47 protein-coding genes (1 of these 47 running past the window's edge) are annotated in these 57,671 nt (G+C 42.8%); 31 read left to right on the forward strand and 16 right to left on the reverse strand.

Features of this window, described 5'->3' with window-relative positions; all coding sequences use genetic code 11:
* Nucleotides 1–364 precede the first annotated feature (364 nt).
* Together GFB48_RS03160 and GFB48_RS03165 are read left to right on the forward strand one after the other, a co-directional pair.
* Nucleotides 365–715, forward strand: a complete 351-nt coding sequence (locus GFB48_RS03160) for a hypothetical protein (protein ID WP_163931051.1) — start codon at nucleotides 365–367, stop codon at nucleotides 713–715.
* 162 nt (nucleotides 716–877) lie between these two features.
* On the forward strand, nucleotides 878–1,126 hold the full coding sequence (locus tag GFB48_RS03165) for a hypothetical protein (protein WP_163931053.1): 249 nt from the start codon (nucleotides 878–880) through the stop codon (nucleotides 1,124–1,126).
* A gap of 161 nt (nucleotides 1,127–1,287) precedes the next feature.
* On the opposite strand, the gene cysK is transcribed toward GFB48_RS03165, so the two are convergent.
* Both cysK and cysZ read right to left on the reverse strand, forming a co-directional pair.
* Complete coding sequence (gene cysK / locus GFB48_RS03170) at nucleotides 1,288–2,256, reverse strand: cysteine synthase A (protein ID WP_163931055.1); 969 nt, start codon at nucleotides 2,254–2,256, stop codon at nucleotides 1,288–1,290.
* Between the two features lie 129 nt (nucleotides 2,257–2,385).
* A complete protein-coding gene (cysZ, locus tag GFB48_RS03175) occupies nucleotides 2,386–3,135 on the reverse strand; it encodes a sulfate transporter CysZ (protein ID WP_163931057.1) in 750 nt (249 codons plus the stop codon).
* A 205-nt stretch (nucleotides 3,136–3,340) separates the two neighbouring features.
* Between cysZ and GFB48_RS03180 the strand changes: the two genes are divergently transcribed.
* The 3 genes from GFB48_RS03180 (at nucleotide 3,341) to ligA (ending at nucleotide 9,949) form a co-directional block, all read left to right on the forward strand.
* Entirely contained in the window at nucleotides 3,341–6,712 is a 3,372-nt protein-coding gene (locus tag GFB48_RS03180; protein WP_163931059.1) for an AAA family ATPase, read from the forward strand.
* 11 nt (nucleotides 6,713–6,723) lie between these two features.
* A complete protein-coding gene (zipA, locus tag GFB48_RS03185) occupies nucleotides 6,724–7,869 on the forward strand; it encodes a cell division protein ZipA (protein ID WP_163931061.1) in 1,146 nt (381 codons plus the stop codon).
* A 61-nt stretch (nucleotides 7,870–7,930) separates the two neighbouring features.
* Complete coding sequence (gene ligA, locus GFB48_RS03190; RefSeq protein WP_163931063.1) at nucleotides 7,931–9,949, forward strand: NAD-dependent DNA ligase LigA; 2,019 nt, start codon at nucleotides 7,931–7,933, stop codon at nucleotides 9,947–9,949.
* 38 nt (nucleotides 9,950–9,987) lie between these two features.
* On the opposite strand, the gene GFB48_RS03195 is transcribed toward ligA, so the two are convergent.
* On the reverse strand, nucleotides 9,988–10,527 hold the full coding sequence (locus GFB48_RS03195; RefSeq protein WP_163931065.1) for a DUF1415 family protein: 540 nt from the start codon (nucleotides 10,525–10,527) through the stop codon (nucleotides 9,988–9,990).
* On the reverse strand, nucleotides 10,528–12,228 hold the full coding sequence (locus GFB48_RS03200) for a bifunctional UDP-sugar hydrolase/5'-nucleotidase (RefSeq protein ID WP_205597671.1): 1,701 nt from the start codon (nucleotides 12,226–12,228) through the stop codon (nucleotides 10,528–10,530).
* A gap of 72 nt (nucleotides 12,229–12,300) precedes the next feature.
* Between GFB48_RS03200 and GFB48_RS03205 the strand changes: the two genes are divergently transcribed.
* Nucleotides 12,301–12,864 (forward strand): GNAT family N-acetyltransferase, encoded by a 564-nt coding sequence (locus GFB48_RS03205; RefSeq protein WP_163931068.1) that lies wholly within the window; start codon nucleotides 12,301–12,303, stop codon nucleotides 12,862–12,864.
* Nucleotides 12,865–13,200: 336 nt separating this feature from the next.
* Here the strand turns inward: GFB48_RS03205 and GFB48_RS03210 are convergent, their stop codons facing one another.
* Nucleotides 13,201–14,481, reverse strand: coding sequence for a dicarboxylate/amino acid:cation symporter (locus GFB48_RS03210; RefSeq protein ID WP_163931070.1), 1,281 nt, complete (start codon nucleotides 14,479–14,481; stop codon nucleotides 13,201–13,203).
* Nucleotides 14,482–14,698: 217 nt separating this feature from the next.
* Between GFB48_RS03210 and GFB48_RS03215 the strand changes: the two genes are divergently transcribed.
* On the forward strand, nucleotides 14,699–18,061 hold the full coding sequence (locus GFB48_RS03215; RefSeq protein ID WP_163931072.1) for a hypothetical protein: 3,363 nt from the start codon (nucleotides 14,699–14,701) through the stop codon (nucleotides 18,059–18,061).
* A 25-nt stretch (nucleotides 18,062–18,086) separates the two neighbouring features.
* Here GFB48_RS03215 and astB read toward each other — a convergent pair whose 3' ends face one another.
* A complete protein-coding gene (astB, locus tag GFB48_RS03220) occupies nucleotides 18,087–19,427 on the reverse strand; it encodes an N-succinylarginine dihydrolase (RefSeq protein ID WP_163931073.1) in 1,341 nt (446 codons plus the stop codon).
* 326 nt (nucleotides 19,428–19,753) lie between these two features.
* On the opposite strand from astB, the gene topA reads away from it, so the two are divergent.
* Entirely contained in the window at nucleotides 19,754–22,384 is a 2,631-nt protein-coding gene (gene topA / locus GFB48_RS03225; protein WP_163931075.1) for a type I DNA topoisomerase, read from the forward strand.
* Between the two features lie 39 nt (nucleotides 22,385–22,423).
* Here topA and GFB48_RS03230 read toward each other — a convergent pair whose 3' ends face one another.
* Nucleotides 22,424–23,176: a hypothetical protein gene (locus GFB48_RS03230; RefSeq protein ID WP_163931077.1), complete on the reverse strand. Its 753-nt coding sequence runs from the start codon at nucleotides 23,174–23,176 to the stop codon at nucleotides 22,424–22,426.
* Between the two features lie 190 nt (nucleotides 23,177–23,366).
* Between GFB48_RS03230 and cysB the strand changes: the two genes are divergently transcribed.
* On the forward strand, nucleotides 23,367–24,341 hold the full coding sequence (cysB, locus tag GFB48_RS03235) for an HTH-type transcriptional regulator CysB (RefSeq protein WP_163931079.1): 975 nt from the start codon (nucleotides 23,367–23,369) through the stop codon (nucleotides 24,339–24,341).
* 6 nt (nucleotides 24,342–24,347) lie between these two features.
* Here cysB and GFB48_RS03240 read toward each other — a convergent pair whose 3' ends face one another.
* Complete coding sequence (locus tag GFB48_RS03240; RefSeq protein WP_163931081.1) at nucleotides 24,348–25,724, reverse strand: L-serine ammonia-lyase; 1,377 nt, start codon at nucleotides 25,722–25,724, stop codon at nucleotides 24,348–24,350.
* Nucleotides 25,725–25,815: 91 nt separating this feature from the next.
* On the opposite strand from GFB48_RS03240, the gene nagZ reads away from it, so the two are divergent.
* Nucleotides 25,816–26,811, forward strand: a complete 996-nt coding sequence (gene nagZ, locus GFB48_RS03245) for a beta-N-acetylhexosaminidase (RefSeq protein ID WP_163931083.1) — start codon at nucleotides 25,816–25,818, stop codon at nucleotides 26,809–26,811.
* Here the strand turns inward: nagZ and GFB48_RS03250 are convergent.
* From GFB48_RS03250 to GFB48_RS03260, 3 genes are read right to left on the reverse strand one after another with little or no spacing between them, the layout of a single operon-like run.
* Entirely contained in the window at nucleotides 26,808–27,479 is a 672-nt protein-coding gene (locus tag GFB48_RS03250) for a DUF2461 domain-containing protein (RefSeq protein WP_163931085.1), read from the reverse strand. The two genes, nagZ and GFB48_RS03250, sit on opposite strands and share 4 nt — an antisense overlap.
* Nucleotides 27,480–27,495: 16 nt before the next feature.
* Nucleotides 27,496–28,908 (reverse strand): deoxyribodipyrimidine photo-lyase, encoded by a 1,413-nt coding sequence (locus tag GFB48_RS03255; protein WP_163931087.1) that lies wholly within the window; start codon nucleotides 28,906–28,908, stop codon nucleotides 27,496–27,498.
* On the reverse strand, nucleotides 28,905–29,600 hold the full coding sequence (locus tag GFB48_RS03260; protein WP_163931089.1) for an SDR family NAD(P)-dependent oxidoreductase: 696 nt from the start codon (nucleotides 29,598–29,600) through the stop codon (nucleotides 28,905–28,907). Before GFB48_RS03260 ends, GFB48_RS03255 begins: the two co-directional genes overlap by 4 nt.
* Nucleotides 29,601–29,767: 167 nt before the next feature.
* Here GFB48_RS03260 and GFB48_RS03265 point away from each other — a divergent pair, with 167 nt between their 5' ends.
* Nucleotides 29,768–30,046, forward strand: a complete 279-nt coding sequence (locus GFB48_RS03265) for a peptidylprolyl isomerase (protein WP_163931091.1) — start codon at nucleotides 29,768–29,770, stop codon at nucleotides 30,044–30,046.
* A gap of 114 nt (nucleotides 30,047–30,160) precedes the next feature.
* Here the strand turns inward: GFB48_RS03265 and GFB48_RS03270 are convergent, their stop codons facing one another.
* Nucleotides 30,161–32,284, reverse strand: coding sequence for a family 16 glycosylhydrolase (locus GFB48_RS03270; RefSeq protein ID WP_163931094.1), 2,124 nt, complete (start codon nucleotides 32,282–32,284; stop codon nucleotides 30,161–30,163).
* A gap of 405 nt (nucleotides 32,285–32,689) precedes the next feature.
* Here GFB48_RS03270 and GFB48_RS03275 point away from each other — a divergent pair, with 405 nt between their 5' ends.
* A complete protein-coding gene (locus GFB48_RS03275) occupies nucleotides 32,690–34,261 on the forward strand; it encodes a heparin lyase I family protein (protein ID WP_163931097.1) in 1,572 nt (523 codons plus the stop codon).
* Between the two features lie 25 nt (nucleotides 34,262–34,286).
* Here GFB48_RS03275 and GFB48_RS03280 read toward each other — a convergent pair whose 3' ends face one another.
* The gene (locus GFB48_RS03280) at nucleotides 34,287–34,721 is read right to left on the reverse strand and encodes an MEKHLA domain-containing protein (protein WP_163931099.1); all 435 of its coding nucleotides are present in this window, start codon (nucleotides 34,719–34,721) and stop codon (nucleotides 34,287–34,289) included.
* 145 nt (nucleotides 34,722–34,866) lie between these two features.
* Here GFB48_RS03280 and GFB48_RS03285 point away from each other — a divergent pair, with 145 nt between their 5' ends.
* On the forward strand, nucleotides 34,867–36,555 hold the full coding sequence (locus GFB48_RS03285) for a DUF4153 domain-containing protein (RefSeq protein WP_163931101.1): 1,689 nt from the start codon (nucleotides 34,867–34,869) through the stop codon (nucleotides 36,553–36,555).
* A gap of 88 nt (nucleotides 36,556–36,643) precedes the next feature.
* Here GFB48_RS03285 and ald read toward each other — a convergent pair whose 3' ends face one another.
* Nucleotides 36,644–37,756, reverse strand: coding sequence for an alanine dehydrogenase (gene ald, locus GFB48_RS03290; RefSeq protein WP_163931103.1), 1,113 nt, complete (start codon nucleotides 37,754–37,756; stop codon nucleotides 36,644–36,646).
* 200 nt (nucleotides 37,757–37,956) lie between these two features.
* On the opposite strand from ald, the gene lrp reads away from it, so the two are divergent.
* The 7 genes from lrp (at nucleotide 37,957) to GFB48_RS03325 (ending at nucleotide 45,072) form a co-directional block, all read left to right on the forward strand.
* On the forward strand, nucleotides 37,957–38,457 hold the full coding sequence (gene lrp / locus GFB48_RS03295; protein ID WP_163931104.1) for a leucine-responsive transcriptional regulator Lrp: 501 nt from the start codon (nucleotides 37,957–37,959) through the stop codon (nucleotides 38,455–38,457).
* Between the two features lie 230 nt (nucleotides 38,458–38,687).
* Nucleotides 38,688–41,111, forward strand: a complete 2,424-nt coding sequence (locus GFB48_RS03300; protein WP_163931465.1) for a DNA translocase FtsK — start codon at nucleotides 38,688–38,690, stop codon at nucleotides 41,109–41,111.
* Nucleotides 41,112–41,723: an outer membrane lipoprotein chaperone LolA gene (gene lolA / locus GFB48_RS03305; protein WP_163931107.1), complete on the forward strand. Its 612-nt coding sequence runs from the start codon at nucleotides 41,112–41,114 to the stop codon at nucleotides 41,721–41,723. It abuts the gene before it with no gap.
* Nucleotides 41,698–43,035 carry a replication-associated recombination protein A gene (locus tag GFB48_RS03310; RefSeq protein ID WP_163931109.1) on the forward strand — a complete coding sequence of 446 codons (1,338 nt, stop codon included), beginning with the start codon at nucleotides 41,698–41,700 and terminating at the stop codon, nucleotides 43,033–43,035. The genes lolA and GFB48_RS03310 overlap by 26 nt, the downstream gene beginning before the upstream one ends.
* 4 nt (nucleotides 43,036–43,039) lie before the next feature.
* Nucleotides 43,040–43,414 (forward strand): fluoride efflux transporter CrcB, encoded by a 375-nt coding sequence (gene crcB, locus GFB48_RS03315; RefSeq protein ID WP_163931468.1) that lies wholly within the window; start codon nucleotides 43,040–43,042, stop codon nucleotides 43,412–43,414.
* An 8-nt stretch (nucleotides 43,415–43,422) separates the two neighbouring features.
* Nucleotides 43,423–44,709, forward strand: coding sequence for a serine--tRNA ligase (gene serS / locus GFB48_RS03320; RefSeq protein WP_163931111.1), 1,287 nt, complete (start codon nucleotides 43,423–43,425; stop codon nucleotides 44,707–44,709).
* 75 nt (nucleotides 44,710–44,784) lie between these two features.
* Nucleotides 44,785–45,072 (forward strand): hypothetical protein, encoded by a 288-nt coding sequence (locus GFB48_RS03325; RefSeq protein WP_163931114.1) that lies wholly within the window; start codon nucleotides 44,785–44,787, stop codon nucleotides 45,070–45,072.
* Nucleotides 45,073–45,130: 58 nt separating this feature from the next.
* On the opposite strand, the gene GFB48_RS03330 is transcribed toward GFB48_RS03325, so the two are convergent.
* Nucleotides 45,131–45,559, reverse strand: coding sequence for a hypothetical protein (locus tag GFB48_RS03330; RefSeq protein ID WP_163931117.1), 429 nt, complete (start codon nucleotides 45,557–45,559; stop codon nucleotides 45,131–45,133).
* Nucleotides 45,560–45,860: 301 nt separating this feature from the next.
* On the opposite strand from GFB48_RS03330, the gene GFB48_RS03335 reads away from it, so the two are divergent.
* The 4 genes from GFB48_RS03335 (at nucleotide 45,861) to GFB48_RS03350 (ending at nucleotide 50,475) form a co-directional block, all read left to right on the forward strand.
* Nucleotides 45,861–46,322 carry a DUF4402 domain-containing protein gene (locus tag GFB48_RS03335; protein WP_163931120.1) on the forward strand — a complete coding sequence of 154 codons (462 nt, stop codon included), beginning with the start codon at nucleotides 45,861–45,863 and terminating at the stop codon, nucleotides 46,320–46,322.
* A 39-nt stretch (nucleotides 46,323–46,361) separates the two neighbouring features.
* Nucleotides 46,362–47,138, forward strand: coding sequence for a hypothetical protein (locus tag GFB48_RS03340; RefSeq protein ID WP_163931124.1), 777 nt, complete (start codon nucleotides 46,362–46,364; stop codon nucleotides 47,136–47,138).
* A gap of 20 nt (nucleotides 47,139–47,158) precedes the next feature.
* On the forward strand, nucleotides 47,159–50,041 hold the full coding sequence (locus tag GFB48_RS03345; RefSeq protein WP_163931128.1) for a carboxypeptidase-like regulatory domain-containing protein: 2,883 nt from the start codon (nucleotides 47,159–47,161) through the stop codon (nucleotides 50,039–50,041).
* Nucleotides 50,042–50,157: 116 nt separating this feature from the next.
* Nucleotides 50,158–50,475: a hypothetical protein gene (locus GFB48_RS03350; RefSeq protein WP_163931131.1), complete on the forward strand. Its 318-nt coding sequence runs from the start codon at nucleotides 50,158–50,160 to the stop codon at nucleotides 50,473–50,475.
* Nucleotides 50,476–50,599: 124 nt separating this feature from the next.
* Here the strand turns inward: GFB48_RS03350 and metG are convergent, their stop codons facing one another.
* The gene (metG, locus tag GFB48_RS03355) at nucleotides 50,600–52,639 is read right to left on the reverse strand and encodes a methionine--tRNA ligase (protein ID WP_163931134.1); all 2,040 of its coding nucleotides are present in this window, start codon (nucleotides 52,637–52,639) and stop codon (nucleotides 50,600–50,602) included.
* 317 nt (nucleotides 52,640–52,956) lie between these two features.
* On the opposite strand from metG, the gene udk reads away from it, so the two are divergent.
* The 7 genes in view from udk to GFB48_RS03390 are tightly spaced (at most 60 nt apart) and all read left to right on the forward strand, a layout consistent with a single transcriptional unit that may run on beyond the window.
* Nucleotides 52,957–53,595 (forward strand): uridine kinase, encoded by a 639-nt coding sequence (gene udk / locus GFB48_RS03360; RefSeq protein ID WP_205597672.1) that lies wholly within the window; start codon nucleotides 52,957–52,959, stop codon nucleotides 53,593–53,595.
* Nucleotides 53,596–53,613: 18 nt separating this feature from the next.
* Entirely contained in the window at nucleotides 53,614–54,435 is an 822-nt protein-coding gene (gene pabC / locus GFB48_RS03365; RefSeq protein WP_163931139.1) for an aminodeoxychorismate lyase, read from the forward strand.
* Entirely contained in the window at nucleotides 54,429–55,418 is a 990-nt protein-coding gene (gene mltG / locus GFB48_RS03370; protein WP_240464820.1) for an endolytic transglycosylase MltG, read from the forward strand. The genes pabC and mltG overlap by 7 nt, the downstream gene beginning before the upstream one ends.
* Entirely contained in the window at nucleotides 55,418–56,044 is a 627-nt protein-coding gene (tmk, locus tag GFB48_RS03375; protein WP_163931142.1) for a dTMP kinase, read from the forward strand. Before mltG ends, tmk begins: the two co-directional genes overlap by 1 nt.
* The gene (locus tag GFB48_RS03380) at nucleotides 56,035–56,940 is read left to right on the forward strand and encodes a hypothetical protein (RefSeq protein ID WP_163931145.1); all 906 of its coding nucleotides are present in this window, start codon (nucleotides 56,035–56,037) and stop codon (nucleotides 56,938–56,940) included. The genes tmk and GFB48_RS03380 overlap by 10 nt, the downstream gene beginning before the upstream one ends.
* Nucleotide 56,941: 1 nt before the next feature.
* The gene (locus GFB48_RS03385; protein ID WP_163931148.1) at nucleotides 56,942–57,265 is read left to right on the forward strand and encodes a PilZ domain-containing protein; all 324 of its coding nucleotides are present in this window, start codon (nucleotides 56,942–56,944) and stop codon (nucleotides 57,263–57,265) included.
* A gap of 60 nt (nucleotides 57,266–57,325) precedes the next feature.
* Nucleotides 57,326–57,671, forward strand: the beginning of a protein-coding gene (locus GFB48_RS03390) for a TatD family hydrolase (RefSeq protein WP_163931151.1). It continues 434 nt past the right edge of the window; 346 of the gene's 780 nt are visible here — the first part of the coding sequence; it begins with the start codon at nucleotides 57,326–57,328; the stop codon falls past the right edge of the window.

Below are 57,671 nucleotides of genomic sequence, written 5' to 3' on the forward strand. Positions count from 1 at the left end.
TGGGTACCTTGCAAGAATATGATAAATACTGTGAGCACTTAGAAAGGCGGCGAAAGCATTTCAAACAAAGTTGCCAATTCTTCGAGTAAACCTATTGTTTCCTCATTATATCTTTGCACCGCATTCGCGGTGGGTTGATGCTGCGTCAATTTGTGCATATAACCACTTAAAGCAAACAAACCAAGCTAATCGAACACAAGTTTCCCCCTCAATAGCCACTGACTAACCTCAACATGAGTAATGCCTGATTGAAGAGCAATCCTTAGTGTTGTAACTTATTGATTAATAATGGGTGGCTATAGTTAATTTTTTAGCCAACTATAAATTTCCTCTTATTGAGGCGTTAAATTGCAAAGGAGTTTGGATGACATTATCCCCAAAAGGATTTAATGAGGTAGCTGTGAAATATGCTTACCTGAAAAAATCATTCATTATTTCAACTGTTGTTCTTATTGTTCTCTTCTTTATATTGAGCAACATTAATCATCAAAATCCATACCTATCATTTATCGCTATGTTAGCTGCAATATTAGGGGCTGAGGCATTCTTCATTGCTGGCTTTTTGCAGTACTTCGGAAAGCTCGATTCAAGTATCTCAACAAATCCGTTTTGGTATTCTGTAACTGTGGCTAAAGAGTGGCTGGAGGTTGTAATGTTTGTTGTTTTGCTTTTAATGCCTCTTGCAATGGCTGTTATGTTAGCTTATGGAATATAAATGCAACTTAATAAATAAGGATAGGCAGCGCCTTCGGTGCCGGATGCACTATCACGTGCCGGTTATTGAAGCGTTAGGGTTCCTAGTCAGATAATGAGAATAGTAGAAGCTCTGGGCATAGCATTGCTACTGAGTTTAGCGACAGCATGTCATAGAACTCCAATGTACAGCCCATGCGGTGGTTCGGTAACTGAGGGCAATATATTTGTGTATCTTGAGTCCAGTGGTTTAGTTCGAATAGGTGAGGAGATTTATTCCAAAGATCTGTTTCTACGGATTCACGAACACTTAAGTGAAACATGTGAATCGGTAGCTGTAATGCTTGTTGCTGATACTGATGTGGCACATAAACAAGTCTATGAGCTTAAAACGGAACTAGAGAGCCTAAAGGCAGGGTTGGAAGTTGAGTAACCCTAATCCGGTAGCTAAATTAACTCTGCCACTACAGTGTAACCTATGTCTTCGGACAAAGTGTTTACTATGTCCCAGGTCTATATACTCAGCCCGCTCTCCCTGCTAAACAAAAAAGCCCTCGAATTCGAGGGCTTAGTTAATTCAGTAAGATAGGGGAGTTACTGAACTAATTCTTGGTCTGTGAACACATTGGCAAATAATGCCGATGATAAGTAACGTTCTGCTGATGACGGCAGGATCACCACAATTTGCTTATCTGCAAATTCAGGCTTGGCAGCAATACGGTTGGCGGCAACGACGGCAGCGCCAGAAGAGATACCGGCTAGAATGCCTTCTTCTTCCATTAGGCGTTGGGCCATCTCGATGGCTTCCTCATTGGTGACTTGTTCAGTAGCATCAATCATTTCTAAATCTAGGTTGGCTGGGATAAAGCCTGCGCCAATACCTTGGATTTTGTGTGGACCTGGTTTTAGCTCTTCACCAGCCATTTTTTGGCTGATCACCGGTGAGTCTGTTGGCTCTACTGCCACTGAGGTAATGGCTTTACCTTGTTTGAGTTTAATGTAACGGCTAACACCAGTGATGGTACCGCCGGTACCTACACCTGCAACAAACACATCAATGTTGCCTTCGGTGGCTTCCCAAATCTCAGGGCCTGTGGTTTGCTCGTGAATGGCTGGGTTGGCAGGGTTTTCAAATTGCTGCAGCAATACGTACTTTTCAGGATCAGAGGCTTGAATTTCAGCGGCTTTATCAATCGCGCCTTTCATGCCTTTGGCACCATCGGTCAGCACTAGGTTGGCACCTAGGGCCTTAAGCAGTTTACGGCGCTCAAGGCTCATTGTGTTCGGCATAGTTAGGGTCAGTTTGTAACCACGGGCGGCAGCAACAAACGCAAGGGCAATACCTGTGTTACCAGAGGTTGGCTCAATTAACTCTTTATCTTTAGTTAAGATGCCGTCTTTCTCAGCTTGCCAAATCATATTGGCGCCAATACGACATTTCACACTAAAGCTTGGGTTACGTGATTCAACTTTTGCAACGACGTTACCGTTACTGACTTTGTTTAAACGAACCAGTGGGGTTTGACCAATCGTCAATGAATTGTCTTCGTATATCTTGCTCATTTGTGGCAGCTCCTTGTCTAAATAGGGTTCACTTTGTGCTGTAGTGAATAACTCTATAATATTCAACTTAGTGCAATTAGGAAAAGCCGCTTAGTTATCGTATATTCAATTTAGTTATATGCATATGTGCTACCTTTGCATGTACTTGTCTAAAGTATTACGCTTACGATAATGGTCAACCCACATTGCAGTGGCGCCACAGACGGCAACAGGCATTACGATGGCATTCAGGATAGGTACCATTGTGAGTAGGTTTACTGCTAGGCCAAAGCTCAAACTTTTGCTTTTATTTTCCCCAAGCTGTGATTTCATATCGGTAAAAGAGACTTTGTGATTATCAAAAGGAAAATCACAATACTGTATGGCGTACATCCAACAGCAAAAAACTAACCAAATGACTGGCGCTGCGGTTTGCCCTATAACCGGTACCCAAAAAAGAACTAAACAAAGGATAGCCCTTGGAACCCAGTACTTTAATTTTTGCCATTCGCGGCCAAGTACTCTAGGTAGATCTTTGATTACTTCTAGCAAAGACCCATTATTTTTAACACCTAATAAATGCTCTTCTACTTTTTCGCTCAATAAGCCATTAAAGGGGGCGGCAATTAAATTGGCAACAATAGAGAAACTCGCTCCCATGGTTAACAGCATTAAAATGATAGCCAGTGGCCATAGGATGTAGGTAAGCCAAGTTAAAAATTCAGGTACGCTTTGTTCAAACCAAGTCATGGTCTGTTCAAGGTAACCAAATAGGTGATAAAAACCGGCAATAAAGATAATGACATTGATAGTGAAAGGGATGGCTACAAATGGCAATAATTTAGGCTGTTTAATTAAGTTGAACCCTTGAAAAAAGTAGCGAGCGCCTGATTGATGCATAATGGTCGATTTCTTCAGTATTTAAAAAGGCATTGTTGCTTGCAATAGTCGACTTGGCAAGGGAAAAACTGTTACATAAATACCGGTAAATGTAACGATTGATTGAAATGCTCTCAGTTAAACTTTTTATACTGGTTTTTTGGCTCATTATATTGTTAATATGGTGTACTAACTAAGAACCATTTTAGAGTTTATTTTTCGCAAGATGCGACTGAAGCAAATAAAGTTAGCTGGGTTTAAATCTTTTGTTGACCCAACTAAAATACCCTTTCCCAATGCCTTAACTGCTATTTTAGGCCCTAACGGATGTGGCAAATCGAATGTGATTGATGCCGTACGTTGGGTATTGGGTGAAAGCTCTGCTAAGAACCTGCGTGGCGATGCCATGACAGATGTCATTTTTAATGGTTCAAATGCTCGTAAACCCGTTTCCCAAGCCTCGGTTGAGTTGGTGTTTGAAAATACCGATGAGCGGGTGAGCAGTCAGTATGCTAATTACAATGAGATTTCGGTTAAACGTATGGTTAACCGTGAGGCTCAATCTTTCTATTTCTTAAATGGTAATAAATGTCGTCGTAAAGATATTACCGACCTGTTCATGGGTACCGGCTTAGGGCCTCGCAGTTACGCCATTATTGAGCAGGGCATGATTTCACGGCTGATTGAATCTAAGCCCCAAGACTTAAGGGTGTTTATTGAAGAGGCCGCGGGGGTTTCGCGTTATAAAGAGCGTCGTCGTGACAGCGAAAACCGTATTCGCCATACCCGTGAAAACCTAGAGCGTTTAAGCGATATTAGATTAGAGCTTGGTACTCAGCTTGATAAATTAAAACGTCAGGCCAATGCCGCTATTCGTTTTAGAGAATTAAAAGCTCAAGAACGCAGTGAAACCCATCAGCTCCATGCCCTGCGATGGTCTGAACAATCTTTGATGCAGTCTGAGATTGAAGCCCAACTGCAACAGCAACTGATTCAAGTTGAAAGTTACAACCAAAAATTGACCGCCATGCTTGCAGGTAATGTTGATGCTGAACAACAAGGGCATCAACTTAGAGACAGCGAGCAACAGCTACAACAACAAATTTTTACCCTAGCTTCAAAAATTAATGAACTAGAACAGCATGGTAAGCATCAAAAACAACTGCAAGAAAGGTTGAAAAACGAGCTCAGTCGAATTGAACAACAGCAGTTATCCCATGAGCAAAACAATCTTAACCAGCAACAGCAGTATGAGCTGTTAGCCGAAGAAATTGATATGCTTGAGCCTGAATTAGAGATGCTAGAAGCACAACTTGAAATGCAGGCTGAAACCTATGAAGTTGAAAAAGAGCAGTTTTCACTAGAACAAGAGTCTTTTGTTGGCCAGAAACAGCAGTTAGAAAGTCTGCGTAAGCAAGTTCTTCAGTGGCAAACACAAAAGGCTCAAGGGGAGGCTCAGTTAAATCGCTGGCAAGATACAGTGTCTCGTTTGGCTGCCGACAACCCGAATAATCAGCAACAGCAATATGCTGACGCCGCCGATGTGGCCGCTTTAGAAGCTCACATTGAAGCTCTATATGGTGAGCGCAATCAATTGCAGCAAAGCAAACAGCAATCGGGTGAACGTCAACAACAATTGCAGATCCAGCTCCGAGAAGCACTAAAGCAACTTTCCTCTCAAGAGGGGCAGCTAACTGCCGTTGAAAAACAAATGGCGGCATTGCAAAGCTATGATGGACCTCAGGTTTTTCAATTTTTAGAATATGACAAACAGTGGCGTAAAGCGATTGAAGTGGCATTAGGACCGTTATTGGAAGCTCCTGTAAACCAGACCGGTGGTGAGGGTTTTAGCCAGGGCTATGACAGTGATTTTTCTCAGTTAATGAGTGAGGTCAACCTTAAGCCGTGGTTACAGCATACTCATTTTGTTGAAACGGCTGAAATGGCCCAGCAAAAATTGCCGCATCTAAGTGATCATGAACGAGTCATAACCCAAGATGGTCAACAATTCTTTAAAGGTGGGCATTTAGCTCAGCCGCTGGCGGCACAATCTCTACTCGAACTGACTGAAAACCAACAGCAGTTGCAACAACAGGTACATCTGAGCGAAGCCTTAGTGGAACAACTTCAAGCTCAATTAGAAGCATTAGAATCTGAATTTACCCAGATAAATAGCGAGCTTGAGCCACTGAAAAATAAACTTAATGAGCAACAGCAGCAGCTCAAACAAGTGCTTTGGCAAAATCAACAACTTGAACAGCAAAAGCAGGCCAATGCAGCTAAAACTGAAAAATGGCAGCAAGACTTTGAGCAGGCTCAATTACAATTAGCCACTGCTGACGAAGCGTTATTACCCATAGAGGAAGCGCTAGAGGAGGCTTTAGAACAGTTGCAATCCCTTGAAGATGCCATTAGCGCTAAAGAAGCTTTGTTTTCCCAGGCTCAAGCAAAATTACAACAGTTGCAAGATGCTAAGCAGGACTATCAACAGCGTTTCGTCCAAATGCAGGCTAAATTGACCCAGTCAAAACAGTCTTTAGCGTTATTGAAAACCGCTCGTGAGCAACAATCTGAACAATCAAATATTTTGCAAGAGCAGGCCTATGAGTTGCAAATGCAATTGGAACAGGCTTTAGAACATCAGCCACAGCAACAACCAGAAACACAAGACTTACTCGAGCAAAAAATAGAATTAGAGCAACAGCTGACTAGCGTTAGAGAGCAAATAAGTGAACTCGAAGCCAGTCGTCGTCAAGCGGCACTTGATGAGCAAGAGTTGCGTAATAAACAGCAACAATTGCTGCAGTCCATCTCGGATCTAAAGGTAAAACGTGAGGGCATCAAAACCCAAGCAGATAATTTCTTACTCGAACTTAAAGACGCTAATCTGAATGTTGAACAAGTGCTGCAACAGGCTCAAGGTAAGAATGTAAATCAACTCGCCAGTTCGATTGAACAAGTTAAGCAAAAAATTGCTCGACTAGGTGCGATTAACCTAGCCGCAGTAGAAGAATACGAACAGCAGTCTGAGCGTAAACGTTACTTGGATGAGCAAGACGCTGACTTGAATAAGGCTTTAGAAGCACTTGAGCAAGCGATTGCTAAAATTGACCGAGAAACTCGGGCTAAATTTAAAGAAACCTTTGAAATGGTAAATGCCGGTTTCCAAGAGTTGTTCCCCAAAGTATTTGGTGGTGGCCGTGCCTACCTTGATTTAACCGAGCAGGATTTATTGACCACAGGGGTGACCATTATGGCGCAACCCCCAGGTAAACGTAACGCCACCATTCATTTACTTTCAGGTGGTGAAAAAGCGCTCACGGCACTGTCTTTAGTGTTCGCAATCTTTAGGTTAAATCCAGCTCCATTTTGTATGCTTGATGAAGTTGATGCGCCTTTGGATGATGCTAACGTTGGCCGTTTTTGTCGCTTGGTGAAAGAAATGTCGAGTACTGTACAGTTTATTTATATTTCCCATAATAAAGTTTCAATGGAAATGGCTGAACAGCTTACAGGGGTGACCATGCATGAACCAGGCGTGTCTCGAATTGTAGCAGTAGATATGGAACAAGCATTGGCGTTTGTAGATGCCGTGTAAAGGAAAAAGTTATGACCGATCTTGAAATCGCTATTTTAATTATTGGCTTAACGGCGATAATTGCCGTAATGATCCATGGAATTTGGACGCTTCGTAAGCAAAAAATCTTTAATAGCCATCAGCACACAACGACTAAAAGAAAAGCAACCGACTCTGAACTTGGTGTTAGTGACGTTCGTGTGGTGGGGGAAAACAAAGCCAAAGAGCAATTGATTAAACAGAACTCTTTAGTTGAAAATCCACAAAATAATCGTGCCAAAGATCTCCATATCAAAGTAAATAAAGCACCAAAACTCGATTCAACGGTTACCGCTAAGGCTGATGTAATCGAGCAATTGGAGCTGAGTTTGGATGAAGCAAAGCAAGAACCAGTGTTTGATATAGAACAAGTATTGCTTGATGAACAGCAACAACCAAAGCAAGAACAAAATTTCGACTTTGAGGATGAGGTCAGTCACAGCGAACGTGAAGCTTTATTTAATCAGCACAATAATGATGAACCGCAGCAGCCAGTGGCCCCTGCACAGTCCAATATTGTCGAAGCTACGCCTGTTAATGTTGACGAAGCTACGCCTGTTAATGTTGACGAAGCTAGGCCTGCTAATATTGTCGAAGCTACGCCTGCTCATGTTGACGAAGCTAGGCCTGCTAATGTTGACGAAGCTGCACCTGTTAATGTCGACCAAGTCGCGCCAGCGAATGTTGCCAAACCTGCGCCCGAGAAACCAGTTGAGCCGCAAATATTACTATTAAGTGTTCATGCCCAAGAAGGCAAAATCCTTGATGGTAAAGAATTGTTGCCGCTACTACTGGAGTTAGGTTTGAAATATGGTGATATGGATATATTCCATCGATACAGTGATGTGGCCGGTCAAGATGAGGCTCCGGTGTTTTCTGTGGCAAATATGATTAATCCTGGTACGTTCGACCTAGATTCTATGGATAAATTTACGACTTTAGGCGTGAGTTTCTTTATGGACATTGCTGCTGTGAATAATACTCATGCCCGTTTTAATGCAATGCATAAATCCGCACAAATTTTGGCAGATGCCCTAGGTGCAATGTTACTTGATGATAAACGTCAGCCACTCACCGAAGGCAGCTTGGCCAATTATCATCAGATCATTGACCAAGTCACATTGTCTGCAGCCCAATAGGGCTGCTTTTTGGTTTTAAGCGCTGTGCAAAAGCCCAGTCGTTGTAACAAAAGATATTGAAATGACAGATATTCAACTACAAATTCAGCAATTATCAAATACTTTAGAGCAACATAATTATCAATATTATGTTCTTGATAACCCAAGCATCCCAGATGCTGAATACGACAGGCTATTGAGGCAGTTACAGCAACTAGAGCAACGCTACCCAGAGTACGCCAGTGAGCATTCACCAACCCAAAAAGTAGGCGCCCAAGCGTTATCAAAGTTCTCTCAAATAGAACATAGAATGCCAATGTTGTCTTTAGATAATGCCTTTGATGACAACGAGTTTTATGCCTTTGTAAAGCGCGCGGAAACGGCAGTTGGGCAAGTACAATTTTGCTGTGAGCCTAAATTAGATGGGTTGGCGGTGAGTTTAATTTATCGTAACGGCAAATTAGAGTCGGCAGCTACTCGCGGTGACGGCCGTGTTGGTGAAGACATTACCCAAAATGTTCGAACCATTAAAAACGTGCCGCTGTCGTTAGTGGGGGATGATTTCCCCGCTGTGTTAGAGGTTCGCGGTGAGGTGGTGATGCCAACCGCAGGTTTTGAAGCCCTCAATGCCCGCGCCATTGCTAAAAATGAAAAGACTTTTGTTAACCCACGTAATGCGGCTGCAGGAAGCCTCCGTCAATTAGACTCTAAGGTGACGGCCTCAAGGCCACTCGCATTTTATGCTTATTCACTGGGAGTTGTGGAAGATCAGCAGCAGCCGTTAGCCGATACCCATTATCAGCAACTACAGCAATTAAAAGCCTGGGGTTTACCTTCTTCAAAGGAAACTAAGCTGTTAACCAGTGCTGAAGCGGTATTAGATTACTACCAAGACATTGGCGAGCGCCGCAGTAACCTAGGCTACGACATTGACGGTGTGGTGATTAAAATTAATTCACTGGCCCAACAACAAACCCTAGGGTTTGTGGCCAGAGCTCCGCGCTGGGCGATTGCCTTTAAGTTTCCTGCTCAAGAAGAAATGACCGAGCTATTAGACGTTGAATTCCAAGTCGGCCGTACCGGTGCCATTACCCCTGTTGCCCGCTTAAAGCCGGTATTTGTTGGTGGTGTGACGGTATCGAATGCTACCTTACACAATGCCGATGAAGTTGAACGTTTAGGGGTTAAAGTCGGTGATACGGTGATTTTACGTCGTGCTGGTGATGTGATCCCACAGATTGTGTCCGTTGTTGAAGCCAAGCGTGAGGGTAAAACTTTAACTGACATTGTGTTCCCCACTGAATGTCCAGTATGTGGCAGCTCGGTTGATAAGCAAGAGGGCGAAACCATTAGCCGTTGTAGCGGTGGTTTATTCTGTCAGGCCCAACGTACTCAAGCTATCCGCCACTTTAGCTCACGCAAAGCGTTAGACATTGACGGCATGGGCGATAAAGTGGTTGAGCAACTGGTTGCCAAAGAAATGGTGAAAACCCCGGCCGATTTGTTCGAGCTTAATGCTTCTATGGTCACCACCCTAGAACGTATGGGGCCAAAATCGGCGGCCAATCTTATTGCCGCCATTAGCGCAGCTAAAACCACTACCTTAGCTAAGTTTTTATACTCGCTAGGTATTCGTGAAGTGGGTGAAGCCACCGCAGCTAATCTTGCCAGTCACTTTAAGAGCCTCGAAGCGATTGAAAATGCGACAGTCGAGCAACTGTTGGAGGTAGACGATATTGGTAATGTGGTGGCCGAGCATATTCAACTGTTCTTCAGCCAAGCTGAAAATATTGAAGTGATTAATAAGCTGATTGCAAGCGGCGTTAACTGGCCAGCCATTGAAGAAGTGGCAGCCGATGCACAGCCTCTGGCAGGGCAAACATGGGTGTTGACCGGTTCTTTAAGTGTTCTAAACCGTAATGACGCTAAGGCTAAATTACAACAATTAGGGGCTAAAGTGGCAGGCAGTGTCTCTAAGAATACTGACTGCGTAGCGGCAGGCGAAAAAGCTGGTTCCAAGCTAACTAAAGCTGCTGAGCTTGGCATCAAGGTGATTGATGAACAAGGCCTGATCAGCATCTTTGAACAATATGGGGCGTAACGCCTAAGCAAAAGCCAGCTCAAATTGAGCTGGCTTTTTTACAGCGACTTTATGCTATTGAGGAGTTGCTGCAGGTATTGGTGGCCGCGGCGTTGGCAAAAGACAATATTGCGCTCAGGTACCGCTTCACTGTCTATTGGTCCACTTAAAGCCAGTTCCATCGCATGTTCGTCGATTAAGTGTAAGGTTGGCCACGGGGCCCGATTAGTGAAATTTTGAGGATCTTCAGGATCAACATCAGCAAAACAGTAATCTGGGTGAAAGTGAGCTATTTGTACCTGTCCTGTCAGGCCCATTGGCGCTAACATGGCATCACAGTAATCAATCAACTCTAAAAAGTCTTCAAACTTGGTAAAGCCATTATTGAAAATCAATAAGCGGCTTTCAATTTTGGGGTCTTGTGCCAATTGATGGGCATGGGTCAGGGTGGCCTCTAGCGCTTCATCTAAGCTGCTGTGCTCACAAATGTGATAATCCAAGCCTTGTTGTTCTATTGACGGTTTAGCAAATGGGCAAATATTAAACTTCACAATAAAAGCCTCTACCCACGCTTTGGTTTGTTTATAAGGGCAAGCCATTTAAAACTCCACTTCAATGCCTTTGTGTTCAGAAAGGCTAACCGTATTTTTTTGCAAAAATAAGATAAAGCTCTCAGCCATGTTAATCGGTAGCGTCAATTTACCTTGGTTATTTAATAGCGCTTGATAACCCTCTTTACCCGATGCGGTATAACTTGAACAAACAATAAAATAGTCTTGCTGTGGCTGTAGTGGCTGCCAGTCATCATTACGCCAAATTTGAATGCTTAAGCGCTGCCCCATGGGGGCATTCCCTCGATAGTGATATTTGAGGTTATAACAATAGGGAAAGCTGCCGGTGCCTGTACCCTGTACTCCGTTGTTATAAGCATGATCAATGGCGCTTTCGAGTGCCTGAGTTAAATGCTGACCTGAAATTTTTAAGCGCACAAGCGGGATGGCAAAGGGCAGTATTTTGCCGGCGATGTCTGCTTCGGTAACACTGCCGGCAGGAATTGAGTTTCTTACCCCTCCGGCATTATGAATGGCTGCATCAATTTTGAAACCATTGATTTGACAAGCATAGTAAAACCCTTGCGCGACAATCGGTGCCAGCGTACTGCCCTGGGGCTTGCTTTTACTTGGCAGTCTTTGGTGACAAAGGGAGACAGGGAAAAAGTCGATAGCATTTCGACTCATGTCCTCTATCACCGGCCGATAATGTAATTCCAGTTGTTTCTCAATTTCCCCTACGGTACTGATTTCAATAATGTTTTCCATAGCATGGAGCTGATGGATTTTGTCAGGAGTAGCAGCGCACCATTTATTGGCTCGTTTAATTTTATAAGGAGGCGCCACTAAAAAATAATTGTTACCTGCAACTTTGGTAACTTTACCTGATTTATCAAATTGAAATTGCCCATGCCCCAAGACTTCTGCGTATTTGCCGGCATGCACGATAACGGCGTCATTGACCTTTTCTGCGTACGGTAAATGTGTGTTAAATCCAAGGGGACGAAGATCGCCTTGCTGGGTATGGCTATGGCCGCCAACGATCAAACTGATCCCGTCTACTTGCTGAGCCAAAATTCGATCATCCACAATACCTAAATGGCTTAATACGATGATGTGTTTGATCCCTTGCTGATGTAAGTGCTTGATTGTTGCCTGAGCAACTTGAGCTGCATTATGAAATTCCGTGTCAGGATCAGGGGTTGCAATCTGTGGCATGTGTTCGATGGTCAAACCAACAATGGCGAGTTTGGTATCATAGAAATCTTTAATTATATATTTAGCCCGTTGTTGCTGGTGATCATAGTCGTAAAGGTTTGCTAAGCCCTTTAATGGATATTCTTTGGGTTGTTCGCCACTTAAATCCATATTTCCCGCCAAAATTGGAAAATTGACATCGGCTGCAAACTTAGCAAATTCTTGATTGCCACCATCAATATCATGGTTACCAATAACCATGGCATCAGGTTGCAAAATATTAAGTAGATGTGAGTTTGCCTTACCTTTAAAGTAAGAAAAATATAAGGTTCCCTGAAAACAGTCTCCGCCATGAAGAAATAAAAAGGGGGTATTGTCTTCATTAGCTTGATGCGCTAATTGGTTTTTGTACTGTTCGATACGATTATAACCACCTGTTGTGGTTTGTAGTTGATAACTGTGGTCGTTATCTTTTAAAGTAAAACGAATTTCACTCGGATCAAAATGTGAGTGAGTATCGTTGATATGAGCAAGGGATAACCGGTAATCCAAATAACTCTCCAAAAAACAATCCCTGATGAATAAGGCAAGGTTAGCACACCCACACTAGGAAGTAATGAATAAATGACAGTATCAATTATGCCCCTTAAGCAGCAGCATTGGCCACTATTTTACCAACTAAGAAGCAACAAAAAATTACACTTTTATGTCACTGACAGCCTCGATTCTGAAGAACAACTTGCAGAACTTTTTGATGAATGTCTTAATCATGCAGAAACTTTCGAACAGTGGCAGCAGCTGCAGCAATTAGGCTTAATTCCAATGGCTTTATTTGATGCATTAATACCCAGACAATTTGTCGATTTTACTATTTATGAAAATGATAAAGCAGTAGGTATGATTGCCTTTAAAATTATTGACCCAGCCAGTCGCTTAGTCGAAGTGGGTTACTTAATTGATGGTAAGCATCAGGGAAGGGGAATTGCCACAAAGGCGCTGCAACAGTTGTTACTCCTTTTAAAGTCATTTGATGTTCATAAAGTGATGGCCCATTGTTACAGTGATAATCTGGCATCATTGAAAGTATTGGCAAACACCGGCTTCAGCCAAGAGGGCTACTTAAAGCAACACCGTTTTATGCATCAGCAATGGTTTGATGACGTTATTATGGGAAAATTAATAAATTAAAAACGCCGCAGTGGCCATGGCGGTTATCCAAAACCCCTAAGCTGCGGCTTAGGGAGTTTTTAACTTGATGTTGTGATCATTGAAATAATGATTAGCATGGCTTTGTAAGGGCAAGCCCTCTGGGCAAAAAAGCGATGTAGACTTCACCTCAACCGTTATTATCTACATCGCTCGCGAGTAAGAGAGCTACACAATAGCGCGGACTTTTACAACGTCGTAATGGCAGGATGGTTTAGATGACATACCATCTTTGAAACGAATGAGCTCGCTAAGCTTATTGCGCCACTAGACTTATGCTCAAGTCATGCTCTATTGATTCCCTTCTATCATTAGCGCTTAGTCAGTTATTTTTTGGCCAGCTTCAGGGTCGTGATAAGCGGCTAGTGATAATTCACCTTCACTTTTAGCAACAATGACAGAAGCGACAGTATCACCACTAATGTTTACCGCTGTTCTTAGCATATCAAGTAGGCGATCAACACCAATAATTAGGGCAATACCTTCGACCGGTAAACCTACCTGTTCAAGTACCATAGCCAACATGATCATGCCAACACCAGGCACCCCAGCAGTACCGATAGAAGCTAAGGTTGCCGTTAGAATAACCATTAGGAAATCCATCATGCTTAAATCGATACCCCAAACTTGAGCAATGAATACAGTTGCTACACCTTGCATAATAGCCGTGCCATCCATATTCACCGTCGCGCCTAATGGCAGCGTAAAGGAGGCAATTTTATTATCAACGCCTAAACGATGCTCAGCATTACGCATAGTAACTGGTAATGTGGCATTGGAACTTGCGGTTGAGAAAGCAAATAGCTGCACATCTCGCATTTTACGAAGGAAGATGACAGGAGACAGGCCAGTAAAGCCTTTAAGCAGAGCAGGGTATACTACCCAGCCATGAATGATAAGCACACCAGCCACGACGAGGAAGTACTTAAATACGCTAGCAAAAGTATCTGTACCTAAACCAAGAGCTAATTTTGCCATAAGAGCAAAAACGCCATAAGGAGCCATTGCCATGATTAGGCTAACCACTTTCATAACCACTTCATTTAGGTCATTAAATAGTGTTCTAATACGCTCGCCTTTTTCGCCAATATGACTAATTGCAAAACCGAAGATCACTGAAAATACGATAATTTGCAGCATGTTACCTTCAGTGAACGCCAGAACTGGGTTCGTTGGGAAAATATTGATGATCACTTGGGCTAGGCTTGGCGCTTCTTTGGCCACATAAGTCAGACCTTGTGTCGCCATTGTTGGATCACCAGGTTGAATTAACAGGGTAAAGCCCATCGCTAACGAGATGGCAATGGCGGTTGTGAACAAGTAGAACGAAATCGTTTTACCGCCCAGTCGACCCAGTTTTGAAGGGTCAGCTAATGAGCTGGTACCACAAACCAGTGACACAAATACCAAAGGTACCATTAGCATCTTAAGACATGAAATAAAGATGCTGCCAATAACATGGAACACACCCATGGTTAGGTATTGTTCAATTAACTCACTGCCTGGAAATAGGTTTCGCAGTAACAGTCCTAGACCAATACCTGAACCCATACCTATTAATATTTTAGCGGTTAAGCCTAATTTTTTATCTTGGCTCATTTAATAACCTCTTAGTTTTTGTAATTTGGCAGAAGCCTATCAAGATTGCGACTATTATTAAACTTTTGTTCCGCTTTAATTCCATTAAAAGTTTAATTTAAGTTAAAAGGGTGTCAAAAATGATGTTAAAAGAAAGCAGTCTGTTAATTTCCTAAAGTGAGCAACATTGGAAGATTGTGCAATACTTTAAAAAGCTTGGTAGAGATGGAATGTGGTAATGAAAACGTGGTTACTTAGCTTCAGCCTGATATTTTTGGTCGCTTGTGGTGGTTCTGGTGATGACAGTCTAACGAGAAGTGGTGGCGGCACCTCGGTTCCGGTCGTAACAGACAGTTATGCCATTTCACTCACGCTATCGGATAATAATGGCCAAGCGGTCACTGAAATCTCTGCAGCAAATCCGGCGACAGTAAATGCCTACTTAACCAAGAATGGCGCCCCCTATGCCAATCAAATCGTCACTTTTAGTGCTGACGCACTGGTACGTATTACTCCAGAGATTGGTACCGCTATTACCGACACCAATGGCATGGCTAAGGTGACCATTAATGCTACTGATATTGCTGGAGCCGGTAAAGTCTATGCCGAAGCTTTTGGGGCAACCAGTAATATCGCTTTTGCTTCAGTAGGTGATGCGAGTATTAGTGAATTTGCTATTAGCCTTGATTTACAAGATCCCCAAGGTTTCTCGAGTCATACCACCAGTGCCAGTTCCCCTTTAATAGTTACCGCTACTCTAACGCTCGGTGGCGCTCCAGTTGCGAATGAGGTTGTCACCTTCAACCTTGCCAGTATCGGTCAGTTAAACCCCAATAGTGGCACTCGCCTTACTGATAGCGCTGGTAAAGCCACTATCGAATTACAAGCTGGTGACATTGAAGGAGCAGGGGAAATTTCGGCCACTGCTAAGGGCACTCAAGTGAGTGCATCTTTTGCTAGTTTAGGTGATCAGTTAGCCCAGCAAGGCTATCAATTAAGCCTAAGGCTTACCAATGACCAAGATATCGATATAACCCAAATCAGTGCCGCTAATCCAGGTTTTGTAAAGGTAAGTGTAAATTTTGAAGGGGAGCCTCAAGCTCACCAGTTAGTGAGTTTTGCCAGTGAGTTAGGAGAGTTCGCCTCAGAACGTGCCACCGCACTTACTGACGAAAACGGCTTGGCACAAATGAAATTGTTTGCCGGTACTGTCGAAGGTGCCGCAGAGATCATTGTCAATGCAAATGGTGTAACCAACCGCATCGCATATGCAACTCTGGGGGATGGACAAGCGGTAAACAATGATTACCAATTGCAGGCACAACTCCTCAATAAAGCAGGTACTCCTACTAATCAAATATCTGCAGCACAACCTGGGGTGGTATCGGTAACGCTGACCAAAGCGCAAGTACCTGTTAGTAACGCTGTGGTTAATTTTGCCATTAGTAACATTGGTTTACTGACGCCAGAGTCGGGGAGTGCTTTGACCGATGCCAATGGCCAAGCCAACATCACCTTGCTTGCTGGCGAAAATCCCGGAGCAGGGACGGTAGTGATCACCTCACAGGGACAATTAACCGAGGTTAATTATGCCAGTGCAGGCGATGGTGGCAGTCAGACTGTACAAGTGCAACTTGAGCTGGTGGATGAGTTTTATAATCCAGTAGGGAATGTCAGTGCTCAAAATCCGGCAAAAATTGTTGCTACGGTGACAGGTCAAAGTCAGCAAACCATCGTTAATTTCTCAACATCATTAGGGCGCTTACCTATCACCTCGGCGGTTACTAACGATCAAGGTCAAGCAGAAGTCACACTCTATGCTGGCGATGTGTTCGGGGCAGGATTAGTCGAAGCTACCACTTTGGAAGGTTACAGTGCCACAACCATTGTTGTGATCGGTGCCACCGAAATTAAAATGGGCTCAGGTGACCCCTTTCAATCAGGCCTCGCAGAAGTGAGCTTAGAGACATTATCAGCAGGGGGAACTGCGACCGTTAGTGTTGATCTCGTTGATGGTGATAATAACCCCTATTTAGAGCCGGTTGAGGTTAGCTTCAGCTCCAATTGTGCCAATTTAGAGCCTGCCGAAGCGCGAATATCAAGCCCGGTATTTTCTGTGAATGGACAAGCGACCACGACTTATTTAGCCCAAGGTTGTGTGGGTGATGATCCTATTAATGTTAATGCTAATGCCGGAGGGGTGAATTTATCGGCTGCAACTTCAATAAACGTACTCGCAGCAAGTGTTGGTTCAATGGTATTTGTATCAGCAACCCCTGAACAAATTGGTATTTTGGGTACTGGCGGGGTTGGCAGTGCAGAAAGCTCTACTTTATTATTTAAAGTGCTTGATAGTAATGGCAATCCAGTCGCCAACCAAGACGTTCAATTTTCCTTAAATACTGAAGTTGGTGGCATCCAAATTAATCCAACCCAAGCGACCACCAATAACCTAGGGTTAGTACAAACCGTCGTTAATAGTGGTAGCGTGGCGACCTCGGTTAGGGTTTTAGCGCAAATAGTGGATCTCACTCCGGGAGTGTTCAGTCAGTCAAGTAATCTTGTCATTTCAACCGGTATTCCTGACCAAGATTCAATTTCTTTAAGTGCCTCAATATTAAACCCTGAAGCTTGGAATATTGACGGAACGAGTGTTGAAATTACCGCAAGATTAGCTGATGCCTACAATAACCCGGTACCTGATGGGACGGCGGTATCGTTTACTACCGAAGGGGGGGTAATTGAACCATCTTGCCTAACGAGTAATGGCAGTTGCTCAGTGATGTGGACCTCAACCGAACCGAGGCCGGTGGGTAATCAACTTATAAACAGTGTGGGAGAATTAGTTTTTGAACCTCAAACCAGCAATTTCTTAGGACAAAGTTATGGCGGTCGAGTGACCATTCTGGCCACAGCCATTGGTGAAGAATCTTTCCCAGACAGTAATGGTAATGGCCGCTTTGATCAGTCTGAATTTAGTTTATTTAGCGGTAATGATATTAGTGGGGATCCTTACGATCAGGCGGAGGCCTTTGTTGATTACAACGAGGATGGCGTATTTAACCCAGCTGTCGCCGGTGAAACAGGTGGTGACCTAGAAGAGTTTTTAGACTTTAACAATAATGGAAGCTTTGATAGCGCTGATGGTCATTATAATGGCGTATTATGCTCAATTGATGTGGCTAATCCTTATTGTGGTGCCGCGAAAACGATAAATGTTAGTGACTCATTAGTGCTGGTTATGTCTGGCAGTACTGCTTATAGCAGTGTGCCAACGATTATTGATAATCAGGGAAGCAATGTGGATGATGACATTAATGTAGACATTGAGGGCAGTGGCAGTATTTCGATGGTGCTGTCGGATCTACACAATCAACCCCTAGCCGCAGGAACAGTAGTTGAAGCCTCAGTTAATGTAGGCAGCGTAGTGCCATCTTCTTATACCATTAACTCGACTAATTATAACGGTGGCATAGCTTATACTTTTGATGTGTTCGGTTCGGCAGAAGCAGAAGAAGGGAACTTGCTGATCCAGGCGACGACACCCAATGGCACCACCACGTTATTACATAATATAAAAATAATTGTTGGAGCCCCGTAGCGTGAACTTGGGGCTCGATAGCAAATCAGTTTTGTTGGAAAGGGTAAATGGATCCAAGTCCCATAATTTGGGTTAATTCATCTAGCGCCTGTTGACATTCTAGGTAGAGTTCAAAGTCCGCTAAATCTGCGGGGGTTAGATGATCACGGTAATGCTTTTCAACCCAATTGGTTAAAGCAAGATAATTTTCATCAGTTAGCCAAGAGCCTGAATTTACCCCTTGTGCTTGCTGTTGGTTCATTTCTACTCTTAAACGTAAACACGCTGGACCTCCGCCATTAGCCATGGATTGTTTTACTTCCACATAGTGGACATGATTGATACTGGCATTGGAGGCTTTAAGTTCTTCTAAATATTGATGAACGGGCAATATATCGTAACACTGGGTGGGAGCGATTAAGGTCATATTACCTTTTTCACCAATCAGTTGTGTATTAAATAAATAGCTTGCCACAGCTTGCTCTACGGTGACTTTATCTTGCGGCACTTTGATGAGTTCTAGTTGGCCATTTAATTGCGGTGAATGCTCTATAAGCTGTAATTGTGATGGATCAGTGAATGCTTGCTCATGGTAAAAGAACACATTTTGATTGGCGACACTTATCACATCATTATGAAACACACCCTGATCGATGACTTGAGCTGATTGCTGAAGGTAAATTGCTTGTTGTGGGTTTATTTGGTGCTTCCTAGCGATTGTTTGTGATGCCATCAGGGTTTGTCGAGCAGGATAACGCTTTGGCGCCAGAGATGGATTTTGCTGGTCAATACCGTAAACGAATACATTCAGTCCGGACTTACCATAACCTAGGCTTAAGCGATTGTGGTTTGCAGCCCCTTCATCGCTAAAATCAGGATGCATTGGCAGTGGACGATGATGGCTAAAATAATGAGCATCTTTGAAGGTTGCTTGTAAAATCTTGGCGGTTGTTGGCGCCTCAATGCTACGGTGAAATTGACTTAATAAATTAGCTGGAGTGAAGTGTATTTTACCATCACGGCTGTCACAACTTGGGGTAACGGTAGCGGCATTAGCTGTCCACATACTTGAAGCAGAATAACAATTTGCGAGAAGATGGGGAGCTTGCTTTGCTGCTTGTGCAATGACTTGCTGTTCGCTACCATAAAAGCCTAATTGTTTTAGGGTGGAGACATCTGCTCTTGCTTGTGGTGCTAAAATTCCTTGCTGAAAACCTAAATCTCTGACAAACTTTGCTTTTTTTAAGCCCTCAAGTGCTGCAGCTTTAGGGTTTGAAGCTTTGTTGGCACTGGCTTGAGAAGCGAGATTACCTGGCGCTAGGCCTGCATAGTTATGATACGGGGCAACTAAACCATCGAAATTGGCTTCAAAGTAATTGGTGCTCATTATACGTCCTTATAGAGTACTTCATGGTCAAAACAGATTCTATTTGGCATGTTAATGAAAGTAAACAAGCATTTATTTTTGTTGTGCTAATGTTAATTGTGACTGTTTTTTTAACCAAGATGACATTAAATTACCAGTTTTAATCAAGTAAAGCTTGCCACAGACGCCATAATGAAATATTACTTTTTATAGGCGAACACCACTAAACCTTGCTTTTTTATATAAATAAAAGCATTTTGATTCGGTTTTTAGTGCTTTTATAGACTAAGCTAAGCCACCAAATATAAAAATATTTAACTAATCATGAGAACGGCGAATAATAATCTATGGGTAAATCTTTAGTAATTGTGGAGTCTCCTGCAAAAGCGAAGACGATAAACAAATATTTAGGCAAAGATTTTATTGTGAAATCGAGCGTAGGCCACATCCGTGACTTGCCTACTTCTGCCACTGCTAAAACCCCAGCGAAATCGAAAGTCGACACTAAGTCGATGACCCCAGCACAAAAAGCAGCCCATAAAGCGAAGCGCGATAAAGCAGCTTTAGTCGCACGCATGGGAATCAACCCAGACAAAGACTGGCAAGCGAATTACCAAATCTTACCTGGTAAAGAAAAGGTCGTTAATGAGTTACAAAGCCTAGCGGAAAAAGTGGATCACATCTATCTCGCAACCGATTTGGATAGAGAAGGAGAGGCCATTGCTTGGCATCTAAAAGAAATCATTGGTGGCAGTGATGATCGTTATCAACGCGTAGTATTTAATGAGATTACTAAGTCTGCAATTCAAGATGCTTTCTCCCATCCTATTGAACTGGATATTGCTAAGGTTGAAGCCCAGCAGGCGCGTCGATTTTTAGATCGAGTTGTCGGATTTATGGTATCGCCACTGCTTTGGAAAAAGGTCGCTCGTGGCCTTTCAGCGGGACGAGTACAATCGGTAGCCGTTCGGCTAGTGGTTGAGAAAGAGGGCGAAATTAAAGCCTTTGTTCCTGAAGAGTTTTGGGATGTTAAAGCTGAACTTGGGCATAGCCAAGGGCAGCTAACCATGGAAGTGGCTAAATATCTAGGCAGTAGTTTTAAGCCTTTAAATGAAGCCCAAGCCAGTTCTGCGGTAGAGTATTTAAAGTCTGCTAAGTATCAAGTGGTGGGTCGTGAAGATAAGCCCACTCAGTCCAAACCCAGTGCGCCGTTTATTACCTCGACGTTGCAACAGGCAGCGAGTACTCGATTAGGTTATGGTGTTAAGAAAACCATGATGCTTGCGCAACGCCTTTATGAGGCAGGGTACATCACTTATATGCGTACCGATTCGACAAATTTAAGTTCGGAAGCGGTCGCGAGTGCTCGTGGTTTCATTGAAAAAGAGTTTGGTGGTCAATACTTACCAGAAAAAGCCATTAGTTATGGCTCTAAAGAGGGAGCTCAAGAGGCTCACGAAGCGATCCGCCCTTCAGATGTCAACGTCGAGGCCGCGTTCTTGCAGGGCATGGATCCAGATGCGCATCGTCTATACGAATTAATTTGGCGTCAGTTTGTTGCTTGCCAAATGGTTCCGGCCAATTTTACTTCAAGCGTGATCACGGTTAATGCGGGTGATTATGAGCTAAGGGCAAAAGGACGAATTTTAAAATTTGATGGTTGGACTCGAGTGCAGCCAATTGTGCGTAAAAAATCAGACGGTGACTCTCAGTTACCAGATTTAACCGCAGGTGAACAACTTAATTTGATTGAGTTGGACCCACAACAACACTTTACTAAGCCGCCTGCGCGTTTTAATGAAGCTTCTCTCGTTAAAGAATTAGAAAAGCGTGGCATTGGTCGCCCATCCACTTACGCTTCTATTATTTCAACCATTCAAGATCGAGGTTATGTTAAGGTTGAAAATCGTCGTTTTTATGCGGAGAAAATGGGCGAAATTGTTTCTGATCGATTAGTTGAAAACTTTAGTGATTTATTAAGTTATGACTTTACTGCAGACATGGAAAGCACACTTGATGAAATTGCATCAGGTAATAAAGATTGGAAAGACGTGCTGAATGAGTTTTATCAAGGTTTCACGACCAAGCTTGCTCAAGCTGATCTAGACCCTGAAGAAGGTGGTATGCGCCCTAATGACATGGTTATGACCGATATTGAGTGTCAAACCTGTTCTCGTCCTATGGGCATTCGCACCGCCACCACCGGGGTATTTTTAGGGTGTTCAGGTTATGCTTTGCCTCCTAAGGAGCGTTGTAAAACTACTTTGAATTTGACCCCTGGCGAAGAAGCAGAGTCATTAACTTCAGAGACGGATGCACTTAGAGCCATGCGTCGTTGTCCAGTATGTTCAACAGCGATGGATTCTTACTTAATAGATGAAACTCGTAAACTTCATGTTTGTGGTAATAATCCTCAATGCCATGGTTATGAAGTTGAGAAGGGTGAATTTAAGATCAAAGGCTATGATGGTCCAGTTATCGAGTGCGATAAATGTGGTGCCGATATGGAGCTTAAAAATGGTCGCTTTGGTAAGTACTTTGGCTGTACCAGTGAAGATTGTAAAAACACCCGGAAGTTACTTCGTAATGGTGAGGCCGCGCCACCAAAAGAAGATCCTATCTTCTTACCAGAGCTACCTTGTGAGAAATCAGAAGCGCACTTTGTGTTACGCGATGGTGCCGCTGGGATTTTCTTAGCAGCCAGTACGTTTCCTAAATCTAGAGAAACGAGAGCGCCTAAGGTAAGTGAATTGGTTCGCTTCAAGGATAGAATTTGGTCAAAATACCAGTATTTGACAGAGGCTCCAGAGACGGATCCAGAAGGTAACCCTACAGTAGTTAAATTTAGTCGAAAGACCAAAGAGCAATATGTCGCTTCAGAAAGAAGTGATGGCAAAGCTACTGGTTGGAGTGCCCATTTTGAAAATGGAATGTGGCAAGGTAGAGGTAAGATTTCTAAACCTAAAGCTAGCAAATAATAAAAAAGCCGCTTAAGTAAAGCGGCTTTTTTTATGTAATTACCATTTTCTTTTAGGTTGGAACAACTCGTCTATATCATCAACTTTATATTTTTTGTCCGGTTGAATGCCAGCCTCAAGTTGAGGGGCCAAGGTATTAAGTTGCTCTTGCAGGTTGGCCACAAAAGAAGAGTCTGGCAGTTTTTCAGCTAAAATAGCGAGTTTTTCTTGAGCATTTGTTAGCCCTTGTCTAGCACTACCAAGTTGTTTCAATAAGATAGATGTCTGAATTCTTGCAATTGAAGAGTTGATATTGATTTTCAACTGTAAAATAGTAATGTGATTATCACATAAACTAAAATCTTGCGGACTGAGATTTCCTTTTAACTGCTCCTGTCTAATAATCGCATGCAGTTTTTTCAACAGTTGTACCTGATGAATGGTGGTTTGCTCATCATCAGCCATTTTAAAGTTAGCTAATTTATTGTCCGTTGGCACGGCTTCTAATTTATTGATTTGCTGTTCGATATTAGCCTTATTAAGCAACAGTTTTTCTTCATTTGTAAGTTGATACAGTTGCGTTAAAGCCGAGTGCACACGTAAGTATAAAAGCTGAATCAGTTGGCTAGGAAAAACTAAAGCGCCACTTTGGGCTAAGATCAGTTCGGTTTCATCAATAATTGCTTTTTGACGGGCTTTCTCAATTTTTCGTTGAGCTTCCATTTTTTCTTTATACTGCTGCAGCGCATTAACAATAATAAGCGTTAATAACAATACAGCGAATAAAATTCCAAGAATAACTATCCAAGACATTAATATCGCACTTCCCTAAAATAATGTTCACATTTATCCTACACAAACTTACTTACCAATAACAGTTTAAAATCTTTACATCGCTCGGATTTTAAGCATAAAGGATGGAACAATTTGAAATAAAGATCTCTATAATATATAACTATTTGTAATTAACATATATAAATCAGTTCCAATTCAAGGAAAGTACATGAAATTACAGCAACTGCGGTATGTTGTAGAAGTGGTGAACAATAATCTTAATGTTTCAGCGACAGCTGATAATCTTTATACATCCCAACCTGGGATCTCTAAACAAGTGAGAATGCTTGAGGATGAGTTAGGTATTCAAATCTTTGGCCGCAGTGGTAAACATCTTACTCATGTCACTCCTGCGGGACAAAAGGTTGTTGATATTGCCGCAGATATTTTGAGTAAAGCGGAAAGCATTAAACAAGTTGCAAGGGAGTATACCTTACCTGATCAAGGTGCACTAAACATTGCCACAACACACACCCAAGCTCGTTACGCTTTGCCTTCTGTTATTTCTCATTTTATTGAGCGTTACCCTAAAGTCTCGCTGCATATGCATCAAGGGACACCTCTACAAATATCAGAAGCGGCAGTAAGAGGTGATGCTGATTTTGCTATCGCTACAGAAGGGATCCATCTATATAACGATTTGGTGATGTTGCCTTGTTATCATTGGAATCGTTCAATTGTGGTGAAAAAAGATCACCCCTTGGCCCAGTTATCAAAAGTTGAATTGACCGATTTAGCCCAATGTCCTTTGGTGACTTATGTGTTTGGCTTTAGCAAATCTTCAGCTTTAGAACAAGCATTCGAGAAGGCGGGTTTAGAACCTAATGTTGTCTTTAGTGCCACTAGTGCAGATGTGTTAAAAACTTATGTAAGGCTTGGGCTTGGAGTCGGTGTGATTGCGACTATGGCCATTAATGAAATGGAAGATGATGACTTGATTGCTATTGATGCTAGTCATTTATTTGACCACAGCACCACTAAGATCGGTTTTCGCAAAGGCAGCTTTTTAAGAAGCTATATGTATGATTTTATTGAATACTTTGCACCACATTTAACACGCTCAGTTGTAGAGCAAGCGATGAGTTTGCGGGATGCGGAGGCAGTTGAAGCGATGTTTAAGGATCAACAACTGCCCATGCGTTAATGATGGCTAACACTCAACGATGTTAACTGCGAGGCCGCCTTTAGCGGTCTCTTTGTATTTAGAGCGCATATCCATGCCAGTATCCCACATGGTTTTGATGACTTTGTCTAAGCTGACTTTATGACAGCCATCGCCTCTGAATGCTAGCCTTGAAGCATTAATCGCTTTGATTGCACCCATGGCATTTCTCTCGATACAGGGAACTTGAACTAAACCGCCAACAGGATCACAGGTCAGCCCGAGATTATGCTCCATGCCAATTTCAGCCGCATTTTCAACATTATCAGGTGTGCCACCGAGGATCTCTGTCAGTCCGGCTGCTGCCATTGAACAAGCCACGCCAACTTCTCCCTGGCAACCGACTTCCGCTCCAGAAATGGAAGCGTTCTTTTTATATAAAATACCAATAGCTGCGGCGGTCAGTAAGTATCTTTGAGCGATTTCTTTATCCACTGGACGAATAAACTTATCGTAGTAGCAAAGCACCGCCGGGATCACTCCAGCTGCGCCATTGGTGGGTGCCGTGACCACAGTGCCGCCGGCGGCATTTTCCTCATTGATGGCGATGGCAAATAAATTAACCCAATCCATTGAATAAAGAGGGTCATTATGAGGTGCTTGCTCGTTAGCAAGTTTTCGATACAGCATTGGCGCACGACGACGTAGTTTCAACCCCCCAGGTAGTAATCCCTCTTTTTTTAAGCCGCGCTGCATCGAAGCATACATGGTTTGCCAAATGTGCCATAACTCATCAGTTATGTTTGGGTGACGTTGTAAAGCCTGTTCATTTTTAAGCATTAGCCCTGCAATGCTAAGCCCTGAATTTTTACATTGCTCTATCAATTCTTTCCCTGAACTAAAAGGGTAGGGAGCGGTGATGGCTGTGGTATTGATGGGGATAAGCCCTTGTTTGAATTCATCTTCATCAAGGATGAAGCCACCGCCAATAGAATAATATACTTTTGCAAAAAGTAATTTTTGCTGATGATAAGCTCTAATTTGCATCGCATTGGCGTGACCGGGTAAGGATTTACGCCTGTGGTAAGTGATGCTGTGTTTACGAGTAAAGTTGACCAGCTTTTTCCCAAGAAGATTAAGCTGTTGTGATTGGCTAACCTGTTGCAACTTATCTTCAACAGTCTCAGTATCACATAATTGGGGCTCTTCACCTAGTAGGCCCAAGGTAACGGCGGTACCGGTGCCATGGCCTTTACCGGTTTGTCCTAAGGAGCCAAATAATTCTACTTGAATTTCATCGGTGAGTTCAAAATGACCCAAACTTTGAAGCTCTTCAGCGAACAGCTTTGCTGCTTTCATAGGACCAACAGTATGGGATGAAGAAGGGCCGATGCCTATGGTAAACATATCGAAAACACTGATCATAAATTTTTATCCAAAGACGATAAATCTTGTTAAAATCATAACTTGAATAGTGTTAGTTTAGCCAATATTTATTTTGGTAGTAGGGAATTACGTGAAACAACTTATAATGGATTTGCAAGGCTTTGAAATTACCCAACTTGAAGCTGAGCAACTTCGTCATCCGGCCGTTGCAGGAGTGATCCTTTTTGCAAGAAATTATAAAAATAAAGCACAGTTAGTTAAATTGACTAAGGCTATCAGAGCGGTCAACCCAGATATTGTCATTGGGGTGGATCATGAAGGTGGTCGAGTGCAAAGGTTTGTTGATGGTTTTAGTAAAATTCCTGCCATGGCGAGCTTTATCGAGCAGGCCCGCGATCTTCAACAAGCGAAGCAATGGGCTGAACTCATCGGTTATTTAATGGCGGTAGAATTACAGCAAGTTGGTATTGATTTTAGTTTTGCCCCAGTCTTAGATAGAAATGGCATCTCAGATGTGATTGGGCGACGCGCCTTCTCAGCGGATCCACAAATTGTCACTGAATTGGCCCAATCGTTGATTAACGGTTTTCATCATGCTGGCATGATTGCGATTGGTAAACATTTCCCTGGCCATGGCGGGGTAAAAGCGGATTCTCATGTTGCCATTGCTCAAGATCCTCGTTCTTTCAGTGAAATCGAACAGCAAGAGTTACCCCCTTTTATGACGTTAATCAAGCAAGGGGTATTGCAAGGGATCATGCCAGCTCATGTGATATATACTCGCATCGATCCTAATCCAGCTGGCTTTTCACCTTATTGGTTACAACAAGTATTAAAGCAACAGTTGAATTTTAGCGGCAGCATTTTCTCCGATGATTTGAGTATGCATGGCGCGACCGTGGTGGGTGACATTAGTGACAGAGTTTATGCGGCATTAAGCGCAGGTTGTGATTTTGCTTTGGTATGTAATAGTCCTACTGAGGTTGCCTATCTGCTGCAACACTATCAATGGCAGCAGCATAAAGTAAGTCATATTGAGCCACTTAAAGCAGCCAACTTATATGCCGCAGACTTTGACCAAGTTATGCTCGATAAAGCCAAGTTGATTTGCCAACAGCTCAATTAAAAATCCAGTTGCAGTGCAAAACACAGGTAAGCCATAAACTGACGCGTGTGTTGGTATTGTTCTGTACAAAATTCTAAAAAATCTTGCGAACACACTTGCTGTTTGCTGATGGATTTGATGGCGATGAAGTCTTTGCGCTTTAGCTCTGCAATCATTGGGTGGTCTTTATCGTAGCCCTTTGGGGGGCGAATTAAGCTAGCACCAGAAAGTTCAAAGCCATTTTGCTGCATTGTTTCTAGGGCTTTTTGATAAGCCCTCGGATTGTCATCAAGACAACTGCGTATTTTTGCTAGCACTGCGGATTCGGGCCGCCAAATGCCGGCTCCGATAAAACAATTATCATTGGCAATATGAAGATATAATCCAGGGGCATGAACATCTTTACCCTGAAAGTGTCTAAATTGAATACCAATATTAGTTTTGTAGGGGGTTTTGTCCTTTGAAAATCGTGCATCCCTTTGGGGACGCATCAAACTGCCTCCCACTTTCTTGGGCACGGCAACAAAACGTTGACTAAATTGTTCAATACTTGGTTGCATTTGCTCAATAAATTGCAATGCTGGCGCTCTCACGAGTTGTTCATATTGAGGTTGGTTGCTCTTAAACCAATCCCGGTCATTATTGTTGGCTAATTCGGCTAAAAAATGAAATGTATTTTTGTTAAACATATGTGATTGGTCTTTTTTATTGCAGCTTACCTAATTGTTTCAGGTTTTGATAGGCAGACAATGCATTTTGCCGGGAATCTTTCAGGTCAACAATAGGATGTGGATAATCCCTAGCAAGCACAAAGTCACAGCTTTGTAATACGTTATTTGGAGCTTGCCATGGGGCATGGCGGTATTTGGGCGGCAATTTTTCTAGCTGAGGCAGCCATTTACATAGGTAGTCAGTGTTTTTATCAAACCGTTCCGACTGGGTAACGGGATTGAAGATTCGGAAATACGGTGCTGCATCCATACCACTGCCTGCTACCCATTGCCAACTGGCACTGTTATTGGCCGGGGAAGCATCAAATAGGGTTTGCTCAAACCATTTACAGCCATGCTGCCATGGGATCAGCAGGTTCTTAACTAACAAAGAAGCAGTGATCATCCGAACCCGGTTGTGCATATAGCCGGTGTGCCATAGTTCTCTCATACCAGCATCAACAATTGGGATCCCAGTGAGGCCTTGCTGCCACTTATGTAGTAATAACGGGTTATCAAGCCATGGAAAATGGTTAAACTTAGGGTTGATGTTTTCTCTATCCATATGAGGGTAATCCCTTAAAAGATAATGACTAAATGCTCTCCATGCCAGCTCAGATTTAAAGTGTTCAATATCATCTGATGGTGACAGCTGACATAAGTCGTGATGCATTTGCCTGACGGACAGTTCTCCCCATTCGATGGCCGCAGATAATAATGATGTATTGATTTGGGAGGGAATATTTCGACCCTGCTGGTAATTGTTGAACGCTTGTTGACAGAGTCTGCGCCATCTTTGCTGGGCGGAAGGTTCGCCAGGAGCACTGCCAGGCCAATTTTCAATGATTTTTTTACCCCATACTGATGTCATCTCTGGAACAAATTCAGTCTCGAGAGCCCCTCCTGGCAATGACAATAACTCAATGTTGTTTAACTGGGATGCCTGTTTTAATAATGGCTGCTTTTGTGCGTGTCGGTAAAAAGCTGAGAAAACTTTGTAAGCACTTTGGTCTGCTTTTTGTAGCGTTTGCAAGTCCCACAATAAATTAGCGTCCGTGAAATGCAGCTCAATATTGAGCTGTTGGCACAATGGCATCAACGTTTGCTCAAAAGCTTTATCTTCAGCAGATAGGCCATGTGCCATATACAAGCCTTGAATGTTGAATTGAGCCGCTGTTTCACGGATAAATGTTGCCATTGGTTGCGCTGCCAAATAAAGTTTGCCGCTGAGCTGTTGATTAAGTGATGCTAAGCTGTGTCCTAACCAAACTCTCGCAGCAGACCCCTTTGGAGGGCGAGCTTCCGCTGGGAAAACGACGACTGTGGGTAAATCGCTGGCGTTTACTAGGGCGGGGTTATCGTTGATTCTTAGATCTTTTCTCAAAAGCACTATGTTGATTTTTTTCATGGTTGGATTTCTTTAGCGTTGTGGTCAAAAATCTTGCCTGAATCACTCAGTTCAAGGTTTATCAATACTTTAACTAGCTTTTGTGCACATTGTTGTGGTTGCTGCCATTGTGAATTTTGCTTTTTAAATGGTGATGATAATGGGCTAAATACTGTTCCTGGGTGCAAAGCGATAACGCATGTTTGACGCTTTTGTCGTTTTAGTTGTATGGCGGTATTTTTAATCATCATATTTAGTGCTGCTTTAGAACTTCGATAACTGTACCAGCCTCCAAGACGATTATCGCTGATCGAACCTACCCGAGCAGATAAGGCTACCGCTAAGGTTAGGCTATGTTGCTTAAGCTTGGGGATAAGATACTTAAAAAAAAGCATAGGCACCAAGCAATTAGCTTCCATGGATTTTAGGAAGTGGCTACTCGAGAGGGCCTCTAAATTTTTTTCTGGCTGGTAGGATTTATCATGCAAAAACCCTGTTGCTACTATGATGGCATCTAATGATCCTTGGTCGATATGCTGCGCCAGCGCTTCTATGTTGTCTTCTGTGTAGTCTTCAACAGTCAAGCATTGAACATTGGTTGACGAAGGGACATGTGTGCGACTAACGGCAATGATCTGGTGCTTGCAGGCTAATTCATCGATGAGCGCACTGGCAATGGTTCCATGGGCGCCAATTACGGCTATGGTCGACATGTAGGCTCCAGCTATTGGTTTTTAGTTGGTACGCTGGTTACCTTAAAAAAGATTGCTAGCAACGATTTGGTAAACTCAATCAATCGAAGTCGCAACCATCAAGTGATTAATGACAGCAGCAAAACGAGCTTGCTATAATGCCATTTTAAATTGAGGAATTAAGTCCCATGGTACAAGCAACCGCAAAGCACCTATTAGTTGATACTGAAGCGCAGTGCAATGAAATCAAACAGCAAATTATAGACGGCGCCAGTTTTGAAGATATGGCTAAACAGCATTCAAATTGCCCATCTGCTGCTCAAGGCGGTGATCTAGGCAGTTTTGGTCCAGGGATGATGGTTCCACAGTTTGATAAAGTGGTTTTTAGCGCGCCTATCAATGAAGTGCAAGGACCTGTACAAACCCAGTTTGGTTATCATTTGTTGGTGGTCACTAGTCGCGGCTAACGCCTTGATAGGAGTTAACCAAGAGTCGTGATAAGGGTACCTCCAAAAGGATCCTTATTAACTCAAATACCAGTCAGTTAAGAACTGACTGGTATTACAGCCTTAGCTGGTATTTTATTGGCAAAGCCCTTGACTGTTGACGCTATCCATAGGCAGGGCACCACTGACAGTGTCTACACAAAAGTTGACTTCTACATTCCCCCCTAAGGCGCTAGTGGTTTTAAGGGTAACAGTGCCATCGCTAGCAGTTAATCCTGATACTGATTCATTCCAGCTGCCTGAAAAACGTCCGTTGACGGTGACTCCTGCAGCCGCAGTACCTAAGTTATCGGTAATAGTAACCGTTGCCGTACCGTATTTTTGGCCTCGACCTGCGCTTTGAGTGCCCGTGGTGATGCTACTTACTACTAGTGAGGTTGCTTCTTCACTGCCTTGACTGACGCTTAGCGTTTGCGTGGATGTTGCCTGTGCAGCGAGATCATCGGTGACGGTTAATGTCACGCTGTAATCGCCGCTAGCGCTAAAGGTGTGGCTGGTACTTACGCCGTTAGAGCTATTACCATCGCCAAAATCCCATTGATAACTGCTAATGCTGCCATCGCTATCACTCGAGGCAGAGCCATCAAAGTTACAGCTTAAGTCATTACAGGCATAATTAAATGCCGCGCTAGGGGGAGTATTTGCGCCACCCGCTTCACCTAGAATGACCACATTGTCTAAGGTGTAGCTATCCCCATTAAAACTGTTGGGGTCAATCAAAAATAAAAAGGCATCAATGCTGTTATCCGCTGTGGCGCCATCAATTCGCTCAAGAGTCATGAACCTTAAGGTCTGCCAACCATTGGCGTGTTCAATAAAGGCTTGGTATTTACTGTGGCGACCACTGGGGTAGTTGCTCGGGGTGGCAACCGATGAGTCTTCTAGTTGGATGAGGATTTCTTTGCCAATTAAATTAGGGTCTGTATTGTTAACATCCACCTCGAAAGCCTTATCGCCAACAATAAAGGCATTACCATCAGTAATAGCGTTGGTGCTATAGGCAATAACATCATATTGGCTGGCGCTGTCACGGCGGTAATCAAGCACCCCAGCGTTGACATTGTAGTTGCCAGTGGCCGAAGTTAAGCCCATGGCGCTTGAGCCATTAAAATCATCTAATACCGTTTCCGTGGAAAGGGCTTTACCAACATAAATAGGCGTACTGACTTCGCAGCCACCTGAAGTTACCGTTAGTGATTGGGTAGTGGCGGCACTTTGTGGGTCCCAAGTTACCTGGATATTATCGCCACTTCCACTTATTGTGCCACCTGTTACAGACCAAGTAGTATTGCCAGCTGAATTGATTACAGAATAGTTTTCTGTGCTTCCAGGGGCAGGTAAGTGGTTACCACTGAGATTAGGCTGACTGCCAGCGTATACTCGAACATAGTCCACTAGCAGTTGTTGCGGCAGTACCGAATCATCCACCGTACCGCCCCAACTACCGCCCACCGCTAGGTTCAAAATAAAATGAAAATTATTACGACCATCGAAGGGCCAATCTTCAGGTTGAACATCCTCTGCGCGGATAGAGGAATAGAGCATATTATCTAAATACCAACGAATTTCATCGGCTTGCCATTCAATGGCATAGGTATGGAAATTATCTGACCACTTGCCGGGCTGTTTGAGGATCCCTGCACCCATATGCGAGTTATCTGGCCAAGGTTGACCATAGTGGATGGTACCGTAGGCATTGTTGGCACTTTGTCCGACTGATTCAAAGATATCAATCTCACCGCTGATTGGCCAACCTTCAGCAGCATTACTTGGTAGCATCCAAAACGCGGGCCACATGCCTTGGCCGTCAGGAAATTTTAATCTGGCTTCAAAGCGGCCGAATGCCCATTCGCCGCTTTCAGGCATATTTGCTGTACGGATTCTGGCAGAAGTATATTGGGTGCCTTTTATGCGTTGTTTACGGGCTTCAATGGTCATTACACCATTATTGAGGGTGATATTATCTGCTTGATAATTTTGCAGTTCATCATTACCCCAGCCACACATGCCTGGGCCCTGATCACAGCCGTCACCAAGTTGGATATCCCAAGCGTTGGTATTAAGGCTGGATGCGTCAAAATTATCTTCCCACATGGGCAGCTGACATTGTTGCGCCAGCGCAGAATGGCTGTTGGTGAATAAGCCTATTGCAAGAGGTAATAGCATCACTTGAATAGGGGAATTGTTGGTTGTTGCCACAATATTTTCCTTATTTAATGGCTGATCCTGTTACCAACTTACTCCGACTAAGATTCGCCTTAATTAATCATGCGAAAGCAAAATGTAAGCGCTTTCTTTTTTAGCGTAGCAGTCGATTACTATTATTGGTAATAATGGTTGAGATTTATTTTGGTGTTGGTTGAAATTTAAATGATTATCAAGATGTGTATGTTTGTGGGCATAGACTCGGTCTTAAACCTTATCTACTAGAGTAAATGTAAAATAACTGTAAAGGTTAATATTTTGTTGGTGGGTTGTACTAGTTTTATTGGCTGCTAAGGAAAACAAAAAGTCGTAAGGGCAGGGAGCTTGATAAACGTAGCAGCGCTTAAATCATATTGACTTAGTCTTGTGGTTAGGCTGCCAATAACAAGGAAACAAACTATGCAAACTCTCAGTAAAAAATTGAAGGGGGGATTGGCGCTGCTTATTGCCAGTCTGATGTTAACCCCTGCTTATGCCACCCTTTGGTTCGACTTAGGTTATGAATCTGGCCTGTGGAACGATGGTAATCCATGGGTGGATTTACAAGAGCCATACCCAGATAGACAAGAAGCGAGTCAGGCCTATGCCCGTAGTGGCAGTTGGTCAGTCAGACATACCTTAAAAAAGGGCGATCTGAGTGGTGCTGTCAACAAACACAGAACCGAAAGCAGTACTCAAAACACCCCTAAAGCAGAACAGTTATTTTACGGTGTTAATACGGACTCTTGGTATGGATTGTCTATTCTATTAGATCCTAATGATTACGCTTACGATAGTGATGGTGAATCCATATTGCAGTGGAAAGAGCCTGGTGGTGGTACGCCTAATTTAACCCTTAAAACCGATGAAGGCGGCTTTAAGTTTTACCTGCGCTCAACCTCGGCCGATAATACTTACTTGCTTGGCAATTACCAACTTGGCGTGTGGTACGATTTTGTGTTCCACATATACCATAGCACCAGTGGCAGTGGCGTATTAGAAGTGTGGATGAAAACCGAAGCAGATAGTAACTATACCAAGGTCATTGATTATTCAGGCTCAACTAAAAGAGATACAAACTCCCAAGGTTACTTTAAGTGGGGTTTATATAAGTCTTCATGGGACAGTAAAAATACCGATTCAATCAGCCGGACGATTTACCATGATAATGTCCGCGTCGGCGAAAGCTTTGCAGAAGTTGACCCATCAGATGGTAACAATGGCGGTGGTGGCGGTTCTAACAATGCCCCAAATGTCAGTTTAGATAGTCCAACCGATGGTGCGCTGTATACCCAAGGGGATAATATCACCCTAGATGCGAGCGCCAGCGACAGTGATGGCACTATCAGCCAGGTTGATTTTTATGACGGCGTTAACCTACTGGGCAGTGATTCTAATAGTCCTTACAGCTACACCCTTAATAACGCTAGCCCTGGTACTTATGCCTTTAGCGCGGTTGCGACGGATGATGGCGGTGCTCAAACCACTTCTAATGTGGCCAATGTAACGGTTAATAGTTCAGGCTCTGGTACATTATTGAGCTATGAAGACTTTGAGTCGGGTTTAGGTGCTTATACAGATGGTGGCTCTGATTGTAAATGGTATGAAAATGGTACTTTGGCATTCGCAGGTGATGGCGCCCTGAATATCCAAGATGATTCGAACTCTGCAAATGCAGAGCTGACCAACGCGATCGATATCGACAGTGCCGGCTATACCAGCCTTACGGTTGAGTTTGCCTATCAAGCGGTTAGCATGGATAACAGTAACGAAGGCTTTTTATTAGAGTATTTTGATGGCACTAATTGGGTCATTATTGGCAGTTGGTATGAAACCACAGACTTTGCAAACGGACAGTTCTATCAAGAAAGCGTCACCATTACGGAATCTAATTACACTTTTCCAAGCAATATGAAAATTCGCTTTGTGGGTGATGGCAGCGGTAATTCCGATGATGTTTATATTGATGAAGTAAGGATTATTGCTAACTAACTTCCAGCAACGAAGCCCTATAAGATTACTTGTAGGGCTTGATCTGATGCCACTCATACAATACTGCTGCTTGGCCCTGGTAGTTACCTTGAGCATCAATCACATTCCAGACTATCGCTTTGTCAATTTGGAAGCGTTTACCGCTCTTGGATACCCGCACACCTTTATAGTCATCAACATAGCCAAATTGACTGACTCTTGCTAACAAACGGTCCCGTTCCGACTGCACCATGGCTTCGGCCGATAGCCGTGAGGGCAGGGTTATCAAATCTTCCAGCGAGTATTCAAACAGCTCAAGCGCGGCTTTATTGGCATAGTTAAAAATAGGATCTGATCCTGTGCCATGGGATAGCACCGCAAAGGGTGCGTTATCTAAGCTTTTATTGGTATGTAAATGCTTTTGTGTGATTGCTTTAAAGCTTGTGTGCAGCAGTTCCATTTGCCTGAGTATTTTATCCATTAGATTTCCAACTATTTTTTAATTATTAAAAGCAGTCTTAACAAGAGGCTGTTTAGTGCCCAAAGCGATAGTTTGTTTTCAAATTAGACAGTTACCTGATGCTAATGTAAGTTTGGAATATAAATAAAGAGCAAGGATGCAATTAATGGAAAAATCACTTCCTAAATTTACAATTGGGGCTATCGCAACAGCACAAGCTATTGCGCTGACTCTGCTTTACCAAAGTATCGAACATCAAGTTTGGCCAGCAACCAACTTAAGCTGGTTAATCGCGCTGGTCACTTTGAGTATCAGCTTGCCATCTTTATTACTTTTTTGCATTAAGGGCGATAATGTTAAATCATCTTTGAAGTACTTATTGCCATTTACATTGCTAATATCTTTGCTAGGGGCTTATGTTGGCTATCAGCAGGAACCCCAAGAGCGGCTTGATAATTTCATCGTTGTCATAATATTTATCTTCACTACTTTGGTCGCTTGCTTTAAGGCCTTGATGTATATCCAGCAGTATTTGACTAAGCATGATATTAACTATCAGCAAATGTTTAGTTTATCTTGGCAAAACGGCATTATCTTTTTAGAAAGTAACCTGTTTACTCTAATCTTTTGGCTTATTCTGCTACTCGGCGCCGCGCTCTTTAATGTTTTAGGGATCACTTTCTTTATGGATCTATTGAAAGAGAGTTGGTTTGTTATCCCTGTGCTCACGCTGGCTTTTTCTTCTAGCATTATTATTTTTCGCCAGATTGACCACACTGCTGATTATATCGCGGTTGTTTTACAAAGCTTGATGAAGTTTTTACTGCCCATTTTAGCGATTATCTCGATTTCATTTTTAATTACGCTGCCAGTGGTTGGTGCCCAAAAACTTTGGGATACCGGCTCTGGAAGCTTGTTATTACTCTGGCTACAGGCATTAACCTTATTTTTTACTAATGCAGTGTTTCAGCCTGGTAAGCAAGTCCAAATCTATCGCCCTTATATTAAGAAGCTGGTGGTAACTGCCATTGCTATTTTACCTATTTATAGTGCCATATCAGCCTATGGCTTGTGGCTGCGAGTTGAACAATATGGGCTTTCGGTTGACCGTTGCTGGGCGTTACTTATCTGGTTTTTACTTGCTTGTTTTGCTATTGGCTATTTAGTGGCGCTGATCCGTGATCGTGAACATTGGCTTATTGGTGTGGGGAAGATTAATATTCAGATGGGAAGAGGGGTATTATTGACAATGTTATTAGTGAATACTCCTTTGTTAAACTTCCAATCTATTTCTGCAAACTCCCAGGTTTCACGCTATTTGTCCAACCCAGAAATAGAAATTGATTTTAGCTACTTTGAACGTAGCTTAGGCCGACAAGGTTATCTTGCTGTATTGGATGTTCGGGCACAACTGAGTGAGTCTGAACAGTTAAGGATTGACAAGATGTATGCCAAAAAGCTTAAAAATGATGAGCAATACACTCTAGTCCAGTTTAAAGAGAACAGCAGCTATTGGCCAAATCAACAATCCTTTGATGCAAGTTTGATTAATGCTGTGTATCAAGATGCAGAGAAGCGAAGATATGGCCGTAGGCCCAATAGCGAGAGTTATTACTTTATTGCGATTGATTTAAATAATGATGATGAAGCGGAGTACATTGTCATTAAAGAGGATCACAGAATCACTAATGCCTATTTATGGACTATGGCTGAACAATGGCAGCGGAGGTATTTGAGCGTGAGTAATAAAGACGCCAGAGCCTTCAGGGAAGCGATAAAATCTAATCAGGTTAGTGTGATTAAACCTAAATACAATGATGTAAAAATAGGGGATAGTCTTATTCAGGTTAATTGATGGCTGTATGTGGACACCTCTTATGCAGATACAAAAAAGCCCCACCAAATGGCGGGGCTCGAAATCACTTAACGGTTTAGGTTAATGATTATAGACAAGCTTCAGGAGCAACGAACTCTAGGCCGTGTGCTTCAGCAACTTCTTTACATACGATCTTACCGTGGATTACGTTTAGACCGTTCATTAGGTGTTGGTCAGCTTCTAGTGCCGCTTTGTAGCCTTTGTTCGCTAGAGTGATGATGTACGGTAGAGTCGCGTTGTTTAGTGCGAAAGTAGACGTACGAGCAACAGCACCTGGCATGTTAGCTACACAGTAGTGAACTACGTCATCAACGATGTAAGTTGGATCTTGGTGAGTGGTTGCTTTAGAAGTGGCGATACAACCACCTTGGTCAATTGCAACGTCAACGATAGCAGCGCCAGGCTTCATCGCTTTGATGTGCTCAGCAGTTACTAGCTTAGGCGCAGCAGCACCTGGGATTAGTACGCCACCAATTACAAGGTCAGCTTCTAGTACGTGACGCTCGATTGCATCAGCAGTTGAGTAAACAACCTTAGCAGTGTTACCAAACTGAACGTTTAGTGCACGTAGGGTGTCGATGCTGCGGTCAAGGATAGTTACGTCAGCGCCCATACCAGTTGCCATTTGAGCAGCGTTACGGCCAACCATACCACCACCGATGATTACTACTTTAGCAGGCTCAACACCAGGTACGCCACCTAGTAGCATGCCACGGCCGCCACGGCTTTTCTCTAGAGCTTGTGCACCAGCTTGGATAGACATACGACCAGCAACTTCAGACATTGGCGCTAGTAGAGGTAGGCCACCACGGTTGTCAGTTACGGTTTCGTAAGCAATACATACAGCTTTTGATTTAACTAGGTCTTCAGTTTGTGGAAGATCTGGTGCAAGGTGTAGGTAAGTGAATAGAATTTGGTCTTCACGAAGCATTGCACGCTCAACCGCTTGTGGTTCTTTAACCTTAACGATCATGTCAGCAGTAGCGAATACTTCTTTAGCTGTTTCAATGATGCTTGCGCCAGCATCGATGTAATCTTGGTTGCTAAAGCCAATGCCTTCACCAGCATTGGTTTCAACGATAACTTGGTGACCGTGTGCTACTAGCTCACGTACGCTTGATGGAACCATACCTACACGGTATTCGTGGTTTTTGATTTCCTTAGGTACACCAATAATCATAATACAGCCTCTTATTTTACATATTTATTTAGTTGTAGTGTTTTGTTCTTCAATAAGATGAATTATCATCAGCATTGTGCACATTTTTAGTGCTACACCGAGTGATTTAAAGTATAGTTTCACTTGAGTAGAGGATGTCTCTAAAAAACATGATTACATAGATAAAAAAATTGTTTTTCTAAGGAAGTAAGGTAGAAAATATGGCTTATAACAAAAATAAGCAATTAAAGGACTTGGATCGCATAGATCGTAACATTCTTAACGAATTGCAAAAAGATGGCCGAATTTCAAATGTAGAATTATCTAAGCGTGTTGGTTTAAGCCCAACACCCTGTCTTGAGCGCGTTAAACGTTTAGAAAAATCAGGTTACATCAGTGGCTATACTGCATTGGTTAACCCGCATTATTTAGGTGCGTCACTGTTAGTGTTCGTAGAAATCACTCTTAATAGAGATACCCCTGATATTTTCGACAAGTTTAACAAGGCGGTTCAATCCTTAGATGATATTCAGGAATGCCACCTAGTTTCAGGTGATTTTGACTATTTATTAAAAGCTCGCGTATCGGATATGTCTGCTTACCGTAAGCTATTAGGGGAAACCCTGTTAAAACTTCCATGTGTTTCTGATACCCGTACTTATGTGGTGATGGAAGAAGTTAAACAATCTAACCGTATTAATCTAAAGCCACAGGAAGCATAATCTACTGCTTTTTTGGTTTTATAAAGGGAGCTTCGGCTCCTTTTTTTGTTTTAAAAGAGTATCAAACAATAATTTACAGCACAGAGGAAGGCTAAGTCTGACTGTTAGCTTACTTTAGACAGTTGAAATGTATGCTAATTTTGGCAAATCATTATAGACTCTGGTATTGTTAAACAATTACAAAACCAAAATGATAGGACTGTATTTTGGCTGAGCAATCATTTAAGCCAATGACTGGTATTGATCGCCTTCTCGAAGGGGGGTTAATTTTCAGCGCGATATTGGCAACTATTCTTCTTATTGCCTTGAGCACTTTTGACATGGGCGACCCCAGCTGGAGTCAAAGTGGAACTAATGATGCTATCGAAAATGTTGTAGGCATTGTTGGAAGTTATAGTGCTGATATTTTATTTTTTAGCTTTGGTTATAGTGCCTATTTGTTTCCATTTATGATCATGGGCTGTGGCTGGCTTATTTTTAAGCAGCACCATAAGTTTATTGAGGTTGATTACTTTTCGGTGGGCCTGAGGTTACTCGGCTTTGTGCTAATGATCCTTGGTCTGAGCGCGCTAGCGAGTATGAATATGGATCTTCTGTATGTATTTAGTGCGGGAGGTTTTGTTGGCGATCTCATTGTAATTAGTTTGCTGCCTTATTTTAATTCTTTAGGTACTACGCTAGTGCTGTTATTTTTCGTTGGTGCTGGTTTCACTTTGTTAACGGGGATTAGCTGGATAGCGGTAGCAGATTTTATAGGCAAGTTAACCATCAATCTGGTCAAAATATGTGTCAAATTGCCGCTAAAAATACGCAATTGGTATCAGCTTCAACAACAGCGAAAACAACAACAGCTCGCCGAACAACAGACGCAGCAAGCGAAAGCGGTACTCGCCGAACCTGAATTGCAAGCAATTGCACCACAATCTAGCCAAGTAAAAGAGTCAAAGTTAACGATACATACCGAAACCCTTGATGATGAGTTTAGTATAGATTTCGATAATATTGATGACAACGAGGAGAACTTTAGCTTCGATTCTGAATTAACTCCGGAACCGACGATGAGTCCTAACGATATGGATAGCCAATCACCTGAGTTGACTCAGGCGAAGGTCGTTGATGGGATCATTGTATTACCTGAGAAGCCTAAGCCAGAACCCATCACTTTACCGGATATCTCGCTTCTTGACGTGCCTAACCGCAGTGAAAACCCAATTTCTAGAGAAGAGCTCGAAGCGGTTGCGCGCTTAGTGGAAGCCAAGTTAGCGGACTTTAAAATTATCGCAACGGTTGTTGATGTGTTCCCAGGTCCAGTGATCACCCGTTTTGAGTTAGATTTAGCCCCAGGGGTCAAGGTCTCAAAGATCTCCAGCTTAGCGGTCGATTTAGCTCGTGCACTTTCTACCTCTAGAGTGCGTATTGTTGAAAACATTCCCGGTAAGTCAGTCATTGGTCTTGAATTGCCGAATAAATTCCGTGAAACCGTATTTATGCGAGATGTACTGGACTCGAAAGCCTTCGCTGAGTCTAAGTCACACCTGTCAATGGTGTTAGGAGCCGACATTGCTGGTAACCCTGTCGTAGTCGATCTTGGCAAGATGCCGCATTTGTTGGTTGCAGGAACAACAGGTTCTGGTAAATCTGTTGGTGTGAATGTGATGATTGTGTCATTGCTTTATAAAAGCAGCCCTGAAGATGTGCGCTTTATTATGATTGACCCGAAAATGTTGGAACTATCGGTGTATGAGGGGATTCCTCATTTGCTGACCGAAGTGGTGACCGACATGAAGCAGGCGGCAAACTCTTTACGTTGGTGTGTGGGTGAGATGGAGCGTCGTTATCAATTAATGGCCGCCCTTGGCGTGCGCAATATTGCAGGTTATAACGCTAAAGTTAAAAAAGCCGCAGAAAAAGGTGAGCCGATTTGGGATCCGTTGTGGGATCCCAATGTTAACTTTGGTTCCCATCCACCTGCGCTAGAGAAACTGCCTTCTATTGTGGTAGTGATTGATGAATTTGCTGACATGATGATGATTGTGGGCAAGAAGGTGGAAGAGCTAATTGCCCGTATTGCGCAAAAGGCGAGGGCGGCTGGTATTCACTTGATTTTAGCCACCCAGCGTCCATCGGTGGATGTTATTACCGGTCTGATTAAAGCCAACGTACCTACCCGTATGGCGTTCCAAGTTTCATCAAAAATTGATTCGAGAACCATTTTGGATCAGCAGGGCGCGGAAACTCTGTTAGGCATGGGGGACATGCTCTATATGCCACCGGGCAGCAGTCAGCCTGAGCGTGTGCATGGTGCTTTTGTGGACGATCATGAAGTGCATCGTGTGGTTGCCGACTGGAAAAGCCGTGGTGAACCCCAATATATCGATGAAATTCTTCAAGGTGGTGCTGATGGTGAACAGGTACTATTGCCTGGTGAGCAATCAGAAGCCGAAGAAGAACTTGATGCGCTTTACGACCAAGCGGTTGAATTTGTCACTCAAACTCGTAAAGGTTCAATTTCTAGTGTTCAGCGCAAGTTCAAGATAGGTTATAACAGAGCCGCTAGAATAATAGAATCAATGGAAGCCCAAGGGGTGGTAAGCCCTCCAGGCCATAATGGTAATAGAGAAGTACTGGCACCTCCACCAGTTAGAGAGCAATAGATGATAAAAAGAATTGTCGCCCTGTGTTTATTTGCGGCACCAACATTCGCTGATGATGCAACTGATTTAAAACAACGACTGCTAGCGATGGCGGACTTCAAAGCTGATTTTACTCAGAAAGTGAACGATGAAAATAATCAATTAATAAGCCAAGGTAGTGGTCAATTAGGGTTTGATTTTCCAAATAAATTATTTTGGCATGGGCAACAACCAGATGAATCTGTGCTAGTCGTCGATGGTCAAAATGTATGGTTGTATAACCCGTTTATTGAGCAAGTAAGCATTTTTAATATGCAACAGGCAATAGCGGCCTCGCCAGTTACGCTGTTGGTTCAGCCCAATCAAGGACCTTGGCAAGATTATCTGGTGAGAAAGGATGGACACTGTTATCAAATTACCCCGAAACAGACAAAGGGGCAAAATGTATTAGCGGTTGATGTCTGTTTTAAAGGTAGCACTATTTCTTCCTTTGCATTAGTTGATGCACAGGCTAATGTCAGCCAATTTACCCTAGCACAACAGCAAGCCTTGACCGCTGCTGATGCAGAGAAATTTCAATTCGAATTGACGCCTTTTATGGATGTGGATGATCAAAGGCCACAAGGTGACTGATCCTTTGTTTGATCAAGCAGACTTGCATCAACCGCTCGCGGCGAAAATGCGCCCTAAGACCCTAGATGAGTATCTAGGGCAGGGGCATTTGCTAGGGGAAGATAAAGGCCTTTATAAAGCGATTAAAAGTGGTCGTGCCCATTCCATGATTTTATGGGGACCACCAGGAACTGGCAAAACCACCCTCGCAGAGCTCATCGCCAGTTACATTGATGCCCATGTTGAGCGTATTTCAGCGGTCACCAGTGGCGTTAAAGAAATTCGCAGTGCGATTGCCAGTGCCAAAGAACAAGCAGCCATGCAAGGGCGTAAAACCCTGTTATTTGTGGATGAGGTGCATCGTTTTAATAAAGCTCAGCAGGATGCTTTTCTACCCTTTATTGAAGATGGCACGGTGATCTTTATTGGTGCCACCACAGAAAACCCATCCTTTGAGCTTAACCGCGCGATTTTATCCCGAGCAAGGGTTTACCAAATAAAACCGGTAAGTGAGCAGGCACTAGCCGAAATTATCACCAGAGCATTAACCGATGAAACCCGAGGTTTAGGGTCAAGACACCTAATCCTGCCAGGGGAATGCCTTAATGCTATTATTGCTCAATGCCATGGTGATGCTCGCAATGCCCTGAATATTTTAGAGCTGGCCGCCGATCAACTCAGTGATGGCGACAGTTTTAGTCTAGAGGGCATTAATCAGGTTATTGGTCATAACGCTGCCGCCTATGATAAGGGCGGTGATGTTTTTTATGACTTAATTTCTGCCTTTCATAAATCCGTGCGCGGCTCTAACCCCGATGCGGCGTTATATTGGATGTCACGCATTATTGTCGCTGGTGGCGACCCGCTTTATGTGGCTAGGCGATTATTAGCCATTGCCTCAGAAGATATCGGTAATGCAGATCCCAACGCTATGACCGTTGCCTTGAACGCTTGGGAGTGTTTCCACCGGGTGGGCCCAGGGGAGGGCAACCGTGCAATAGCCCAAGCTGCGGTATACTGTGCGGTTGCGCCCAAAAGTAACAGTGTTTATACCGCCTTTAAAGCGGCCCTTGAGGCCGCTAAGCAAAGCGGCCATGAACCAGTGCCTAACCATCTTCGAAATGCGCCCACCCAGTTGCTGCAAGACCTTGATTACGGCAAGGGCTATCGCTATAGCCATGATGAGCCTAATGCATTTTCTGCGGGGCAAGAATTTATGCCCGATGCGCTGCAAGGAACGGAGTTTTATCAACCAACAGGCCGTGGGCTTGAGAAAAAAATTGCAGATAAATTAAGCCAGTTACGCCGCTTAAACAGGGAGGCCAAAGACTAAAATGCTGACAAATCTGCTGTGTGTTGCTGTTGGTGGTGCGATTGGCGCAAGTTTTCGCTATTTTACTTCATTAATTGCCATTTCATGGTTTGGAACAGGCTTCGCTTTTGGTACACTTGCGGTAAATTCTATAGGCTCATTTTTAATGGGCATTCTGTGGGGATGGAGCCAAGTCTCTGAACTGACAGAACCATGGCGATTGTTTATTGGAGTGGGGCTATTAGGAGCCTTTACAACTTTTTCGACTTTCTCCATTGAAACCTTACTGATGTTCCAGCAAGGACAGTGGCTACAGGCCGGTTTTAATATTTTGCTGAACCTAGTGATTTGCCTTGTGGCGGTCTATCTGGGGCAGCAGTTGATTTTATCTAGAGTGTAATAAAAATTATGTTAGATCCTAAATTTCTAAGAAATGAAATTGAGAGCACCGCAGAGCAACTTGCAAAGCGTGGCTATATTCTTGATATCAGTAAGCTTAATGAGCTTGAAGAGCGTCGTAAGTCATTACAAGTTGAGACAGAAGAACTGCAAGCAACTCGTAACTCTAGTTCTAAATCAATTGGCCAGGCTAAAGCTCGTGGTGAAGATATCGCACCATTGTTAGCCCAAGTTGCTGATCTTGGCGATAAATTAGATGCGAAAAAAGCACAACTAAACGAATTACAAAATGAATTAAATGATATTTCTGCCGGAATTCCAAATATCCCAGATGAGTCAGTCCCCTATGGTAGTTCAGAAGATGACAACGTTGAAATTTTAACCTGGGGCGAACCAAAGTCTTATGATTTTGAAGTAAAGGATCATGTCGATCTTGGGGAAGCTCTTGGTGGTTTAGACTTTAAATCAGCGGTAAAGATTACTGGTTCACGCTTTATTGTAATGAAAGGGCAGATTGCTCGTATGCACCGTGCGCTAGCGCAGTTTATGCTAGATACCCACGTCGATAAGCATGGTTACACTGAAACTTATGTCCCTTACTTAGTCAATGCAGACAGCCTGCGTGGCACCGGTCAGTTGCCAAAGTTTGGTGAAGACCTATTCCACACCAAGCCTGCAACTGAAGAAGGTCAGGGCCTAAGTCTGATCCCAACCGCTGAAGTACCAGTGACTAACCTCGTTCGTGACAGCATTGTTGAGGAAAAAGAACTGCCACTTAAGTTTACTGCGCATACTCCGTGTTTCCGCTCTGAAGCGGGCAGCTATGGTCGTGATACAAGAGGTCTCATCCGTCAGCACCAGTTTGACAAAGTTGAAATGGTACAAATTGTAAAACCTGAAGACTCAATGGCTGCGCTAGAGCAGTTAACCGGTCATGCCGAAGCGATTTTACAGCAACTAGAACTGCCTTACCGTAAAGTGGTTCTGTGTACCGGTGATATGGGCTTTAGTGCTGCTAAAACCTATGACCTAGAAGTATGGCTGCCAGCTCAAGACACTTACCGTGAAATCTCAAGCTGTTCTAATATGGGAGATTTCCAGGCTCGCCGGATGCAAGCTCGTTTTCGTGCTACTGGTGCTAAAAAGCCTGAACTTGTCCATACTCTTAATGGTTCAGGATTGGCTGTGGGGCGTACTCTAGTGGCAGTACTTGAGAACAACCAACAAGCAGACGGTTCAATTGTGGTGCCAGAAGTATTGCGTCCATACATGGGCGGCCTAGAGAAGATTGGCTAAGGCTGGTTTTGTTTATCAAAGGAAGGGCCTGCCCTTCCTTTTTTTATCGAGTAACAAATGGATTTTGGAGGGGTGATGGCTGCAGAAAGTTTAGTGTTATTGGTCAATGTGATCATTTTATGTATCGCATATTTTTATGTTTATCCCAAATTCGTAAAAGATAATCTTAAAGCGCTAACGATGAATGATATTGTCAGTAATATTGTGGCACTTGTGGTGATTGGCAGTCTTTATGGTGGCACTGAGCAAACCTTCTCTTTACTGTTGTTTGAGGTTGATTGGTTCTGGTTTACCTTGATCACTTTCTTTTTGATGGAAGCACCGTTTGCTTTAGCTTATCTAAAAAAATATAAGCCCCAATAATTCAAACAGCATAATTGTTATCTAATCATAGTGCCATTCGACAGCCACATCGGCGAGATTAATTTTCAGTCACTGTCAGTATATAAGATAAGTTTTTTAAACCAGAAATCGCATTAGAGTTAATGCTTATCTTACCACCTATATAAATATACTTGCCTTCAATTCCAGGGCTTATTACTTGTCTGACAGAGCCATTTTTATATTCTTTATTATTATATCTAAAGACCAAACCGCTAAATGAAATATTGGCGTCGGCAGCAAGTGGGGTCAGGCTAATGTTTATGCTGGCATTGGTATCAGAACGGATTAAATATTGTCCTTCATAATAATTAGTCGTGACTAAGTCGGCATTGGTTGAATTGCCTAAGGCTCCATTAGTGTCGATTTGAAATGTTGCCTTACGATTCGTCTTGTAGATGTCAGGTACACCTAGCGGTTGAACTTCAGTGATATAGATTTCAGCAGAAACGATATTTGATAATGACATGGCCATAATCACTATAAAAATGTTAACAATTTTCATGATTTACCTATGAGCATGTTACTGTAAAGTCTATTTTTTATACCACTTTAATTCTAAAATGTCTAAGTTGAGTCGTTATTTTGACAACTCAAGGCTTAATAGACAATAAATTGACTATTTTAGTGGTTAATTGTTGAGCGTTTGTTTGTTTTTTGTTAACATTTTCTGGTGCGGGTAGGGTGGTACCGTATGACACTTGTAATGACTATGTCAGCACAGTGGATTTAATTAATTATTTAAGCCAATCAGATGGTTGAGGTTAACTATGAACAAGAAAATTGTATTTCTTGGCTTGCTAGTAAGTGGTGCCGCTACGGCAGCAGATTTTGTTGGTAATGTTAGTTTTACTTTACTTACCCCCATTACTGCTACTGAAGATAATGCTTTATCTTTAGGCAATATTATCGCTAAAAGTGGTGATTCCTGTACCGTAGCGCCAGGTTCAAGTACCGCAACAGGTGCAGCCTGTTCAGCAGGGGGGACGGTAAGTTCAGCAAGTTTTACTGTAAGTGGTGAAACTGGTACTTCGGTAAATGTTGCTATTTCCGGTGAGGATACCAGTATTACCGATGTCACTTTTACTCCAGATATTGGAGGGGTTAACAGTCTGTCCTTGGGCGGTACAGGTTCAGCTACGTTAGAGGTGGGTGGAACCGTAAATATTACCGGAGCTTCTGCTCCTAACGGTACGCAAAGTCTAACTTATACCTTAACTTTGACCTATTAATATTTTCCCCGCCTTTGTGCGGGGATTTTTTGAGGGAACATGGATAAGCTTTTTGCTATATTTTGCTGGTTAATCATGAGTGCTCCTTGTAGCGCTACTTTGCTTATTAACCCTACTCGCGCTGAACTTGATGATAAACGAAATAGCAGTGCGGTTTTTGCCGTCATTAATAAATCTAATAAACCAGCTCGCTTTAATATTTTTTTTGAAGACAAGCAACAATTAGCTGATGGCACTTATTTAACTTTAGCAAACGAGCCTTATCTTAATCAGTTAATTCGCTATTCACCTAGGCGAGTTAGCTTGGCGCCCGAGCAAGCGGCGAATGTTCGCATGGGGCTTCGTTTAACGCCTAACATTAGACAAGGTGAATATCGAAGTTATTTAGCCTTTCAACAAATTCCAGCCCCTGAGTTGAAGAATGAATCTGCGCCGGGAGACGACATTTCCATAAAAATAAGTGCATTATTAAAGATTGCCGTTCCCGTAATTGTACGCGTAGGTACGTTAAGTGCAGATATTGCTATCGCCGATAGTCAGCTGTCTATTACAAATGATGGCCCAAACCATTATCAAGTGTCGATAACGTTATCAAGGCTTGGCAGCCGCAGTAGTTATGGTGATGTTGAAGTTATTGATTATGAAACCCAAGAAAGGGTTGGCTTACTGAGAAATGTTGCAGTATATACAGAGTTGGTCGAACGACGTTTGACTGTGCCCTTAAAACCCGGTCATTATCGCAAGTTGATTGTTCGTTATACCGAATCTAAGCGATTGAATGATGCCAAGATAGCAGAAACGATAATTACTCTGTAATACATTTTTTAGAGGGATCTTTGAAATTTTATTTTGGTCAAATCGTGTTTGCTGCAAGTATTACCGTAGTAGGCAGCTTTTTCCCTAAGGCTAATATCAAGTCAGTACAAATTAATCATTTACAAGTGTCAAATAGTTTGACACCAGTGGGTACTGTTGAAGCATTGCCACAGCCACAGCCACAGCCACAGCCACAGCCACAGCCACAGCCACAGCCACAGCCACAGCCACAGCCACAGCCACAGCCGCAGCCACAAGTGATGTCAGTCAGCACTTTGCCAGTTAATGCCGTGGCCAATAAAAATATCATTTCCCCACAGTTTGGGGATACAAAGCAACCATCAAGCGCCAATTCGGTCAATGCCTCCATACCAGCATTTAACCGTTTACCAAATTTAATTGCTATTGAAATTCAGCAACCAGCGAGTGGGACGAACAATTGTCAGAGGATCATTAAGCCATATCAGTTGTTCGAAGCAGCCCAAGAACTCTTTTTAGTGACCCAATTGATTTATGGAGAGCTGACGTTATCCCAAGATTTTTTTGTTTATTTTGATGGCGACGACTACTACCTCCCTATTGCCTTACTATCAGAGCTGCTTCTGCTTCCATTGGATTACGATATAAAAACCCGACAGCTACAGGGGTGGTATGCTAAAGAAAACAATCGTATTGCTATTGCTAATGGTTTGATGAACTACTCCGCGATGAACGGTAATTGCTCAACTGAGCAAGTCACAGGCTATTTTGATGCTTGGGATATGTATTTAAGTACCAGTGAAATTGCTCAGATGCTAGGGCTAGAATTGGCATTCGAACCTGCTCGTCAAATTTTAACATTAAAAGAAAACCCTTCGATCCCCTTTTCCAGATTAAAAGCGAGACAGGAAAAGTTTCTTCGTTATCAAAACCAAAAAGCAAAACAATCGAATAGGAATAGCAAACAGATAAACAGCAGCACTGCTTGGTTAGGCGATTTGGCGTTAGATGTCAATTTAACTGCCAAAGCATCTGCGAATGATCACTTAACTGAGCAGTCACTTAACCTCACTGCACAATCAAAGTTAGATGTCCTTAAACATAATACTTATATGCTTTATAGCCAAGATGAATCTGAGACGCGATTAAGAGGTTATGTTGAAAAGTATCAGCAAGATCAATGGTTAAAGTATTACCAATTGGGAAACATAAACAGTCCATCGTTGCCATTAACTTCAGATTCATTTTATGGCAAAGGGCTTCAGCTTTTAGCCGGTAGTCAGTTTTTAAATGATACCGCAAGCTTTGTTGTTCAGGGCGAGGTTCAACCAGATTGGGATGTAGAGCTTTATCGGAATAATACCTTAATTGAACTGATCAGAGTCGGCAATGAAGGGCAATATGTTTTTCAAAATGTCCCTATGTCTAGGGGGGTGAATTACTATCAGTTACGTTTTTATGGCCCGAATGGAGAGGCAAAAGTGGAGAACTTCACCCGCAGACTTGAGTCAGGCAATGCTGAACAGCGGGTCTTAGGGGTTGCCTTTTCGGCAATGGAGGCTGAATTTGGTAATGATAAACAATACGATTTACAGCTTAATTATTCTCCCTTACAGTCTTTGAGTTTGGCCCTTGGCGTTAACCAGCAACAGCCCCAAGATGAACAACAATTAGCCACCAGTCGTGCATCTGTAAATTGGTTTTCTGACGAATCCTTATGGCAATTTAACCTGATCACTGATGGTAGCAACCTTGGCTATGGTTCAAAAATCCAAGGGGGCAGCCAGTTATTTGACTGGACCTTAGAGTGGGACAGATACAATCAAATCAACACATTTAAAAGCCAGAAGAGGAACTTGTATCAAAGACTATCCGGTAAAGTGTTTGGTGGCATAGAGGATACTTCTTTTAATTGGACTCTGATTGGTGATGTGAGTGATTACAAAGATGGCAAGCGCTTTCTTGATATGAGGTTAGTTAAGTCTATTAACTATCAGGGGATCATATTTACTAATAATTTTACATGGCAAAATAATAGCTCAGGTTACCTAACCAGCAACGAACTTCAATTTTCAGGAAGGTTTGCGGGTTGGCAATTGAGGGGACGGAGCGCCATTAAGATTTCACCTAATTGGGGATTGGATCAAATTGCATTCTCTGCGACTAAGAATTTTGGCTCGCCATTAAATTATCTTGCTGAGTTGAATTATTTACCCAGCAGTCGAAATCAATATCGTTTACGAAATGCACTTTCTTACGACTTTAGTGCCGGTACAATAAGGGCTTCATTGGATAACTCTAGTGGTGGAGAGTGGTTAGCGCTATTAAATTGGCGGAGTTCTTTATTGTGGCAAATCGATGACAGTCAATTTGATATCAGTCGAAGCTCCCATCTTAATACCGGGGCTGTATTGATCCGCACTTTTTTAGATGATAACGGTAATGGAAAGTGGGATGATAATGAGCAGCCATTACCAAATGTGTCATTCCTGGGCCATCGAGATCCTCAAAAAATGTCCAATGAAAAAGGCGAGTTATTGATCTCGCATTTGCGTACTCGAAGAAATCATAAATTAACGCTTAATGAAGTCAGTCTAAGCGATCCTTTTTATATTCCCCGTTATGAAATGCTTGATGTGGTATCCCATGCTGGCCACATTACTAAGATTGATTTTCCGATTTTAAATACATCAGAAATCGAGGGTATTTTATTAGAAGATGGGGAGTTAGCTGTTGGCCAAGAGTTAGTTTTAAAGGCCATTGAAGCAGAGCGAGAATATAATACCGTCTCAGAATTTGATGGTGTGTTTTTATTTGAACGACTTTTACCAGGAAATTATGAGTTAAAACATAAAGGTAGAGTGCTAACAACAATAAACCTTGCTGCGGGTCAATATTTGGAACTTGAAAGAATAAATATATAACCAAAAATTCCCTATTTTTTTGAGGGAAGTTTTCATGTTTGGCTAAACTTAGGCTCTGTAGTATCGGAGCGCTTATGATAAAAGTTATGTTAGCAATAACTTTGGTTGGAAAGGCTGTGTTTGAAATCGTGCCAGATCCGTCCAATGTTGATCAAAGCGAGTTGGCTCAATCGCAGCAAGCTCAAAATTTCGTTAGTATGCAGTGTCAAGGTGAGCAATGCAGTAATGGCAACTTAGCGGTTGTAAATCTTTCTAATCAGACTAATTCGGTGCAAGTTAGGATATTACCAGTAAAACAAGGTGATATCGTACCAACTTTTACAAGTGGCGGTAGCAATAAGTTAATAGCACCAGGTAGTGACGTTTCGCTTACGGTTGAAGATAGCAATGACTTAGAAGCAGAACACTATTTTATTGAACTGACTTACGAATAGGGTGTTGTGCCTCTAGTCGGCCCGAACAACGGTTTTGTCTCCATTAGTGCTAAAATCAAGCATGCAATAAATCAAAATAAAAAAGGCCAGCGTTCTAAGCTGACCTTATCGATAGGGGTAGATGTTATTTAACCTTCATACCTGGCTCTGCACCTTGGTGTGGCTCAAGTATGAACAGATCTTTACCACCTGGGCCAGCAGCGAGCACCATACCTTCTGACACACCGAAGCTCATTTCACGGGGGGCTAGGTTAGCCACCATTACCGTTAGCTTGCCTTCGATGTCTTCTGGGGCGTAGGCTGACTTAATACCCGCAAATACCTGCTTGGTATCGCCGCCTAGGTCTAGTTCAAGGCGAAGCAGTTTGTTGGCTTTTTTCACATGCTCAGCTTTAGCAATGCGGGCGATACGTAAATCGACCTTAGCAAACTCATCAAAAGTGATGGTTGGGGCAATTGGGTCGACTTCTAAATGATTTACCTGTGGCTTTTCTTCTACTACTGGTGCTTGTGCTTCAAGCGACTGCTTTGAGTCTTCAACCATTTGCTCAACGTGTTTCGGATCGATACGTTGCATCAGCGCTTTAAACGGTGCGATTTGGTGATCCACAAGTTGGTTGTTAATTGCGTCCCAAGTAAGCTCAACACCAATAAAGCTTTCTACTTTCTCACATAGAGTTGGCAGTACAGGTTTTAGGTAAGTTAACAGAACTTTGAACAGGTTGATGGCTAATGAGCACACTTCATGGGCTTGCGCCTGAGTCGCTTCATCTTTTACTAACTGCCATGGTGCTTGTTCAGCGATGTAAGCGTTGGCCACATCGGCTAGGGCCATAATTTCACGCATGGCTTTACCAAATTCGCGACCTTCGTAAAGGGCGGCAATGGTGTCAGCTTTAGCGGTAAACTGGTTAAATAGATCGTTATCAATGTTGCTTGCTAACTTGCCGTCGAAACGCTTGGTAATGAAACCTGCAGTACGAGAAGCAATGTTGATGAGCTTACCAATAAGGTCTGAGTTTACCCGTTGGGTGAAATCTTCAAGATTTAAGTCTAAATCGTCAATACGGTCGTTTAGCTTAGCGGCGTAGTAGTAACGTAGGTATTCAGGCTGCAGGTTGTCTAGGTATGTACGTGCCTTAATAAAGGTACCCTTAGACTTAGACATTTTTTCGCCGTTTACTTTTACGTAGCCGTGGGCAAATACATTAGTTGGTTTGCGGTAGCCGGCGCCCTCTAGCATTGCTGGCCAGAATAGCGAGTGGAAGTAAACGATGTCTTTACCAATGAAGTGGTAAACTTCAGCGTCTGAATCTTTTTTCCAGAAATCATCAAAATTTAAGCCTGCAGTTTTATCGCACAGGTTCTTTAATGAGCCCATATAGCCGATAGGCGCATCTAACCACACGTAGAAAAACTTGCCAGGTGCATCCGGGATCTCAAAACCAAAGTATGGATTATCACGGGAGATATCCCACTGTGACAGACCTGTTTCAAACCACTCGGCAAGTTTATTGGCCATTTCTTCTTGCAGTGAGCCAGAGCGGGTCCACTCTTTTAGCATGTCTTCAAATGCTGGCAAGTCAAAGAAGTAGTGTTCAGAGTCTTTCATGATTGGCGTAGCACCAGAAACCGCAGACTTAGGGTTGATTAAGTCGGTTGGGCTGTAGGTTGCACCACAGTTATCGCAGTTATCGCCGTACTGATCTTCACTCTTACAGGTTGGGCAAGTTCCTTTAACGAAACGGTCGGGTAAGAACATCTCTTTTTCAGGATCAAACAGCTGTGAAATGACTTTGGTTTTGATGTGGCCAGCGTCGCGCAAAGCAAGGTAGATCTTGCTTGCCATCTCGCGATTTTCATCGGAATGAGTCGAGTGATAATTGTCAAAACCAATGCCAAAACCGGCAAAGTCGGCTTCATGCTCAATCTGCGTCTGTTTGATCATTTCTTCAGGGGTAATGCCCAGCTGCTGTGCTTTAAGCATAATTGGCGTACCGTGGGCATCATCGGCACAAATGTAGTAACACTCATGACCGCGTAGCTTTTGGTAGCGTGACCAAATATCAGTTTGGATGTATTCAAGCATGTGCCCTAGGTGAATAGGACCGTTGGCGTATGGAAGCGCACTGGTAACAAGAATTTTTCTGTTCGCTTTTGACATGTTAACTCTAAAAAATTAGGGGCATAAAAATATCCCTAAATAGTAACCTAATAACGCTGTTAATTCACCCAAAAATCACTTAAATGCTGTAAAACTATGCAGCCATAAGCCCCTGACATCGTCGATTATTTGGCTTTGTTATCAATATTTAAGCAATCAACGTAAATTTGTGAGGATAACGGCATAAATTCATGTCAAAAAAACTAAAAAAGTTTATTATCTGCGGCAAAAGTGGCAAATTATCTGGCTTCAAAATAGGCAAGTGGGTTTTGAAGGAATATAATTAGGCTGTTAATGATATTCTTATGAGAGAAACTATGGAAACTGCATCTTGCGTCATTATAGGTATTGCTGGAGCTTCAGCATCTGGTAAAAGTTTGATTGCTCAGACGATTTTTGAAGAATTGAAGCAAGAGGTGGGCAGTAACCATATCGATGTTATCAATGAAGATTGTTATTATAAAGATCAATCTCACTTGTCTATGGGTGAGCGTGAACAAACCAATTATGACCATCCCAGTGCCCTAGACCATGATTTACTCGTGGAGCATCTGCAATCTCTAAAGCAAGGCCAGTCAATAGAAGTGCCTGAATACAGCTACACCGAACACACACGTACCGACCATACTCGCACGGTAACGCCTAAAAAAGTTATTATTCTTGAGGGGATTCTGCTTCTAACGGATCCGGCTTTAAGGCAAAGTATGCATACCAAATTGTTTATGGATACCCCCCTAGATATTTGCTTATTACGCCGAATGAAGCGTGATATTGAAGAACGAGGACGGTCAATGCAATCGGTTATGGATCAATACATGGCAACCGTCCGTCCTATGTTTATGCAGTTTATCGAGCCCTCAAAACAGCACGCAGATATTATTGTTCCTAGGGGTGGTAAAAACCGTATTGCTATTGATATCCTTAAGACAAGAATTCGCCACTTATTAGCAAAATAATCAATTATAAGGGATCACATGGTCGCAATCTTGGATGCGGATGACACCTCTATTAGCCCGAGCGATCGGGCTTTTAATTACGGCGATGGCTGTTTTACTACCATCGCAGTATTAAACCAACAGCCTCTTCTCATAGATAAACATATTGCCAGATTGCAACGTGCGGTTCAGGTTTTATCCCTTAGAATCGACAGTTGGCAACACATTACCGGCGAAATTAATAGTAAAGCGGCACAAGTTCGACAGGGCTTCATTAAATTAGTGATTAGCCGAGGAATTGGTGGTCGAGGCTATCAGTTTGATGCTGCCCAGCAGCCAGTGGTTATTATTAGTGCTGGAGAGTTCCCCAGTCATTACCCGAATTGGCGTCGACAAGGGATAGCACTAGGCGTGCATCATTTGGCAATGGGGCAACAACCATTATTTGCAGGAATAAAGCATTTAAATCGTCTCGAACAAGTCATGCTTCGCCATCATTACCAAGGTAATGAGGTTGATTATGTCTGTTTCGATCAGGATGACAATATTATTTGTGCAAGTGCTGCCAACCTTTTTTTCATGAAAGGGCAACAGGTGCATACTCCTAAAATTAGCAATGCAGGGATCACAGGAGTGATGCGCCAACACATGATAGAGTTTTTGATGGCGAAAGGGATTGATGTTCAAGTTAGAGACATTAACATGGACGAGCTCAGCTTGTTCGATAATGCTTGGATGACCAACTCGTTAATGGGTGCGGTAAGCGTTAATAGTATCACTGAACTTTCCCATTTTAAGGGCTTTCAAAGGTTTTCACTCATTGATGAGTTTAATTTAAATTTAGGATTCGAGCTTTGCTAAAAAAAGTATTAGGTCTGTTGCTGTTTAGCGCAATTTCCATTTCAGGTTATGTCTGGTATCAATTAAATCAAAGTGTTACTCAGGTAACCAGCAATCAGCAAGCCATTGAATATAATGTCGCTGCAGGAAGCAGCTTTAGTCGTGTGGTTAACGATTTAAATAAGCTGGGGCTTATCCATAGCGTAAATTGGATTAAATTAAACGAAAAAATTTATTCCCATTGGCATCCCTTAAAGACGGGGCTTTACCAAATTGAAGCGAACATGCCGATAACTGAGTTATTTGCCATGCTCAAGCAAGGTAAACAGAAACAATTTAAGCTGACTTTTGTAGAGGGTTCAACCCTAAAACAGTGGCTTGAACAAATGCGAAATGCTGAGCACCTTAAACAAACGTTATCCACGGACAAGCCTTTAGCCGAGCAACTAGGGTTACAGGTTGACCATTTAGAAGGGCTTTTTTTTCCAGATACTTACTATTACCCGGCAGGTCAAAGCGATAAAGAGCTTTTATTGCAGGCATTCGATGCCATGAAAAAAGCCTTAGATCTGGCTTGGCAATCAAGAACAACCAGTAAGCATATTAAAGATCCTTACCAGTTGCTAATTCTGGCTTCTTTAATTGAGAAAGAAACTGGCTATGCTCCAGAACGGGAAACGATTTCAGGGGTATTTTATAACCGTCTTAATAAAAAAATGCGTTTGCAGACAGATCCTACCGTCATTTATGGTTTAGGGGACAACTATAAAGGTAACATTACTAAACGCCACCTAAGACAATATACACCATATAATACCTATCGAATTAATGGCTTACCACCAACTCCTATTGCGATGCCCGGTGCTGGTTCCTTGCATGCTGCGGCTAACCCAGATAAAGTGGAGTATCTTTATTTCGTCTCTAAAGGCGATGGTAGTCACTACTTTTCTAAAACATTAAAAGAGCACAATCGTGCCGTTAATAAATATCTGAGAAAGCGTTAATGCAAGCAAAATTTATTGTAATTGAAGGGCTCGAAGGCGCCGGCAAATCTACCGCGATTGCTACTATTTTAAATACCCTAGAACTAAATGGCATTAACCAGGTGGTCCAGACTCGCGAACCGGGCGGCACTCCTTTAGCTGAAAAGTTAAGAACCATAATCAAGCAAGAGCATCAAGAAAAGCTGTGTGACGAAACCGAATGTTTATTGATGTATGCCGCCAGAATGCAATTATTGGCCAATGTGATTGAACCCGCATTACAGTCTGGAAAATGGGTGATTGGTGATCGTCATGATTTATCCTCAAGGGCTTATCAGGGTGGTGGTCGCGGTCTTTCGGAATTAGTGGATAGGATTAGTGACATTGTGTTGGCCGGTAGGAAGCCTGACTTAACCTTGTACTTGGATATTGATCCTCGAGTGGGGCTAACTCGAGCGGCGGCCAGGGGCGAACTTGATCGTATTGAAAAGCAAGAGCTCAGTTTTTTTGAGAGAACTCGACAACGCTATTTAGACATAGCCAATGAGGATGACTCAATCGTCATTATCGATGCTCAGCAAGACATAGATAAAGTTCAGCAAGACATCAACATGCAATTACAGCAGGCAATCAACCAATGGCAGTAACCTCCGTTCCTTGGTTTGAACAACCCCTACGGCAGTTTCAGCAGCAGTTACTCGATAACAAATTGGCCCATGCTTTGTTATTGCCTTTAGGAAATGCCAATGGTGCCCAGTTATTGCTTAACGAAATGACCCAGCTGCTATTTTGCTATCAAAATAATGGTTGTGGCAGTTGTAAAGCCTGCTTATTGCTCAAAGCGGGCACTCATCCAGATTTACACCAGATTGTTGCCGATGGTAATCAAATTAAAGTTGACCAAATTAGACAATTGAGTCAAATCTTAGCGCAAACCTCACAGCAGGGTGGGCCTAAACTGGCGATCATTAAACAAGCTGAAAAACTGAATGAGGCAGCAGCCAATTCGTTGTTAAAAACCTTAGAAGAGCCCTCTGCAGCCAGTTATATTATTTTGCAAACTGAGCAGTCAGGACTGTTGCCAGCGACGATATTATCTCGGTTACAGAAAATGACACTGGTGGCGCCAGGGCAGCAGCAAATTCAAGCATACCTAAGCCAACATAATATTGATGCCAGTCTCCATTGGCAAAGTCACATTTATGGAGGCCCAATTGCTCTGTTGGATGTGACTCAAGACCAGCAAAATCAATTACAAACAATTCGAAAAATATGGGGTATGGCGTTAAGGGATAAAGTGGCAACTAAAGAATTGGCGCAATATACCGCTGAGATGCCTGCACTGAGTTTGCAAGTTCTGTGCTATTTACTTCAAAGTAAATTACTCAGTATTGCTGCATCTCAACCTAATTTCGCAGACTCGCTAGTGAAATTTATTCAAACTATCGGTAAAGAAGCAAATAAACTGACGAAAATGCCAACGGTCAACTATCATGCTTTATGTCAGGATTTTATTAGTCAGTACCATAAATTGAAAAGGTAATATGTCTAATTTAGAGTTGTACATTGATGATGTCGCCGAATTATATCGAGTCTATATGCCCTTTATTGAGGGGGGCGGTCTATTTTTTAAAAGTCTTGATAGCTTTGTTCTTGGACAGCAAGTGCAGTGCAGTGTGGTGTTACCTGTTTCCAACAAACTTTGGCAGTTCACCGCCAACGTTTGTTGGATTAATCCTCCCCAAGCACAACGTGGTCGACCCCAAGGGGTAGGGCTGTCATTGGCAGGCGTTCCAGAGTTATATCGAATAATTGAAGAGCTGCTAGGAACGAAATTAAATAGCCAGCATATCAGTTATACACTCTAGCCAATTCGCCATGATCCTTGGTACTATTAACATTAAATTTTTCTTATTGTAGTCCAAATTGTGTTTGTAGATTCCCATTGTCATTTAGATCGCCTTAAATCCGCCACTAGCGTTCAACAAGTGGCTGAAATTGTTCAAGCCGCCAGAGATGCTCAAGTCGAGCATATGTTATGTGTTAATGTGGTTCAGTCTGAATATCAGGCTATGCGTGATATGTGTGATCAGTTTGCGGATGTGTCTTTTTCTATAGGGGTTCACCCTTGCCATGTCCATGAAGGTTTTAATGCTGAGTTCATTAATCAACATGCCAGCGATAATAGAGTGGTCGCCATCGGGGAAACAGGATTAGATTATTATTATTCGAAAGACAATCAAGCACAACAAATAGCGGCTTTAGATGATCACA

It is taken from the genome of Paraferrimonas sp. SM1919, from assembly GCF_010993985.1.
In the GTDB taxonomy this organism is placed as follows: domain Bacteria; phylum Pseudomonadota; class Gammaproteobacteria; order Enterobacterales; family Shewanellaceae; genus SM1919.

What these genes read in the sequence shown, in the direction of transcription:
- GFB48_RS03160 (WP_163931051.1), top strand. Translation starts at nt 365, where the DNA reads ATGACATTATCCCCAAAAGGATTTAATGAGGTAGCTGTGAAATATGCT.
- GFB48_RS03165 (WP_163931053.1), top strand. Translation starts at nt 878, where the DNA reads ATGTACAGCCCATGCGGTGGTTCGGTAACTGAGGGCAATATATTTGTG.
- cysK (WP_163931055.1), bottom strand. Translation starts at nt 2,256, where the DNA reads ATGAGCAAGATATACGAAGACAATTCATTGACGATTGGTCAAACCCCA.
- cysZ (WP_163931057.1), bottom strand. Translation starts at nt 3,135, where the DNA reads ATGCATCAATCAGGCGCTCGCTACTTTTTTCAAGGGTTCAACTTAATT.
- GFB48_RS03180 (WP_163931059.1), top strand. Translation starts at nt 3,341, where the DNA reads ATGCGACTGAAGCAAATAAAGTTAGCTGGGTTTAAATCTTTTGTTGAC.
- zipA (WP_163931061.1), top strand. Translation starts at nt 6,724, where the DNA reads ATGACCGATCTTGAAATCGCTATTTTAATTATTGGCTTAACGGCGATA.
- ligA (WP_163931063.1), top strand. Translation starts at nt 7,931, where the DNA reads ATGACAGATATTCAACTACAAATTCAGCAATTATCAAATACTTTAGAG.
- GFB48_RS03195 (WP_163931065.1), bottom strand. Translation starts at nt 10,527, where the DNA reads ATGGCTTGCCCTTATAAACAAACCAAAGCGTGGGTAGAGGCTTTTATT.
- GFB48_RS03205 (WP_163931068.1), top strand. Translation starts at nt 12,301, where the DNA reads ATGACAGTATCAATTATGCCCCTTAAGCAGCAGCATTGGCCACTATTT.
- GFB48_RS03210 (WP_163931070.1), bottom strand. Translation starts at nt 14,481, where the DNA reads ATGAGCCAAGATAAAAAATTAGGCTTAACCGCTAAAATATTAATAGGT.
- GFB48_RS03215 (WP_163931072.1), top strand. Translation starts at nt 14,699, where the DNA reads ATGAAAACGTGGTTACTTAGCTTCAGCCTGATATTTTTGGTCGCTTGT.
- astB (WP_163931073.1), bottom strand. Translation starts at nt 19,427, where the DNA reads ATGAGCACCAATTACTTTGAAGCCAATTTCGATGGTTTAGTTGCCCCG.
- topA (WP_163931075.1), top strand. Translation starts at nt 19,754, where the DNA reads ATGGGTAAATCTTTAGTAATTGTGGAGTCTCCTGCAAAAGCGAAGACG.
- GFB48_RS03230 (WP_163931077.1), bottom strand. Translation starts at nt 23,176, where the DNA reads ATGTCTTGGATAGTTATTCTTGGAATTTTATTCGCTGTATTGTTATTA.
- cysB (WP_163931079.1), top strand. Translation starts at nt 23,367, where the DNA reads ATGAAATTACAGCAACTGCGGTATGTTGTAGAAGTGGTGAACAATAAT.
- GFB48_RS03240 (WP_163931081.1), bottom strand. Translation starts at nt 25,724, where the DNA reads ATGATCAGTGTTTTCGATATGTTTACCATAGGCATCGGCCCTTCTTCA.
- GFB48_RS03250 (WP_163931085.1), bottom strand. Translation starts at nt 27,479, where the DNA reads ATGTTTAACAAAAATACATTTCATTTTTTAGCCGAATTAGCCAACAAT.
- GFB48_RS03255 (WP_163931087.1), bottom strand. Translation starts at nt 28,908, where the DNA reads ATGAAAAAAATCAACATAGTGCTTTTGAGAAAAGATCTAAGAATCAAC.
- GFB48_RS03260 (WP_163931089.1), bottom strand. Translation starts at nt 29,600, where the DNA reads ATGTCGACCATAGCCGTAATTGGCGCCCATGGAACCATTGCCAGTGCG.
- GFB48_RS03265 (WP_163931091.1), top strand. Translation starts at nt 29,768, where the DNA reads ATGGTACAAGCAACCGCAAAGCACCTATTAGTTGATACTGAAGCGCAG.
- GFB48_RS03275 (WP_163931097.1), top strand. Translation starts at nt 32,690, where the DNA reads ATGCAAACTCTCAGTAAAAAATTGAAGGGGGGATTGGCGCTGCTTATT.
- GFB48_RS03280 (WP_163931099.1), bottom strand. Translation starts at nt 34,721, where the DNA reads ATGGATAAAATACTCAGGCAAATGGAACTGCTGCACACAAGCTTTAAA.
- GFB48_RS03285 (WP_163931101.1), top strand. Translation starts at nt 34,867, where the DNA reads ATGGAAAAATCACTTCCTAAATTTACAATTGGGGCTATCGCAACAGCA.
- ald (WP_163931103.1), bottom strand. Translation starts at nt 37,756, where the DNA reads ATGATTATTGGTGTACCTAAGGAAATCAAAAACCACGAATACCGTGTA.
- lrp (WP_163931104.1), top strand. Translation starts at nt 37,957, where the DNA reads ATGGCTTATAACAAAAATAAGCAATTAAAGGACTTGGATCGCATAGAT.
- GFB48_RS03300 (WP_163931465.1), top strand. Translation starts at nt 38,688, where the DNA reads ATGACTGGTATTGATCGCCTTCTCGAAGGGGGGTTAATTTTCAGCGCG.
- lolA (WP_163931107.1), top strand. Translation starts at nt 41,112, where the DNA reads ATGATAAAAAGAATTGTCGCCCTGTGTTTATTTGCGGCACCAACATTC.
- GFB48_RS03310 (WP_163931109.1), top strand. Translation starts at nt 41,698, where the DNA reads ATGATCAAAGGCCACAAGGTGACTGATCCTTTGTTTGATCAAGCAGAC.
- serS (WP_163931111.1), top strand. Translation starts at nt 43,423, where the DNA reads ATGTTAGATCCTAAATTTCTAAGAAATGAAATTGAGAGCACCGCAGAG.
- GFB48_RS03325 (WP_163931114.1), top strand. Translation starts at nt 44,785, where the DNA reads ATGGCTGCAGAAAGTTTAGTGTTATTGGTCAATGTGATCATTTTATGT.
- GFB48_RS03330 (WP_163931117.1), bottom strand. Translation starts at nt 45,559, where the DNA reads ATGTCATTATCAAATATCGTTTCTGCTGAAATCTATATCACTGAAGTT.
- GFB48_RS03335 (WP_163931120.1), top strand. Translation starts at nt 45,861, where the DNA reads ATGAACAAGAAAATTGTATTTCTTGGCTTGCTAGTAAGTGGTGCCGCT.
- GFB48_RS03340 (WP_163931124.1), top strand. Translation starts at nt 46,362, where the DNA reads ATGGATAAGCTTTTTGCTATATTTTGCTGGTTAATCATGAGTGCTCCT.
- metG (WP_163931134.1), bottom strand. Translation starts at nt 52,639, where the DNA reads ATGTCAAAAGCGAACAGAAAAATTCTTGTTACCAGTGCGCTTCCATAC.
- udk (WP_205597672.1), top strand. Translation starts at nt 52,957, where the DNA reads ATGGAAACTGCATCTTGCGTCATTATAGGTATTGCTGGAGCTTCAGCA.
- pabC (WP_163931139.1), top strand. Translation starts at nt 53,614, where the DNA reads ATGGTCGCAATCTTGGATGCGGATGACACCTCTATTAGCCCGAGCGAT.
- tmk (WP_163931142.1), top strand. Translation starts at nt 55,418, where the DNA reads ATGCAAGCAAAATTTATTGTAATTGAAGGGCTCGAAGGCGCCGGCAAA.
- GFB48_RS03380 (WP_163931145.1), top strand. Translation starts at nt 56,035, where the DNA reads ATGGCAGTAACCTCCGTTCCTTGGTTTGAACAACCCCTACGGCAGTTT.
- GFB48_RS03385 (WP_163931148.1), top strand. Translation starts at nt 56,942, where the DNA reads ATGTCTAATTTAGAGTTGTACATTGATGATGTCGCCGAATTATATCGA.